Genomic DNA, 56,891 nt, shown 5'->3' with positions numbered 1-56,891 from the left:
AATGGATAGAAGGATGAATGGATAGAAGGATGAATGGATAGAAGGATGAATGGATAAAAGGATGAATGGATAGAAGGATGAATGGATAGAAGGCTGCTCTTTTAAAGAAGGACTGGGGGAAACGTATGGAATTTTTGAAGTATTCTATTATTGCGAGAGTTTCGTTGTGTAAGAGGCTGATGTCAGGCGGAGAACCCATCCCCATGCCGGATGTCCGTTGGACCGGGCCGTAAAGCCGCGGGAATCTTATCCTCCTTCGGGCTGTTGATTTGGCTCCGATAGGCTATAATGGATAAAAAGGATGATAGCCGAAGCGCGGGAGGGAAAGGGATCAATATGACGGATAAAGTGAAAATTTTCAGCGGATCTTCCAATATTCCGCTTGCGAAGAGCATCAGCGAGCAGCTGGGCATTCCTCTAGGAGAGGTGGAGCTGTCGCAGTTCGATAACGGAGAGCTGTATGTCTCCTATAAGGAGCCGATCCGCACTTGCCATATCTTCATCGTGCAGTCGCTCTCGGACCCGGTCAACGAGAACTTCATGGAGCTGCTCATCATGATCGACGCGGCCAAGCGGGCTTCCGCCAAGACGATCAACATCATCATGCCGTACTACGGCTACGCCCGCCAAGAGCGCAAGCGCCATCCGCGCGAGGCGATCTCCGCCAAGCTGGTCGCCGATCTGCTGGAGACGGCAGGCGCCTCCAGGATTATCCCGCTTGATCTGCATACGGCCGCTATCCAGGGCTTCTTCAACTTCCCGGTCGACCATCTTACGGCGCTCGACGAGCTGGCGGAATATATCCGCAGCAAGAACATCGAGAACCCGGTCATCGTATCTCCGGACGCAGGTCGAGCCTCCACGGCGGAGAAGCTGGCCAATTACCTGCATGCCCCGTTCGCGATGGTCGTGACCAATCACGACAGCCACACGGGAGAAGAGAAGACGCATGTCATCGGCGAGGTGGCCGGCAAGACGCCGATTGTCATTGAAGATATCATCGATACGGGCAAGACGCTCCTCAACGTCGTGGACAAGCTCGTCGAGAAGGGCGGGCGCGACATCATGGTGGCGGCGACCCACGGCCTGTTCTCTCAAAATGCGCTTGAGCGGCTGGAGCATGCCCATATCAAGGAAATCGTCGTAACGGACTCCATCCTGCAGCCTTCCGGGCACTCCGACAAGCTGACCGTCATCTCGATGGCAAGCCTGTTCACCGAAGCGATTCGGAGCAATATTTACGGCGGCTCCATTGCAACGATGTTCAAGAACAAAGGAATCTAGTCGTCCGCGGAAGCAGCATATACGGACCGATTCAAAGAGGCCGGAAGCCCGTTCCGGCCTCTTTGCCGTTCTCTCTAAAACGGCTGGCGAATAAGCGGGCAGGCGTAGCCGGTTGCTTGAAGCATCCTGGAGGCAGACGCAAGACAATTGCATTGCAAAGGTATAAGGACAAGCCTTTTGCGGCTTTCGGGAAAAACAGCCGGTTTCCGTTATGTAGCCCGACCGATAGTGGATAAATGCACCCTTTGCTGTGGAAGCACCCGTTTGTAGGGAGCACATTTGTTGCTGAGAAAGCATTTGTTTGTGGTGAGCACATTCGTTGCCGTGGAAGCACCCGTTGTCTTGGAGGCACCCGTTGCCTTGGAAGCGGAAGCATCCGTTGCCTTTGACGTTTTCCTTCCTTGAATGCTTATCGGACATAGGATCCGTTATTTGCCTTGAAAAATGGAATCTGCGAAGGTATCGGACATTAGATCCGTTATTTGCCTCCACTCTATTGATATTGAGGTAATTTTTAGGAAATAGCGGAACGTATGTCCGATAAAATGCCAAAACCCTCGAATTCGGCCAAATAGCGGAACGTATGTCCGATAAAAGCCAAGGGCTCATGAAATCGGCCGCATAGAGGAACGAATTTCCGAAATGCTTCATTTAAATCCAGGCCTGCCGGCCAAACAGTGGTCTTCGTCTGTGGCGTCAGAAAGCGCGGCGGCGTCTCTACATCGTTTTCGTTCTGAAAACTATTGCGATCATAAACGACAATTTTATGGTTGAAAAAATGATACTTTCGATCTTTTTGTGATAAATATCACGGATTATAAAGATTTTGAAAAGGTGTTCGAGCATTCCCCGCGAATAGGGAAGTTTGACAGGCACAAAAATTCGCCAGCGGGGTGGTAAGCGCTCTCATTAAATTCTTCCGCAAGTCAGCCCTTCCGTAAGTCAGCGCCTTCCGCAAGTCAGCTGTTCCGCAAGTCGGCTGTTCCGCAAGTCAGCCCTTCCGTAAGTCAGCTGTTCCGCAAGTCAGCTGTTCCGCAAGTCGGCTCTTCCGCAAGTCGGCTCTTCCGCAAGTCGGCTCTTCCGCAAGTCGGCTCTTCCGCAAGTCAGCTGTTCCGCAAGTCAGCGCCTTCCGCACGCCGCTCTCACCGCCAGACAGCTCAACTCTTTCCGCACGCCCCCTCTTTTCCTGAGTCAGCCGGTCCAGACAGAAGTCGACAAGCCGTTCCATGATTGCCCAAATCATTATTATGGATGAGGTGACTTGATTGTCCACGCGACTGAAAAAGAACGTTTCTTCCACGCTTGCTTCCTTGCTCACGTTGGCACTCCTGATAAGCATGTTCGGAGCAGCCGCTGCTCCCGCTGCCGCTGCGGCGGATCCCAACATCCCCCAGAATCTGGCCGTATCCGATGTAAAGGCAAAATCGATTACCTTGACCTGGGATGAAGTTCCCGGAATCGATCCCAACAACGGGTATCAGATCTACTACAAAATCGGAGACAGCACCCAGTGGAACTGGGCGGCCTGGTCCGGATTCTCCCCGAAAATCGTCGGCGGCCTGGAGCCGGAGACGACCTATTCCTTCTACGTCACTTCCGTTCCGGTGCTTGGCACCCAGAGCGAGAAGAGCAATGTGGTCACGGCAACGACCGTCGCCGAGGATCCCAACGCCTATCCGGAGCCGCCGCTGACGACTCCGCAGTATCTCCGCGTGACGGACGTCACCTACAATTCCATCGAGCTTGGATGGACGACGAGTCCTCTCGCTACGGGATACGACGTGTATGTGGACAACAAATGGTTCGGAGGAGACTGGGCAGCGGCCGGCAAATTCTCCTACGAAATCGCCAATCCGACGGCAGGTCAATCCGTGTACTTCCAGGTCGCCGCCCAGGATAAAGATCGCCGGGTATCCGGCAAGAGCAACGGCCTGCGCATCGTCTGGGGCCAGCTCGACGCTCCGCAATCGGTGCAGGTCTTATCGGGCACCCGCACCGCGATCTCGCTCGGCTGGGCTCCGGCAGCCGGAGCGACCGAGTATGAAATCTACCGCGACGGCGACCTCATCGGCACCAGCTCGGTTCCGCGTTATGCCGCGACGGGATTGACCGAGGGCCAAGCCTACGACTTTACGGTCGTCGCCAAAAACAGCCTGTGGCAATCGGAAGCGAGTGAGCCGGCAACGGCCGTTCCGGGCCGCGAGTACAACATCGTCGCCTATTATGCCGCCTGGGCACAGGGCGCCCGCCAGTTCAGTCCGGCTGATATCGACGGCTCGCAGATTACGCATATCAACTACGCTTTTGGCGATATTTGCTGGAAGGGCGCCGGCACGACCGGAGCCGAATGCCAGAACCCTGACATTGAGCTGCAACAGGGATATGTGTTCAATGGAGGCGTCATTCAAGGCTATCCGGAGTTCGATCCCCAAGGCTTCGAGGAGCTGAAGGAGCTCAAAGCCGACAACCCGGGCCTGAAGACGCTCATCTCTGTCGGCGGCTGGTCGTGGTCCAAAAACTTCTCGCTCGTCGCCGCGGATGAAATTTCCCGCAGGACGTTTGCCGGCTCCGCCGTCCAGTTCCTTCGCGCCTACGGCTTCGACGGCTTCGACATCGATTGGGAATATCCGGTCGAGGGCGGAGAAACGACCAACGCCAGAGGACCTCAGGACAAGGAGAATTTCACGCTTTTGGTGAAAACGGTCCGCGAGGCGCTTGACGCCGCCGGCCAGGAAGACGGCAAGTATTATCTGCTGACAATCGCTTCCGGCCAAGGCGACAACTTCACGGTAAATGCCGATTATGCCAACTCGGTCCAATACCTCGACTTCATCAACATCATGACCTACGACTACAATGGAACCTGGCAGACGGAAGCGGCCCACAACGCCCCGCTTTACTACGATCCGAACAACAAGACTGCCTCGGCCAAACGCTTCAATGCAGCGGGAGGGCTGCAAGGACATCTGAAAGGCGGAGTGCCGAATTACAAGCTGGTAGCGGGAATTCCGTATTACGGAACAGGCTGGGGCGGCTGCGCGAGCGGCGGCGAGTACCAGCAGTGCTCCAGCACGATCATCGCTGGAACGTGGGGGGCTGATGCGAAGTTCGACATCGCCGATCTCGAAAACAACTACCTGACGAATCCGGACTTCAAGCGGGTGTTCAACAACTACGCCAAGGTTCCATATTTGTACAATGAAAAGACCGGCGTGTTCATCTCTTACGACGATGCGGAGTCGACCGCCTACAAAACCGCTTATATCCGGTCGATCGATATCGCCGGCGCCATGAACTGGGAAATCAGCGCCGACCGCAATCATACGATGTCGGACCAGCTCGCAGCCGACCTCCCTGCGGGAGGCGGCTCTGCGGTCAGCCTGCCGGCGCCGGCAGCGCCGACTGCCGGCAAAGCGGACGCCACTGAAATTCCGCTCCAATGGCAGGCTGTACCGGGTGCGACCGGCTACGACATCTTTGCCAATGGCCAATGGGCGGGGTACGCTGCCGGAACGGAATGGACTTTGAAATCCCTGGAGGCGGATACTTCATATACGATTGAAATTGCCGCCATCCAAAAAGGAGGGGATGGAAAAGCGATCCGGGTTTCGATTTTCAGTTCCCCTCTGATGGCGAAAACAGCTCCTGCCTCCGATCCGACGCCGACACCGACAACAAACCCGACACCGACGCCGACAGCAACGTCGACACCGACACCGACGCCGACAGCAGCGCCATGGTACCCGACATACCCTATCGCTACGCCGACGCCATCCGCAAGCCCGGCGCCATCCGTCACGCCTGCGCCGACAGCTTCGGCATTGCCCGAGCCTTCGGCAAAGCCGCTGCCGTTCAACGATGTCAGCTCCAAGCACTGGGCGAGCGATGCCATCGCTAGAGCCTCCGGGCTGAACATCATCATCGGGTTCGGAGACGGCAGCTTCCATCCGAATGGAAGCGTCACCCGCGCCGACTTCGTCACCATGCTGGGCCGCGCGCTCGGTCTGGACAGCACCGGCGGCAGCCTGGACTTCAAGGATGCTGCCTCCGTTCCGGCTTACGCTCGCGGTTACATCGCGCAGGCTTTGGAGGCGGGCTGGCTGAAAGGATACGAAGACGGCACGTTCGGACCGAAAAAGACGATCACCCGCGCCGAGATCGCGGTGCTGGTCGCCAAAGCGCTCCGGCTTCCGGCCGCAGATTCCAAGCCTGGTTTCGCCGACGCCTCTTCCATCCCGGCATGGGCATCCAAGCACGCAGCCGCGCTGGAAATCGCCGGTCTTATGCAGGGCGACGAAAAGAATCGGTTCCATGGAGATCAGCCTCTGACACGCGCTCAAGCAGCGGTTCTGATCCTCAATCTGATCGACTATGCCAAAAAGGCTCCGTGACAAAAAGAGCCCCTTCACCGTTCAGGTGAGGGGGCTTTTTGCGGACTGAGCGATGCTGTCGATGTCAAGGAAATATGGACAGCAAGAACGGATCGGCATCATTCGTCCGGGGTCAGACCTTCAGATGCAGGGAGGTCATTTCCCAAGGGTGAATCTCATAGTTGCGAGCCTGATGCAGGACATAGGGATCCTGTTCGACGAGCGCGGCTACCTCTTGCAGCGATTCTCCCATGTAAATGACGAGGCCGCCCCATCCATCTGTGAATCTTCCTCTGGCGGCGATACGGCCCTCCTGCTCCAGCTTCTCCAGGTAAGCGAGATGCTCCGTCCGCAGCCTCGCGCTCTTTTCTTCATCCAGCATTGGCAGCATGACCGCGAAAAATGCCATTGTCGACTCCTCCTCCATCGTTTCGGGAATAGCTTCAGTATACGATTTATTTGAGGGAACGGGCAGGAGATTCAGGGGCGGCCCCCTAAACCTAATCAAAGAGGATTTGAAAACCTATTCAGGCAAGGGGGATAAACATGGAGGCATCGGTAGAGAAGCTGTTCGGTCCCGAACGGCTGGAGGATGCGGCGCTCCGTTTCGGATTGCAGGGGGATCCGAAGAAGCTGGGCGATTTTGAAAACTATATCTATGAAATGCAGACAGCGGAGGGCATTTCCGTCATTCTGCGCCTGACCCACAGCAGCCATAGATCGCTGGAAGAAATTGAAGCCGAGCTTGATTTTCTTCAGCATCTGGAGACGGAGGGCTGCGGGAAGGATATGGCGTCAAGTCTGGCCTCGCCGTCCGGCAGCCGCATCGAGCAGATCATGGCCGCGGACGGATCGTGCTTCTATGCGTGCCTGTTCCGCAAAGCGCCGGGCGGAAGAGCGTTGCCGGACTCGGAAGCATGGAATCGGCAGCTGTTTGCCGAGTGGGGGGCGGTAACGGCTCGGTTCCACAACGCATCCGCCAAGCTGGATCGGACTTTCGCCCGAAGGCAGTGGAGCGAGGATGACCTCATCGCGAACGCCTCAGCCTATCTTCAGGACGAGGATCCCGGGATTATCGCGCAGCTTGCATCCGTGCTGGATAGGCTGCATGCGCTGCCTCGGCCGGAAGGGAGTTACGGCTTGCTTCACGGAGATATCCATAACGGCAACTTTTTTGTCCACGAAGGCCGCATCACGGTATTCGACTTCGACGACCTGGAATACAGCTGGTACATCCATGATGTCGCCATTCCGCTCTATTACGCGCTCAGCTCCCGAATTCCAGATCGATACGGCGCGGATCGGGACGCATATGCGGCGGACTTCTTCCTTGGCTTCCTGCAAGGCTATCGCAGCGAACGGGAGATGCCGGAGGAGTGGCTGGATGTGCTGGGACTGTTCCTGGAGATGCGCGATCTCACTTTGTATACCGTCCTTGCCAAGAAGCTTGGACCGGAGGAGCTGACGGAAGGGATCCGCGCCTGGATGGGCCAAATGAAGGAACGGATTATGGCCGGAACTCCGATCGTCTCTTTTGATTTCAGGGAACTGGCCGCTGCGCGCAGGTAGATGCTTGCGACAACCGTCCGTGCGGACAGTTCAAATCAAGGGAAGGATTATCGCCGGGATTTCTTGATGTCTCTCTCGATTTTCAGGGGGCTGCCCGCCGTTAGAGCTTGAAGAAAGCCGTCCGCATGGACGGCTTTCGAATGCCGCCGGTGGTTCGGAGCCAGAACTCTCGCTGCCTGTGCAGCGTATTGCTTGCCCTTATTCCGTCCGTTCCGCCGGAGCGTTTTGGTACCTTAGGGACGGTATCTGCCAACAGCGCTTGTTAGTTCTCCTGCACCGGGGTAAGAATTGGTTGTACGGGGACGTTGGCAGCACGAGCAGCCTTTTCAGCCGCTTGCAGGAGGCATGGCTGCTTGAAATGCCGTTATATCGGACATAGGATCCGTTAGTTGTTCCAAATTCCCGAAAAACCCCTTTTATCGGACATAGGATCCGCTATTCGAACGGAAACCGGTCTGGCAGGGCGGGAAATCCAACAATAACGAATCTGATGTCCGTTAAATTTTTTAAAACGGTGCCGGAATCCAAATAACGGATCGTATGTCCGATAGGGAGGGACGCGCCGGGCTCATCTCCTTGCTTGCACTTGAAGAAGGCTTGCCATTACAGCCCTGCTATCCCTAAGGAAGGGCATCCGCAAAGGAGGCGGGCATCTGTCCGCAAGGATAGAGCCGGAGCAGGGCACCTGCCCGCAAGGATAGAGCCGGAGCCGGCCTTGGGAAATATAGGGTATAATAAACGCATACATAGCTTCGGAGGTGCATCACGGCATATGGAGAAAGTATTGTCATCGCTGTCCAAGTACCGCATCTCGGCCGGGGTCGCTCTGCTGATGATGCTTGTCGAGCTGGCGGTGGAGCTGTCCCAGCCTTTTATCATCGCGAAGATTATCGATGAAGGCATCGCCCATAAAAATCTGCAGGTCGTCTGGCTGTGGGGGGGCGTGCTCGCTGGAGGAGCGCTGATCGCCTTCGCGGCGGGGATATGCAGCTCCTTCTACGCTTCGTACGCAAGCCAGGGATTCGGCTACGACCTGCGGGAGCGGCTGTACGGCAAGGTGCAGTCGTTCACCTACGAGGTGTTCAACCGGTTCGCGGCGTCCAGCCTGATCACCCGTCTGACGGGAGACGTCAGCCAGGTTCAGGATACGGTCTTCATGGCGCTCCGCTTCATGACGAGAATCCCGCTTGTGGTCGCGGGAAGCGTCCTGATGGCGCTCGTCGTCAACTTCCGCCTTGGTCTTATGCTGGCCGCGACGCTGCCGCTGCTGCTGCTCTTCGTCGGCTGGATGATCGGCCGGGCGTCTTCCGTGTTCCAGACGGTGCAGCGCCGTCTCGACAAGGTCAACGCCGTCATTCAGGAGAACTTGACCGGCATCCGCCTCATCCGCGTTTTTGTCCGCATGGGTTATGAAGTCAAGCGCTTCGGGGAAGCCGGCGCCGAGCTGATGAAGGGCACCGTACGCGCCTTGCGCCTGACGGAAACGACCCAGCCGTTCATCATGCTCATCGTCAACGCCGCCATTATCGCCATTCTCTGGTACGGCCGGCTCGATATCGCATCCGGATCGGCGACGGAGGGACAGACGGTTGCGGTCATCAACTATGCGCTGCGGACGATCGGCGCGATGAGCATGCTGGCATGGATCGCCGCGATGTTCTCCCGGGCCGGCGCATCGTCCCGGCGTATCCGCGAAGTGCTGAACGCGGACCGCTGCGATGCGCAAGCGGCTTCCGGAACGAAGCCGCTTGCGGGATCGGATGTCGAATTCCGCTCGGTAGGCTTTACCTACCCGGAGAGCAGCATCCCGATTCTGGAAAGCATCAGCTTCCATGCGCGCGCAGGGCAGCGAGTCGCGATCATGGGGGCGACGGGATCCGGCAAGTCCTCGCTCGTGCAGCTGATTTTGCGCCTGTATGAGCCGACCGATGGCGTGATCGCGGTCGGAGGCACCGATCTTCGGGAGCTTGATGTCAAGGCGCTGCGCCGGGCGATCGGTTATGTCCCGCAGGACGTGACGCTGTTCTCCGGCACAGTCAGCGAAAATATCTCTTGGGGCAACGAGCATGCGACGGAGGAGCAGATCGCGGCCGCAGCGAAGGCGGCTCAGCTGCATGAGACGATCATGCGCCTGCCGGACGGATACGGAACGATGCTCGGCCAGCGCGGCGTGAACCTCTCCGGCGGCCAGAAGCAGCGCCTCTCCATCGCCAGAGCGCTCGTCAGGGAGCCGAAGATCCTTATACTCGACGACAGCACCAGCGCCCTGGACTTGAAGACCGAAGCCCTCTTGCTGCAGGAGCTGGAAGTCATGAGCTGCACGACATTCCTGATTACGCAGAAAATAAGCTCGACCGTGTCGGCGGACCTGATCCTGCTGCTGGAGGACGGCCGTCTGACGGCAGCTGGGCGCCATGAGCAGCTGATGGCGGATTCGGAGCTGTATCGCCGAATCTACGAGTCGCAGTATGGAGAGGAGGCCCGGCATGCCTAAGCAATGGCTCGAACCGCTGAGAGTTCCTCGCCCCGGGCGGGACCCTTCGCTTCCGCCTGCGGGCGCCCGCGGCGGCAAGCCGAAGGCGAAAGCCAAGGACTGGACCGGCACGCTGAGGCGGGTGTGGGGGTATCTGGCGAAGCGCAAGGTGAAGCTGACGATCGTGCTCGTGCTCGTCGCGGTCAGCTCCGCGCTTGCCTTGCTCGGTCCGTACATGATCGGGAGCGCCGTCGACCTTTATCTCAAGGAAGGCAGCCAGACCGATGGATGGGGATTGTTCCTCGCCGGGCTCGGCATCGTCTACGCGCTCTCTTCGGTGACGTCCTGGACCCATAATGTGTGGATGATCACGATCGCCCAGGAGACGGTGTACCGGCTGCGCAGCGACCTGTTCGCCCACCTGCACCGGCTGCCCATTCCGTTCTACGGGAAGCGTCAGCAGGGCGAAATCATGAGCCGCCTGACGAACGATATCGAAAATGTCAGCTCCACCCTCAACAGCTCCGCGATCCAGATCTTCTCCAGCGTGCTGACGCTGGTCGGAACGGTGAGCGTCATGCTGTGGCTCAGTCCGCTGCTGACGCTGCTGACCTTCATCGTCGTGCCGCTGATGGCGGTCGGCATGCGCTGGATCACCAAGCGGACCGGCCCTCTGTTCAAGGCCCGCCAGCGCAATCTGGGCGAGCTGAACGGCTACATCGAGGAGACGCTGTCCGGCCAGCGGGTCATTACGGCCTTCTCCCGCGAGGAGCAGGTCAAGGAGGCGTTCCGCGAGCTCAACGAGCGGATCCAGCTGTCGGGGTTCTGGGCACAGACGATCTCGGGCTTCATTCCCAAGGTCATGAACAGCCTGAACAACCTGAGCTTCGCGATCGTGGCGGGAATCGGCGGGATTCTGGCCGTGCGCGGCGCCATTACGGTCGGCACGATCATCGTGTTCGCCGAGTATGCGCGTCAGTTCACCCGTCCGCTCAACGACCTGGCGAACCAGTGGAATACGCTGCTGTCGGCGATCGCAGGCGCGGAGCGCGTTTTCGAGGTGCTCGACGAGGAGCCGGAGGAGCGGGAGGACAGCAAGGCCGAGCGGCTGGATCACGTCGAAGGGGCGGTGCGCTTCGAGCATGTATCCTTCGGCTACGAGGAAGGCCGCGAGACGCTGACAGGCATCGACTTTGAAGCCCGCCCCGGCGAGACGATCGCCCTTGTCGGTCCTACGGGAGCGGGCAAAACGACGGTCATCAGCCTGCTCTCGCGCTTCTACGAGCCGACCTCCGGCCGGATTACGCTCGACGGCAAGGATTTGGCCGGCATCCGCCGGGACAGCCTGCGCTCCCGCATGGCTTTCGTGCTGCAGGACTCGTTCCTGTTCGAAGGAACGATACGGGAGAACATCCGGTACGGAAGGCTTGGCGCGACCGACGAGGAGGTGGAGGAGGCGGCCAAGCTGGCCAACGCCCATTCCTTCATCATGCGGCTTAAGGACGGCTACGGCAAAATGCTGAGCGCGGACGGCAGCGGCATCAGCAGCGGGCAGAAGCAGCTGCTCGCCATCGCGAGGGCGATTCTCGCGAACCCGTCCATGCTTGTTCTCGACGAGGCGACGAGCAGCATCGATACGGTGACCGAGATCAAAATTCAAGAAGGGCTGCAGCGGCTCATGAAGGGCCGGACAAGCTTCGTCATCGCTCACCGGCTTGGGACGATCCGCAGCGCGGACAAGATTCTGGTGCTCAAGGACGGACGGCTGGAGGAACAGGGCACTCATGAGGAGCTGCTGCGCCGCGGCGGCTTCTACAGCGAGCTGTACAGCTCCAGCAAGGGAATTCCGGGAGGCGCGCAGGAGGATCCTGTGGCTGCCTTGCAGCAGCGTTGACTAGCCATGAAACTCAAGGCTCAAATGACGCAAAATCACGCAGATCCAGAAGCTGAATTTGCCCCCCGTCGACCGAAGCGATGGAGCAGCGGATTTAACCAATCGACGTCTTCAGGGATAGGTTGAAACAAGACGGCTCCACCAAAATGAGTGCCCTAACGGGTGCTCATTTTTAGTTTAAGACTATGCGTTGCGACCCTGCACCGGCTGAGGCTGTTTCCGAATGAAAGAGCAACATTGCAATCGTTACGCTCTGATATAACTTAACAGGCAAGCCAAATAAGGAGATGAAAGCATGAGCAGGTTGAGAGGAAAGATCGCTTTGGTAACCGGCGCAAGCAGGGGAATCGGCCGCGGCATCGCGTTGCGTCTGGCGCAGGAGGGCGCAATCATTGCCGTGCATTACGGCAGGAGGCGCAATGAAGCGGAGGAAGTCGTGGATAAGATTGTACAAAATGCAGGCGAAGCATTTACGATCGGCGCCGACTTAAGCACCCTTGACGGCATTCACGGCTTATTTGCGAAATCGGATGAGGCCCTGCGGAAACGTACGGGCGATAATCGGTTTGATATTCTTGTCAATAATGCGGGTATCGGCCAGATGGTATCCCTAGACGAAACGACGGAGCAATCGTTTGATGAAGTCATGAACATCAATGTCAAAGCTCCGCTGTTTGTGACTCAGCAAGCATTGCTGCGCCTGAAAGACGGAGGACGCATCATCAATCTCTCTTCATTTGTTACACGCGCAGCCTCTCCCAGTGTTTTCACCTACAGCGTATCCAAGGGCGCAGTCGACACGCTTACCCGCGTCTTGGCCAAGCAGCTGGGGCATCGCAATATTACGGTGAACGCTATCCAGCCGGGCATTATAAATACGGAAATGAATGCGGGCACTTTGCAGGATCCCCTCGGACAGAAATCCGCCGCGGGCCTCTCCACCTTCAACAGATGGGGGGAGCCGGAGGATGTGGCGGATATCGCCGCCTTTCTCGCCTCATCGGACAGCCGTTGGGTAACCGGTCAATGGATCGATGCAAGCGGCGGATCTCATTTGTAAAGGATCCTCGACAACCAGCTTTTTCCTAAAGCCGTATGGGAATCAAGAAGCCCCCCTAGACAAAGGATACGAACCTTAAGTGTGAAGCCGATGACTGCGGCGAGGGGGTGTTTTCTTGCTTGGCTGAGAGCCGGAAAAGGGAATGATCGGCAGAAAGAAAAGAAAATGAGACGGAAATGAGACGAGAAAGAGGGAATCCAGCCTTTAGAATGGAAAAATAGAAAAATATAGGAACCTTTGCGGCAAACCGGTCGTTGGATGGGTAAGAAGAAAGAGGAGGCGAGCAGCGATGCGTGAATACAGACTATTGGACGATAGTATTCTGATGACCGACGGCCGAAGCCTATGGCTGAAGAGGCTGGGCAGGAAGCCGGAGCCGGTGACGGCGGAGGACATCATGCCGGATCTGCTTGAGCTGCTTGAAGCGCAAAGGGTAACCAAGGTGGCCAAGCTGCAGATGGAGCTGGCTCACGCCCTGGACGAATCGATGAAGCTCGGAGCTGAAGAGGAAGCGAAGACGGTTCTGGAAGCATACCGGCCGGTGCTGGAGGAACGGGATTCGATTCAATCCATTTAGTCAAACGCAGAAAAGACGACCCGGGAAAAGAGAACGTCCCGGACCGTCTTTTTTATTTATGCGGAGAAGAGAAAGCTTGATCATTTTTCGTTTGAAATTCCTGCAGCATGCTTTTTTCCAAGCAGCGGTCCATGCTTCGCTTAGGCAGTCGGCTCGGCTTGCTGGCCCTGCTCAGCCATGGCGGCCATATCCATATGGAATACTTCCCATAGATGGCCGTCGACATCCTCGAAGCTTCGGGTATACATGAAGCCGTGATCGGAGGCATCGACCGTCGCTTTGGCGCCGGCTTTCAGGGCGGTCTCGTAGATCTCGTCCACCTTGGCCCGGCTGTCCGCCGTAATGGAGATGATCGCCTCTGCGGTGCGGGAAGCATCCGCGATCTCTTTGTTGACGAACTTGGCGAAGAAGGGCTCCGTCAGCAGCATGACGAAAATCTGCTCGCTTACGATCATGCAGGCGGCGTCGCTGTTCGTCATGTCCAGGTTGAAGGCGAAGCCGACTTCACGGAAGAATGCCATTGACTTGTCCAGGTCCTTTACGGGAAGATTGACAAAGATCATGCTCGATGCAAGAGACATCTTTGATCACCTCATCAGTGGATTTGACTGTAGTATATCTTCTTTGCCAGGGTGCTGTTTCTCATGGATTGCTATGATTCCGCAGGCGGCAATCCGTGGGGTCCGGCTGCGGGTGCGTTGCCCGGCCTTGCCGTTCCAAGCAGGATGCCGGCATGGCTGCGACGGCCGGCCTTTTTTTGCATTCGGCGTCATGAGGGCAGGCTCTTTGGCCGACATGGCAGATCCTATCCAATCCTACTAGAAAGCCGGGAGAGACCATGCTGCATCACTTGGAATTGTATGTATCCGATTTGGAGGCTTCGGCCGGATTTTGGGGCTGGCTGCTTGGAGAGCTGGGCTACGAGCCCTATCAGCGCTGGAAGCAGGGACGAAGCTGGAAAAAAGACAGGTTCTACCTCGTTCTGGTGCAGGTGGAGGAGAAGCACCGCGACCCGGCCTACCACAGGCGCAAGGTAGGAATAAACCATGTGGCCTTCCACGCCTCGTCCCGCGAACAGGTCGACCGCCTTGCGGCAGAACTGGCTTCCCGGGGGACGGTCATGCTCTATTCAGACCGCTATCCTTATGGCGGAGGAGAAGGGCATTACGCCTTGTTCTGCGAGGACCCGGACCGGATCAAGGTCGAGGTCGTGGCCCCGGACTGACGGAGGCGAGGCGAGCCGGCGTCTGATTTGGCACAACTGGGTCTGATCAGGGAGACTGGGTCTGGTTTGCGCTTCATGAAATTTGCGCTGGACGCCTGGACCGCTCGGGAGAGCGGTTTTTTTGCTGTCCGCAATAAAGGTGAAAATGGAGCCATGCAAACCGATGCTTATTCAAATGTTTACAGAAATTTATCTGAGTAACAATAAAATTTAGCTGACAAATGACTATCCGAAAACATTTTCCTGATATATTCTATTTCTGCCGGGAGATTAACAGGATATTCCGGCTCAACCGGAAAGGGGATAATGATGAGGACGAATTCGGTATGGAAGAGAAGATTGCTGCATGCGGCGATTGCCGCCGCTGTGCTGGTGCCGACCCAGCTGACGGCTTGGGGCGGGGGCCAGGCGCATGCCGAGGGACCCGCGGATCCAGCGCCGTTCATCAAGGCCAAGGTCGTCAACGGCAATGCAGGGAAGAAGGTCTTGTTCGACAATACGCATGCCCAGACGGCCGGCGCGGCGGACTGGGTCATCGACGGAGGCTTCTCGGACTTCGGCAACGCGCTCGCGACAGCCGGCTTCGATGTCCAGGAGCTCCGCAAGTCCCCCCCGATTACCCTGGCGGATTTAAGCCCTTATAACGTCTTTGTTACCGCCGAGGCCAACGTTCCGTTCAAAACGAGCGAGCAGGCGGCCATGGCCCAGTACGTCCAGAACGGCGGCAGCATCTTCTTCATCGGCGACCACTACAATGCCGACCGCAACAAGAACCGCTGGGACGGCAGCGAATCGTTCAACGGCTACCGCCGCGGAGCATGGGACAACCCTGCGAAGGGGATGAGCGCAGAGGAAGCCGCATCTCCGGCCATGCAGGGCGTTCAGAGCTCCGACTGGCTGGCGGACAACTTCGGCGTGCGCTTCCGCTACAACGCGCTCGGAGATATCAACGCGAACAATATCGTGGCGCCGGACCAGGCGTTCGGAATCACCCAAGGAGTATCCTCGGTAGCGATGCATGCCGGCTCCACGCTGGCGATCATTGACCCGGAGAAAGCCAAAGGCATCGTCTATCTGCCCAAAACGAGCGCCAAGTGGGGCAGCGCCGTCGACCAGGGCGTCTACAACGGCGGAGGCATCGAAGAAGGCCCATATGTGGCCGTCTCCAAAAAAGGCGCGGGCAAAGCCGCGTTCATCGGCGACTCTTCGCCGGTCGAGGATGCGACGCCGAAGTATCTGAGAGAGGATACCGGAGCGAAGAAAACGACCTACGACGGCTTCAAGGAAGTGGATGACGGCAAGCTGCTCGTCAACCTCGTGAACTGGCTTGCCGCTTCCGAAAGCTATACGAGCTTGTCCCAGGTATCCGGCCTGAAGCTGGACAGCCCGACGCCGCTGCTCGCCATCGAGAATCCGGCGACCTCCACGGAGCCGCAGGCCGAGCCATGGGCAGCTCCGAACGCCGGCTACAAATGGTATGATTCCACCACGTTCCGCGCAGGGTCCTACGGGGTGAAGAGCAGCCCGACGCCGACGCCGACGTCGACCGTATCCCCGACACCGACGCCGAGCACGACGCCTACGCCTACTCCGGCGCCCGGCACGGTCGGCTACGACTTCGTCTCGCAGGCGACGCTTCCAAACAACGGCAGCGAATTCCAGATCCGCGTGAACGCTAGCGGCCTGACGCCGAGCAGCACGTTAAGCGGTTATTCGCTGGGCATCTATCTGACGGCCAGCGGCACGCAGATCGCCCAGGTGCAGAACGATGACGGGACCTGGCCGAGCGCGTATGCATACAGCTCCGCGTTCAGCCTGACGACGGACAGCGCGGGCAGCGCCACCAAGGTGCTCAGCGTCCGCATCAAGTCCGGCTCCACAGGAGCGGCGAATCTGCGCTTGCGCCAGAACAGCACCAATCTCAAGACCGTCGCGGTCACGCTCGGGAATGTCCAGCCCGAGCCGCTGCCGACGCCGACTCCGGCGCCGACAGCGACGCCGGCTCCGACCAAGACGCCGACCCCGACCGCTACGCCGACTCCCAAGCCGGCCAAAGTAACGCTGTCGGACGCAAGGACGCTGCCATCCGGCAGCGTCGTTTCCGTTGAAGGCGTCATCGTCAGCGAGCCGGGCATATACGGCGGCGGAGAATCCTTCTACTTGCAGGATGGGACGGCAGGCATTTACGTGTTCCAGAGCGAGCCCGGCTTTCACGCCGGCGACGTCGTGGAGCTGACGGCGGAGACGGCCGTCTACAACAGCGAGCTGGAGCTGATCAACCCCGACTCCATCGTAAAGACAGGAACGCAGGAGCTGCCTTCGGCCGCCGCGGCCGACACCGTGACGGCAGCCAACCAGGGCACTCTGATCGCTGTCGGCGAAGCGACAATCGCCAATCTGGCGGCCGCCGCCCCTACGGGCTCGTTTGAATTCGATGCCGTGAAGGACGGAGCTTCCGTACGCGTGCGGGCTGATGTCCGGACCGGCCTGAGCCAGGACAGCTTCCCGTACCATGAGGGTGACCGCGTGCTGCTGCAGGGCATCTCCTCCGTGTTCAAGGGCAGCTACCAGCTGAAGCTGCGCGGGCCTCAGGATATCGCCCTGCCGGCCGATACGGCCGCGCCGGCGACGACGGCTTCGCTGTCCGCCGAGCCCAATGCCGCAGGCTGGCATCAGGGAGACGTGACGGTCGTTCTCGAAGCGGCGGACGACCGGCCCGGCAGCCTGAAGACGTTGTACAGCCTCAACGGAGGCGCTGAGACGACCTATTCGGCTCCAGTTTTTCTGTCGAGCGAAGGCACGAATACACTGCGTTATTATTCCATCGACGCCGCCGGCAACAGGGAAGCGGCTCAAGAGCTGGCCGTACGCCTCGACAAGACCGTGCCGAGCGCCGTTCTGACGCAATCGGGAGGCCCTGTCGCCGATGCGGCCTTCACGGATACGCTGAAGTTCGAGCTGCAGGCTTCGGATGCCCTCTCCGGCATCGTCTCCTCCGAGCTGCTGCTGGACGGACAAGCGCTCGCCAGCGGGACGCCGCTGCTCGCTGCCGATCTGGGTCTTGGCGCGCATTCCGTACGTTATATCGTGAAGGACGCCGCCGGCAATACGGCGGAGCAGACGACCGCCTTCAACGTGACCGAGGGCGCCGCTTCCGCCAAGGGAGTACCCGGAACGCCCGTGCTCAGCGACAACAACGGGCATGTCAACGGGCTGCGCGACGGCAGCTACAAGGTGACGATGAACATGTGGTGGGGCAACAACGGCAGCATTTACAAGCTGTACGAGAACGGCAAGCTGATCCGGACTGTCGTGCTGACGGATGCATCCCCATCCGCCCAGACGGCGGCGACGGAAATTGCCGGCAAGTCCAACGGCACGTATGTCTATACGGCCGAGCTGATCAATGCCAAGGGAACGGCGCGCAGCGCTCCGCTGACCGTCCAGGTGACCGACGCGAATCCCGGCAAGCCGGTGCTCTCCCATGACAACTGGGACGGCGACGGAATCTACCGTGTGACCGCCAACATGTGGTGGGGAACGAACGCAGCCGAGTACCGCCTGTATGAGAACGGCACGCTGATCGATGCCCAGGCGCTGAAAGCGGCTACGCCGGCGGCCCAGTCGGCCTTCACGGACATTTCCGGACGTCCCAAAGGCACATATGTGTACCGGGCGGAGTTCGTCAACGCAGCGGGAGCCGCTTCCAGCGAGACGATTACCGTAACGGTCAACAGGTGAAGATGCCGCTTCGGCCGGCTTCTCATGCAACAGGATTTCTCCAGATCCCTCCGGGGATCTTTTTTTGTTCCGAGGCCAGCCGAGGGCGCTGCTTCCGCCCAGGAGCTCCGGGGACTCCGGTGCTCAGCGGCAACGGCGGGCATGCCACGCCGCGCAGTCCGGGCTAACCCGGCGCTGGGATTGGAGCGGAGCATGGCTGCGCGTATAATGAAGCAAACGGCCTACGGGGAGTTCTTCCGGAACGTGCAGCCGGCTGCGGCGATGGTTGTCGTGAGGCGCTGATCGATCCGCGGCTTCTGATACAGATCGAGGCGGAAGCCACCGTAGGGGAATGAACGCGAGAACGACTGGACAGGGGAGGAAAACGCAATGAACCATGAAAAGCTGATCGAGCTTGGCCTCGGCTACCCGGGAGCCAGCGTGAAAACCCCTTTCGACCCTGATATGCAGGTGCTGTACGTGAAGGACAAGATGTTCGCCCTCTTCGGACGGCATGCCGAATGGGAGAGCGTGAACCTGAAGACCGATCCGGAAGAAGCCTGGCTGCAGCGGGAAAGCTACCCGGATGCGGTGCTTCCGGGATACCATATGAACAAGCGGCACTGGAACACGGTCGTGCTCAATGGAAAAGTTCCCGGCGATACCGTCCGGCAGATGCTGCAGGAAAGCTATCAGCTCGTGGTGGCCAAGCTCCCCAAGCGGGTGCGGGCGGAGCTCGCCGGAAGCATGAAGCGGGACATGCCGGGCGGCGGGCGGGAAAGCTGACTACCCGGCCTCATAGGAGCCTCGCTTATAGGAGCCTCGCAATCGATCCATAGAATCAATAGGCCGACACAAGCGGAAAAAGCCCGGGGGGATCCCGGGCTTTTTAAGGGAGAAAAAAGCTCTGCATGGATCAGCCTGCCTGAGAGGCCTCGGTCGTAATCATCCAGAGAACGCCGTATTTGTCCGTCACTTGACCGAAAAGAGTTCCCCAGAAAGCCGGTTCCAGCGGATGTCCGATCGTTCCGCCTTCCGCCAGATTGGCGAAGGCTTTGCGGGCCTCTTCCTCGTCGGCAAATTCAAGCGACAGATTGAGGTTGGTGCCGGGATGGACGGGGCGGAACGAGTCCGACAGGAAGATCGTCACGCCTGCGGCGACGAGCGCCAGATGAAGCACCTTGTCCTTGAGGCTTTCGTCCTTGGCGCCCGGCATCTCGCCGTAAGTCATGACGGACAGGATTTCGCCTCCAAGAGCCTCCGTATAGAATTCCGCTTGCGCTCTCGCGTCCTCCGAATGCAGGTAAGGGTACAGCTTGGCCATTCTGCTCATCCTCTCTCGTTTTCGCTCATGATTTTTTGCTCATGAATACAGTGTACCTGAACGGCTTCGTTCCGGCTTCTCACGGATTGCTATAGATAGGATTCCACTTTTTGTGTTCATCAACCTCCATGCACAAAATAACTAGGCAAATAATTGCGGGGCGGGATAAAATGGACTCAACTCCCATTTTGTTCTTGATAGCGCTGTCAAACTTGCCGGAGCGAAGGAGTGGAGCCATGGAGCCCTATACCCGGGTGCTCATCGAGCGGATGGGCATGCTGCTGATCGTCATGTTCATCATGACTCGGCTTCCGCTCTTCCGCATGCTGCTGGATCGAGCGGTAACAATCCGGACAGGCCTGCTGTTCACGCTGATGTTCGGACTTATCGGCATTGCCGGCACATACTCCGGCGTCGTCGCCGGCACGGACGGCATGCAGGCCGCTTTCTGGATCAGCCGGCTTGAGCCCGGCCAGCTGCTGGCCCACTCGGCTCTGATCGGGGTCGTGCTGGCCGGCCTGCTCGGCGGCGCCTACGTCGGCGCCGGAGCGGGGCTGATCGCCGGGCTGCATGCTGCGGCGCTCGGAGGGCTGGCTGGCGGCGCCTACCTGGTCTCCACGCCGCTGATCGGCCTGCTGGCGGGACTTGTCGCCCGTTTCTTCTACGAAGAGAGGATCATCGCTCCGATAAAAGCCTTTTTCATCGGCGTATTCGCACCCATTCTGCAGATGGGCGTCATCCTCATCTATACGACCTCCTCGCCCGAGGCGGTCGCTCTCGTCAACAGCATCGGCATGCCGATGGTGCTGTCGAGCAGCCTTGGCATCGCCCTCTTCGTCGCGATGATCCAGGTCGCGCTGAAGGAGCAGGAGCGGTCAGGCGCGCTGGAGACGCAGCGCGCGCTCGCCGTTGCGGGAACGGTGCTGCCTCATCTGGAGCAGGAGCTCACGGTGGAGAGGGCGTCTGCCGCTGCCCGCGTGCTTGCGCTGGCGCTGCCGGCCGATGCCGTCGCCGTGGCGGATACGGCTTCGATTCTTGCTTACACCGGTTCCGGCTCCCGCAGGTTCGAGCCGCTGCATCCGACCGGCTCGCCGTTATGCGTGCAGGCTGTCCGCACAGGGAGCACGGTCGTCGCCGAGCTGCGTCAGGAGGAGGACGAATCCGCCTTGCGGGCGCTGGCATCGAAGCGCGGGAGAGCGGTCATTCCGGGCTCCCTCCGCAAGGACGGGTTGAAGCGGCTCGCAGCCCGCGAGCCTGGCGCCGTCATCCTGATTCCTTATCAGCAGTCGGGGCGGACGGTCGGCATGCTGCAGCTGTATTACCGCAACCGCCGTCTCATCCGCAGGGTGGAGGAGGAGTTCGCCGCGGGACTCAGCCGGCTGATCTCAAGCCAGCTGACGCTGGCGCGGGCGGCAGAGCTGGAGGTGCTGACGAAGGAAGCGGAGCTGCGTGCTCTGCAGGCGCAGATCCATCCCCATTTCCTCTTCAACACGCTGAATTCGATTGTCACGCTTATCCGCACGCAGCCGGAAGCGGCCAAGGGGCTCACCTATCAGCTGGCCCAATTCATGAGAGCGAGCCTGCGGACCGCCCAATCGCCGCTGATTCCGCTGGAGCAGGAGCTCGAGCAGCTTGGAATCTACCTCAATATATTGCGGGTTCGCTTCGGGGACCAGATGAGGCTGGAATGCGACGTCTGTCCGGATGAGGCGGGAATCCAGATTCCGCCTTCGACGCTGCAGCCGCTCGTGGAGAACAGCATCCAACACGGATTGCGCAGCGTCAGAAGCGGCGGAATCGTCAAGGTGACGCTTCGGCGGGAGCCGGGCTGCCTGTCCATTGCCGTGGAGGACAACGGCAGCGGCATCGACAGGACGGCGCTGTCCAAGCTCGGCGCGGCCCCTTTGCAGACCGCCGATCCGAGGGGCAACGGCCTCGGCGTCTACAACGTGAATCAGAGGCTGATACGGCTTTTCGGGGCCGAATCCTCCCTTGTCTATGAGAATTTGCCTGCGGGCGGATGCCGGGTGGCCTTCCGCTTGCCGCTGGAAAGGAGAATCGGATGAAGCTGACCGTGCTGATCGCCGAGGATGAGAGGCTGGCCCGCGAGGAGCTTGTATACATGCTTTCCAAGGAGCCTGATCTGGAGCTGCTGGAGCCGGCCTGCAGCGGCAAGGAAGCGATGGAGGCCGTCCTTGCCCGGCGCCCGGATGCCGTCTTCCTCGATGTGGAAATGCCGGAAATGACCGGCCTGCAAGCGGCTCGCGCCCTGATGGAGGCCGGCAATCCGCCGCTCTTCGTCTTCACGACGGCATACGACCACTATGCGGTCGATGCGTTCGGAGTCGAGGCGGTGGATTATTTGTTGAAGCCCTACGATGAGGAGAGGCTTCGGCAGGCGCTGCGGCGGCTGCGCGAGCGCAAGCAGAAGGGCATGACTGAGCAGCCGGCGGGAGGGGGAGAGGCCGGCGCATCCGCGGCGGAAGCGGGACATGCAGCCGTTCCCGCTGCGGATTCGGGAAGGAAGCCGGCCACGGCTGCAACTGCTTTTCCTGCGGCTGGTGAGGACGCCAGGCATGGCGGAATGGGTCCGGCCGCCGGTTCCGCCGGGGCGGAGAGCGGGCAGGCCGGGGCAGGAACGCCAGCCGGGACTGCCGCATCCGCAGCGCCTATGCCGCTTCCGGCATCCTCTGGTCCTGCTGCCTCGCGGCGGATCCGTCTGCTGATCGAGGACGGGGGGAAGATGGTCGTGCTCGACGGCCGCTCCCTGCTGTTCGCCGTCAAGGAAGAGAAGCTGACCCGGATCCGGATGGCGGACGGGAACGAGTATACCGCTCGCCAGACGCTGCAGGAGCTGGAGGAGCGCCTCGGTGCCGGTTTTTTTCGGCCGCACCGGAGCTACCTCGTCAACCTGGACTATATCCGGGAAATCCAGCCCTGGTTCAACGGAGCCTACAACGCGGTGCTCAAGCATGCGGAGGAGATCCGCATCCCGGTATCCCGTTCCGCCGCCAAGGAAATGCTGCGGCTGCTGGAGGAAGGCGGATGATCGCAGCTCGGCATTGGGCCTGGAACGGCGGAAAAGCTCCATGCCGGCGCCGGCCGGCGAGAGCCGGAGCGGGGACTTCCAGCAAGGCCTGCGCTCTGCTTCCGCATCGGAAGCGGAGCTTTTTGTTCGATTCCATGGAGTTCGTCGTTCCGGGCTGCCCGAGCGGGATTGCGGCCGCTCATCCACTGACTTCGGCAACCGACCGTTCGCAACCGCATTTCATCCATTCAGGAGGCGGAATCAACATTTCGCGACACAAAGCTCCGGAGGCGGAGAGCTGGCGTGTATAGTAGGAATAAAGCGTTTTCATAAGAGGAGGATGCCAAGTGGCCAAAGCTCCGCTGACCTACAGCGACGTAGCCCGTTCGGATTCGTTTCGTGCCTTGTTGCGGAAGAAAAAGCAATTCCTGCTCCCGATGACCCTCTTTTTCCTCGCTTTCTACTTTACCCTGCCCATCCTGACCTCCTACTCCAAGGTGCTCAACGAGCCCGCGCTCGGACCGGTCTCCTGGGCATGGCTGCTCGGAACGGCGCAGTTCATCATGACCTGGACGCTTTGCACCGTCTACAGCCGCAAGGCGGCCAAGTTCGACGAGATGGTCGATGGCATCAAGGCCGAGGTCGCGCGCAGCGGCCAGGCCCATGAGAAAGGGCGGAAAACTTCATGAACACGGCGTTCCTGCTGTTCCTGCTCATTGTTCTCGGCACTCTGGTCATCACTTATTACGCTTCCAAAAAATCGAAGACCGCGAGCGAATTCTACACCGCCGGCGGCGGCTTGACCGGCTGGCAGAACGGACTGGCCATCGCCGGCGACTACATGTCGGCCGCTTCCTTCCTCGGCATCGCCGGCATGATCGCGCTGTTCGGCTTCGACGGCTTCTTTTACAGCATCGGCTTCCTCGTCGCCTATCTGGTCGTGCTCTATCTCGTCGCGGAGCCTTTGCGCAACCTGGGCCGTTATACGATGGCCGACATGATCGCCGCGCGCTTCAATCAGCCGCAAATTCGCGGCGTGGCGGCGCTGAACTCCATCGTCATCTCGATCTTCTACATGATCGCCCAGCTCGTAGGCGCCGGCGGCCTGATCGCCCTGCTGATTCCGAGCCTGGATTACACCACCTCGGTCCTGATCGTCGGCGTGCTGATGACCGTATACGTCGTCTTCGGCGGCATGACGGCGACGAGCTGGGTGCAGATCATCAAATGCGTCCTGCTCATGGCGGGAACGCTGATCATCTCCCTGATCGTATTCGCCAAGTTCGACTTCAACATCGGCCACATGTTCACAGAGATGAAGAGCGCAACAGGCCTGAAGGAGGCGTTCCTGAACCCCGGCAACAAGTTCAAGAACGGCCTCGACACGATCTCGCTCAATCTGGCGCTTGTGCTCGGCACAGCCGGCCTGCCGCATATCCTGATCCGCTTCTTCACGGTCAAGGACGCTCCGACCGCTCGCAAATCCGTCGTGACGGCGACATGGATCATCGGCATCTTCTACATCATGACGCTGTTCCTCGGCTTCGGCGCAGCCGCCTTCGTCGGCGAGGAGACGATCGTGAAGGCCAACGCCGCCGGCAACATGGCCGCTCCGCTGCTGGCCAAGGCGCTCGGCGGAGAGTTCCTGTTCGCCTTCATATCCGCCGTCGCCTTCGCCACGATCCTGGCGGTCGTGGCCGGACTGGTCCTGTCGGCCGCCTCGGCCTTCTCCCATGACTTCTACAATCATATCCTGCGCAAAGGCCAGGCCAAGGAAAAGGATCAGGTGCGCATGGCCAAGCTGGCTTCCGTCGGCGTCGCGGTCGTCTCCATCGTCCTGGCTCTCTTCGCCCAGAAGCTCAATGTCGCCTTCCTCGTCTCGCTGGCCTTCGCCGTCGCGGCAAGCGCGAATCTGCCGGTCATCCTGTTCACGGTATTCTGGAAGCGGTTCAATACAGCGGGAGCCATAACGGGCATGCTGACCGGCCTGATCTCGGCCCTGTTCCTCGTCATGATCAGCCCGAACGTCTGGAACCCCGTCGCAGGCAAAGCCATTCTCGTCGGTACACCGCTCATCGACCTGACGAACCCCGGCATCATCTCCATCCCGCTCGGCTTCATCGGCGCGTTCCTCGGAACGTTCCTCTCGTCCAAGACGAACGCAGCCAAGTACGACGAGGTGCTGGTCAAAGCCAATACGGGCATATCCGATCTTCCGACCTCATAGGCTTGGAACGCGAAGCAAGCCGCCTTCTCCATCAACGATGGAGAAGGCGGCTTTTCATAGTCGCGGGCTGGATGTGATTGGAAGATGATCAGGCAGAGATCCATCCTCGCTTGAGAATGGCGGAATGGCGGAAGCTTAAGGCATCGGCGTAAACGAGGGGAGGAAGTTGGCCAGCCAGCTGCAAAAGAAGACGCCTGACAGCACGATCGATAAGCCGATTGAAGCCGCTTTGGGGATTCCGGGAATCTTTCCGAGCAGCTTGGCCGCGGCCGCCGTGCCTGCTGCCGTTCCCGTGAAGCAAAGGAGGAGCAGGAGTCCCATGAGCTTTCACCTCGATCCTTGATGAAGATTCTTTTTAGATAGGACGGTTTTCGGCCTCCGAAAATATCAAGCCAGCCCGAATTTCGCTCCGCACCTTCCCGCTTGAAGGCAGAGCCGTTTGGAGATGGAGAAGGTAATCAGAGCCTTTCCATGAACTCCAGCCGATTGCCGAAGGGATCGCTGCAATAGAAGCGTCCGATTCCTTCTTCGGCGCGCATCTCGTCCTCTTGGACGGAGATTCCGCTTTCCTCCAACCGAAGCCGCAAGGCATCCAGCCCGCTCACGCCGAAGGCGGGATGGGCTTTCGCGGCGGGAACGAAATCCTTTTGCACGCCGATATGGATCTGATGCGTTCCGCACTGAAACCAGACGCCGCCCCGGCTCTGCAGGGCAGCGGGCTTGGGCAGCTCGGGCCAGCCCAGCACACCCCCGTAAAAGGCGCGTGCTTCGGCTTCTCTGCCGGCTGGTGCGGCAAGCTGCGCATGATCAATGCCGTGAAATGAGTACCCCATGAAAGGTTGGCCTCCTTAACAAAGGAATGGAATGAAAGAGAAAGCGGGAATCCAGCTTGAGTAGGGCGTTTTAGTTTCAAATAGTAAAACCATTTTTTATCATTCGAATTTAGTCTACCTCTATTTCATAAAAATTCCATCTCTCTGCGTATAATTCCAACTCCCGAATCCACTCTAAGAACAGATCGGAGCCGCAGCGTCGACCGGATCGACGGTCGGAGCTGCGGCTGCATTCCAGAGCATAGGGAGTGGACATGATGGCACAAAGAAAATGGCTGCGAAAAAGCTTGAAGCCGGCCTTCGTGCTGGCCGCTGCGGCCAGCTTGGCAGGAGGCTGCGGCACGGCAGGAGAGAGGCCTTACAATGATTTGAACATGCGCATGCAGAACATGCAGCAGCAGCTGGGCGCCGGGACGATCAAGGTAGGCAAGCAAAGCGTCTACCAAGTCCCGATGACGGAAGCGGACGGCAAGGTATGGATTCCGCTGGAGCATGCCGCACGCGCCGTCAACATGAAGGTGCATTCCATGCGCGACGGTTATGCGATCGGAGATACGGACGCGGCGTACAAGGTTCGGATGGGCGACGTCAATGCGGTATCCGGCAGCCGGACGGTCGATTTGCCGGATGCTCCGCGCTCGATCGGCGGCCAGCCCTGCATTTCATCGGATTCGCTGACGACGCTGCTCGAGACGCCGGTCCGCTGGAACGCCAAGACGAGGGAGCTGACCGTCGCTCCGCTTCAGGATTCTCCGAAGGCCAATACGCAAAGAGGCATCACCATGCAGATGACGGATCCGACCGGCCTCCGCAGCGGCGGCTCCCTGCTGCCGTTCTCCACGGGAAGCGCGCAGGAGCTGCTGAAGCTGGCCAAGCGTTTCCTCGGCACCCCGTATGATTTCGGCGCGGGCAGCTATGCCTCTACGAAGAAGTTCGATTGCTCTTCCTTCACCCAATACGTCTATGGCAAGTTCGGCGTCGAGCTGCCCCGCACATCGCGGGAGCAATCCCAAATGGGGCGGACCGTCAGCGAGTCCGAGCTTCAGCCCGGCGACTTGATGTTCTTTTACACGCCGGGGCGCTACGACAGCAACAAGGTGGTCGGACATGTCGGCATCTATGCAGGCAACGGGAAGATTGTCCAAACTTACGGGGATCCGGGCGTCGTCGTGGACGACTTCAACGACTATTGGAAAGGTCGGTTCCTGTTCGGCAAGCGCGTGTTGAGCAGCTAGACGTCAGGGCCGCTGAACAGGAGGGCCGCTGGAAGGCCGCTGAACAGGAGGGCCGCTGGAAGGCCGCTGGAACAGGGAAGGCCGCATGCGGTGATTTCGTGACACGGTCCGTGTCAGGCTCCGATTGCGGACGGGAAAAAACGTCCGATGCCAACAGACAGCCGGCTATAAACAGGCTTTCCTGGCTTCATGCCCGGATGCGGAAGCACTGCGGATATCATGTGAAGCAGCGTCGACAGGGTTGAAGTATTAAACACAAGTACGGAACCGCGCCTTTTGTCGCTGCGGTTCCCTTTTTTTGTTCGAACAAATTTGGTTTGATATCGGCCTCAAGCCTGTCTTGCTGTTTTTGATTTCAATGGGACTGAACGACATCGGCGTGGATTTTCCTTGTCGTCGATGGGCCTGGCAGGCGGCTGCTGCGGCAGTCCCGGCGGCTGAATAGGCCTTGGGGGTAATTGTCCTGTTGACCGCCTTCACTTCGCTCATGCTCTCATGCGGCCCGCAGTTTTCTTATTGGGGTTGAACCAAGCCCTAATGTCTATCTCAGCGGGTTTCTCTTTTTTGAGTCGGGAAAAGACTTGCGGTACCTTTTTCACAGCTTCATGAGGCTCGGACTTAAGCGGATTACGGCTTCAAAAGGTTGCTAATAATGGCTATCGGACATACGATCCGCTATTTCGTCGAATCTCGGCCACTAGGCTTTCTACCGGACATACGATCCGTTATTCTCCCCTTAGCTACCGCTATCCAAATAAAAATTCGCAAATAACGGATCCTATGTCCGATAATGACCGAAAATCCGTCATTTCGTTGTAATAACGGAACCTATGTCCGATTGCCCGGATTGCCCAGCGCCTCCGCGTCCATCTAATCGGCCTTGAAAATTCTTGCTCTAGTCTCGCCAGCCAAACCGACAATAACGAGCTGTTTCAAAGGACGGTTTCCCCTGCAGCCGGAGTGTATTTCGGCAATGAAATCCTTCGGGAATTGCCGTTCCCCTATTCCAAGTGCAGGCGGAAGCAGCCTATGTGTTTGGGGAGCAGAAGAGATTGAAGCGTCGTTCAAAATAAGTCCGCGGAAAGCGGTTGACAACGACTTCGAAATGATTTATCTTTAATTCAAGATAATTAAATTAAAGACATTTAAGGGGCGATGAACATGATGGAAGCGACGAGGGAACCAGATGATCAGGCGGCATCGCTCAAGCTGTTCGTCGTCCTGTCCAAGGCCTACCGGACGATCATGGATCTGGCGATCAAGGATATGAAGAAATACGGCTTGTCGCCATCCGAATTCACCGTGCTGGAAGTGTTGTACACGAAGGGGCGCGTGCCTCTGCAGCAGATCGGGGAGAAAATTCTCGTGACGAGCGGCAGCGTGACCTACAACATCGACAAGCTGGAGAAGAAGGAGCTGCTGAAGCGCATCCCATGCGAGGATGACCGAAGAGTGACGTTCGCCGAGCTGACCGAGCAGGGAAGGCGGCTGTTCGACTCCATTTTTCCTCAGCATGCCTCGCTGATCCACTCGTTGACGGCCGGACTCGATCCGGAGGAGAAGGAGCTGGCGGCATCGCTGCTGAAGAAGCTCGGACGCGGGGCGGAGAAGGGATAGAATCCCGCCCCTCGGAAAATCGCCTTTCACAGTGAATAAACAGCCTTCGCAGGTCAAATACTTTAACTTTAAGATAATCGGGAGGAACTTACGATGACACTCGCAACCAAGGGCATCCACCATATCACCGCTTTCGCTACCGATCCGCAAGGAATCGTAGACTTCTACGCCGGCGTGCTCGGCCTTCGCATGGTCAAGAAAACGATCAACTTCGACGCTCCTGAAGTGTACCACCTCTACTTCGGAGACGAGCATGGCAGCCCCGGCACGATCCTGACTTTCTTCCCTCATCCGGGCTCGCGCAAAGGCCGCGTCGGCGGCGGCCAGGTCGGCATGACGACTCTGGCGGTGCCTCCCGGCTCGATGGCGTTCTGGGAAGAGCGGCTGACCCGCTTCGGCGTCGAGACGTCGAAGGCCGTCCGCTTTGGAGAAGAGCTGCTCCAATTCGCGGACCGCGAAGGTATGCTGCTGGAAATCGTCGAACGCGAGCAAGGACCCGAGAACAGCTGGAGCTTTGGCGGCGTGCCGTCGGACAAAGCCGTAAAGGGCTTTGGCGGAGCGCTTCTGTACAGCACGAATTCGGCCGCGACGCGCCGGGCACTGACCGACACGCTTGGCCTCAAGGCTGCCGGCGAGTCCGACGGCTTCGCCCGCTTCATCGGCGAAGGCGAGCTCGGCAACATCGTCGACGTACCGCTCGAGGATGTCGAATATGGCAGCGGAGGCGCGGGAACGGTGCATCATATCGCCTGGCGCGCGAAGGACTTCGCCGAGCACGAGCAGTGGAGAGCGGCAGCGGCGGCCGGAGGCTTCCAGCCGACGCCGGTCATCGACCGCCAGTATTTCAACGCGGTGTACTTCAGGGAAAGCGGCGGCATCCTGTTCGAGATCGCGACCGATCCGCCGGGATTCGCAGTGGACGAGGCGGAGGACCAGCTCGGCGCCAAGCTGATGCTGCCGGACTGGTACGAGCCGCACCGGGAGCAGATCGAAGCCGGCTTGCTGCCGATCACGGTTCGCAGCCTGGGGGAGGAATAATCATGAGCATGGTCCATTTCTATAAGGAAGGCCGCAGCCAAGACGCCCCGACGCTGGTATTGTTCCATGGAACAGGAGGCACGGAGCATGATCTGCTGCCGCTGGCGGAGCTGATCTCTCCGGAGTCGGCCGTGCTGTCGGTTCGCGGCAGCGTGCTGGAGAACGGGATGCCCCGCTTCTTCCGGCGGCTGGCGGAGGGCATCTTCGACGAGGAGGATCTTGTGCGCCGCACGGGCGAGCTGAGGGATTTCCTGGACGAGGCAGCCGCCAAGTACGGACTCGACCGATCCAATATGATTGCCGTGGGCTATTCCAACGGAGCGAACATCGCAGCAAGCCTGATCTTCCATGAGGCCGTTTCCTTCCGCGGAGCGGCGCTCCATCATCCGATGGTTCCGCGCCGAGGTTTGAAGCTGCCGGAGCTGAACGGGCTGCCGGTGTTCATCGGAGCCGGCACGAACGACCGGATCTGCCCTCCTCATGAGACGGAGGAGCTGAAGTCGCTGCTCGCCGGAGCTGGATCTGACGTCGACCTTCACTGGGAGAATTACGGCCACCAGCTGACGGGCACCGAGGTTGAAGCGGCTGCGGCATGGTTCTCCAAGCATTTCCGCCAAGGCTGAGCTGGAGCAGATCAATTATTCATGTGGCTGAATACTTTTCGGTGTTCGAACGGATGAGGATCGGTTTGGTTTCCATAGAAGGAGGTAACGACGATGGCTGCAGCATTGAAAGGCCTACATCATTTTTCCGCTTTTACCGCCAAGGCGTCGCTGAACTATGATTTTTATACTCGAGTGCTTGGCATGAGGCTGGTCAAGAAGACCGTCAATCAAGACGACACCAGCATGTACCATCTGTTCTACGGGGATGAAAAGGGAAATCCGGGAACGGAGCTGACGTTCTTCGAGATGCCGATGGCAGGCAGGAACCGTCCCGGCACAAGCAGCATCTCGTCCTTGTCGTTGCGGGTCCGCAGCGACGAGGCGCTGGAGTACTGGGCGAAGCGCCTCGATGAGCATGGCGTCGACCGCGACGAGGTGCGGGATCGCGCCGGCCGCGCCACGCTGGCATTCCGCGACCCGGAAGGGCAGCGGCTGGTGCTCGTCTCCGACGAGCACGGAGCCGGAGTCGCCGCAGGCACGCCATGGGAGCTGAGCCCTGTTCCGCAGGAATACGGCATTACCGGGCTCGGCCCGGTACAGCTCACGGTCGCCAACGCGCAGCCGACTGTCGCCGTGCTGACGGAGCTGATGGGCTTCCGCCGCAAAGGCTCTTTCCCTGCTTACGAGGAAGGCCAGCCAGACGTCATCGTGCTGGAGACGGGCGAGGGCGGCAGCGGGGCGGAGGTGCATGTGGAGGAGCGCTATGATCTGGAGCGCGAGCGGCTTGGCCGCGGCGGCGTCCACCATGTCGCTTTCCGCGTCGAGGACGAGGAGGAGCTGCGGGCCTGGGTGGGCCGCATCCAGAGCGCCGGCTTCCCGAACTCCGGCTTCGTGGACCGCTTCTACTTCCGCTCGCTCTACTTCCGGGAGCCGAACGGAATCCTGTTCGAGCTGGCGACGGACGGACCGGGCTTCGATACCGACGAGGAGCTGTCCGAGCTCGGCGAAACGCTGGCGCTGCCGCCGTTTCTCGAGGGGCGGCGGGAGCAGATCGAGGCGAATTTGAAGCCGATCGATACGAAGCGGTAATGTGCAAGGAAAAACAGATTAGGGTTCCCGGAGCAGATTTCTGCCCGGGAACCCTTTTTGGCATTGTCCGGCGACGCGGGTTGTTCCTTTTCCCCGATTTTCGCCGATAAGCGGCGCAGACGAGCCGGCAGGCTCGCTTAAATCCGGTTAGTCCAATCCTCTTCTGCGAGCTCGGACACGATGCCTGCGGCTGCGACAGAGCCCATCGAGGCGGCGACAATAGCTTGATTCATCGGCGTGGCCGCGTCTCCGGCCCCGAATACGCCCGGGATGTTTGTTTTGCCCCGTGCGTCCACGTCCAGCACTCCCTGATCGTTGTTGATGCAGCCGAGCGCGACGGGCAGGTCGGATCCCGGCGCGAGCTTGGAAGCGAAGAAGATTCCGCTGCACGGCACGGAGGTGCCGTCCTCCAGAAGGACATTCGTAACGATGCCATCGCTGGATTCAATTTGCCTAATAGGGGAAGCATACAAAGGAATTCCGCGCGCGGCCAGCTGCTCCCGCTGTTCATCGACCTGTTCATCCGGTCCATTCGTGCAGATGGCGATATGACGCGACCAGCCCGACACAAGCTTGGCGAAGTGGAGCGCGTGAGGGCCATTGACGATCAGCGCGAGCGGTTTGTCCCGCAGCTCCCAGCCGTCGCAAAAGGGGCAGACGAAAGCGCTGCGGCCGTACACATCTTCAAGCCCGGGAATATTCATAGGCAGATCCTTCTTGCCTGAGGCGAACAGCAGCTTTTTGCTCCGGTAGCTCTCGCCGCTAAGAGTCGTCAACCGGAAGTCGCCGTCGCTTCCCGCAATCTCAACCGCTTGATCGCGGATGAAGCGGACCGACGGGTAAGCTGCAATCTGCTCCCTTGCGACCCTTCTGAACTCCCCGGGACTGATGCCGTCGCGAGTTAAAAATCCGTGGGTTGCATGGGTGACCCGGTTGCGCGGGCGCTCCTCGTCGATCACGAGCACATTTCTGCGGGCTCTGCCCAGGACGAGAGCGGCGCTCATGCCTGCCGGCCCGCCTCCGATAATGATGCTGTCCAACCGTTCTGCCATGTTCATCCCAACCTTTCTGGATCTTTTATATCCATAATAACGGCGCAAGAAGCCTCTCGGCTTGATGCCCGGTTCCCGCATCCCGCAGCCTCTGAACCTGCAGCCCGGCCCTCGAAGCCCGCAGCCTCAGCACCTGCAGCCTGGTCCCCGCAGTTTGCAGCCTCAGCAGTGGTCCCCGCAGTTTGCAGCTCTCTTCACTCGCAGCCCGCCGCTTCTGCACCTGCAGCCCGGTCCCCGCAGTTTGCAGCTTTTTCACCCCGGCCGGTTCGACGCCTGCCATTCCCATATCTTCATGATGCCGCATGCTTGTTCAGGCACGGTGCTCTGGGCTGCAAGAGAAGGAGGCCGCATCCAGAACTCCCTGGATCGTATGCTGCTTCAGATAGTCCAGCATCTGGCGCTCGGCGCCGTCCATGACCTTTTTTACCAGGCACTCGCATCCGGAGGCGTCGGCTTCGGCAAACAGCTCGTGCTGATGCTCGTTGGCGGCATGGCATTCATACATCTGCTGCCGCCCCTCCACCACGGAGATGACATCGTAGAACGTAATCTCGCTCCCGGGGCGCGCGAGCTCGTAGCCGCCGCTTGCTCCCGTAACGGCGCGGACGATGCCGTCCTGACGAAGCTTGGACATGATCTTGGACAAATAGCTCTCCGGCAATCCTTGCTTGGAAGCCAGCTCCTTGATTCCTACATACCGGCCGCGTTCCGCCTGGGCCAAGTGGATGAGAGTGTGAAGGGCGTATCCTGTGCTTTTGGAAAATTGCATGCGCGGTGTCTCCTTGCGTGAAGCGTTCATTATTATGGATATCTTATGTCTATAATAGGGCAAGGCCGTTCCGGATGCAAGCGGACTATACGAATAGGCCCGGCGATCAGCAACGGACGGTCCTCCGTTTCTGCCGCGGGCGGATGTGCTGTCACGAGAATGTAAGAAGAGAGGGCTATCATCGGGGGGATTTGATTTCATCCTATTGGAGTGAATAGAAGATGGCACAGCTCAGAACAAGATCGAACTGAAGAAAATATACGGGGTGGAGCCCAATCAGGGGAGCCGGACGGAGTTTCCATGGAAGCGCCCGAGGGGGAGTCGTCGCCATTGTCGGCTTGTCGGGAGATCCGGCAGCGCAGCGGCAAGTCGACACTGCTTCGCATGCTCGGGGGCTTGGACATTCCTTCTGGAGGACAAGTCATCGCGGAGGCGAAATTCCTGTTCGACATGGAGGAAGAGGAAAGGATCGTCTTCCGCAGGCGTCGGATCGGCTTCGAGTTCCAGCAATTCAATATGTTCTACAATCGCCTCTAACAACAGGTGTATCGGACATAGGATCCGCTATTTGAGGGAATTCATAGGAATTGGTTGATTATCGGACATAGGATCCGTTATTTGTGAATTTTTATTGAGATAAAAATAATGCGGAGTGGAATAACGGAACGTATGTCCGATAAAGGTGAAATTGGCTTTACAGCGGCCAAATAACGGATCGTATGTCCGATAGCAGCTGTATAAGGGTGCCGTTTTATTCTTTCTAGCCGATGGGATGCGAGTCTATTGTTGATTTGCAGGATCGGACGAGCCGCAGCGGCAATAGGCAGAGAGGTCCGAGCCAGACAGTGTCCTATTGTAGAAGGGCAGAATCGGACGAGCCGCAGCGGCAACAGGCGGTTCGCGCCGATCAGCTTCAGAGAAATAGGGGCTCAAGCTGCCATAGCTGCAAAGCTGCTGGCTCGAGCTGCCAGAATTGCAAAGCTGCTGATTCCCTATTTGCTGCCAGAAAAGTCTATGTCCGAGCCGAGAGTTTCAAAGCCGGCCCTTGATGCCCTTCAGCACATCGATGACCTTGTTCAGATGCTCGCCGAGCACATGCTCCGCAAGCTTGGCGTCTCCGGCCTCGATGGCATCATAGATGCGCCGGTGCTCCCCGAGCAGCCGCTGGGCGGTGCCCCTCTCGCGGTAGAACCACAGCTCGCGGGTTTGGGAAATGGAAGACGCGAAGCGCTCGGCGAGGGATTCCATCATCTGCGCGAGCAGGGTATTGCCCGAGGCGGCTACGATCGCCATGTGGAACTCGGTGTCGGCGCGCTCGCCGGCCTCGGTGTCGCCGGCCTCGAGGCTGCTCTCCATCGATGCGAGAATCTCGCGCAGCCGCGCCAAATCGTCCGGTGCGCGCCTTGCGGAGGCGAGCGACACAGCCCCGATCTCCAGCACCTTGCGAACTTCCAGCAGCTCGGTCAAGGAGCCCGCATTGTGGAACATCTGGTCCGCGCCTTGCTTGGGATCACTGGGTAATACCGACTTGACGAAAGTGCCGCCGCCCTGGCGCACATCCAGCCAGCCGGTCGCCTTGAGCGCGCTGGCCGCCTCGCGGACCGTGGAACGGCCGACGCCGTACGATTCCGCCAGCTCCACGACGGAGGGCAGCCGCTGTCCGGGCTCCCAGGCGCCCGAGCGGATCTGTTCCAGCATATGTTCGGCTACAAGCTCATGGCCTTTGGCTTGGGTGATTTTCATCGCGACCTCCCGTGGCATCCCAAAAACATTCTATACAATGAAATCAGTATAGCATATAATGAGTTCCAAAGTCATCAGATGACCTGATGATTTAAAGGGCATATCCGTATGTCTGCGCGGGTGAACGTAAGCTTTCTACAGATGGGAAGGGGAAATGATCATGCTGGATCCGGCCATGGCGAGACGGCTGCGGGATATCGTAGGAGAGAAGCATTTCAGGGACGATCCAGAGGCGAGAGTCGCTCATTCCTATGACGGCACGCCCATGCTCCAGAGCTTGCCGGACGGCGTCATTTATCCGGACTCGACCGCTCAGGTGTCCGGGATCATGAAGGTTCTTGCAGAGTACCGCGTACCGGTCGTGTCTCGAGGCTCGGGCTCCAACCTGTGCGGAGGCACTGTCCCCTTGCAGGGCGGCATCGTCATGGTCATGCACCGGATGAACCGGCTGCTGGAGGTCGACATGGACAATCTGACGGCAACGGTGCAGCCGGGCATGATCACCGCCGCGTTCACCGAGCATATCGAATCGCTCGGGCTGTTCTACCCGCCGGATCCGAGCAGCATGAAGATCTCGACGATCGGCGGCAACATCAGCGAGTGCTCGGGCGGCCTGCGCGGGCTGAAATACGGAACGACCAAGGATTACGTGCTCGGTCTCGAAGCGGTCCTGGCCAATGGAGAAATTCTTCGCACCGGCGGCAAGCTCATGAAGGATGTGGCCGGCTACGATTTGACGAAGCTGCTCGTCGGCTCGGAGGGCACGCTGGCCATCATTACGGAAGCGACCTTGAAGCTCGTGCCTCCGCCCGCCGGCAAAAAGACGATGCTCGCGATGTACAAGGACCTGTACGGCGCAGCCCGGACCGTCTCTCGGATCATCGAGAATAAGATCATCCCGGCAACGCTGGAAATTCTCGACAACCCGACGATCCGGGTCGTCGACGATTTCGCCCATCTGGGATTGCCGCGGGATATGGAAGCGATTCTGCTGATCGAGCAGGACGGCGATCCCGAGGCGGTCGAGCGGGATATGGAAGCCATAAGGCTCATCTGCGAAGCCGAGAAGGCCGACCGGGTCGAAGTCGCCCAGACTCGCGAGGAGGCGGAAAAGCTAGTTGCGGCAAGGCGCAGCGCGTTTACGGCGCTGGCAAGGCTGCGTCCGACGACGATTCTCGAGGATGCGACCGTTCCCCGCTCCCGCATCGCGGACATGGTGCTGCGCATCCGGGAGATCGCGGACAAGTTCGGCGTGTCCATCGCAACCTTCGGGCATGCGGGAGACGGCAATCTTCACCCGACCGCAACGACCGACGCCAGGGACACGGAGGAGGTCCACCGGGTCGAACAGGCTTTCGCGGAAATATTTGAAGCGGCCATCGAGCTTGGCGGCACCATTACCGGCGAGCATGGGGTCGGGGCCGTGAAGGCGCCGTTCCTGGAATGGAAGGTCGGGGCGAGCGGCATCGCCGTCATGAAAGGCATCAAGGATGCGTTCGACCCGCATCATCTGCTCAATCCCGGCAAGATGTTCGCCGGAGAAACTCGCAAAAGGGTGGTGATCGACCGTGGCTGATGGAATCCATGGAGGCCTCGGATTGGCGGTACAGCCGCATTCGGGACCGGGAAGCCTGCTCGGCAAGCCGGATGTGCGGCATGCCAATCCGGTGTCGAGAACGGTGCTGGCCAAGCTGGACTACGACCAGCTGACCAACTGCATGCGCTGCGGCTTCTGCCTGCCTGCTTGTCCGACATTCCGCGAGACGGGGCTGGAGCCGGAGTCGCCCCGCGGCCGGATCGCGCTCATGAAGGCCGTCGCCGACGGCATCATGGAGCCCGACAAGGCGTTCGCCGAGCAGATGAACCATTGTCTCGGCTGCCGGGCTTGCGAGCCCGCCTGTCCTGCCGACGTCAAATACGGGCAGCTGCTGGAGCAAGCCAGGGACGCGATCGAGGACCACGCGCAGCACAGCCTGCCGGCGAAGGGCGCTCGGAGGCTGTTCTTCAAGGATGTGCTGCCGCATCGCTCCCGCTTGAAGTGGCTCGGACGCTCGCTCTCCTTCTATCAGAAATCCGGTCTCCGGCAGGTGGCTCGCGGAACGGGCATCATGAAGCTGTTCCCGGCGGCCATGCGGGAGATGGAGCAGATTCTTCCCGATGCTTCCGGGAAAGGCGTCGTAGACCGCATCGGCACGGTCGTTCCAGCCAAGGGCGAGCCGATCGCACGCGTCGCCCTTTTCCGGGGCTGCATCATGGACGTGCTGTTCAGCGAGACGAACGTCCGCACGGCGGAGCTGCTGGCTGAGGCCGGCTTCGAGGTCGTCATCCCGGACAATCAGGTGTGCTGCGGAGCCTTGCATGCTCACAGCGGAGAGCTGGATCAGGCGAGAGGGCTTGCCCGGTCCAACCTGGACGCCTTCCGGGATGCGGGCATCCAGCATATCGTCTCCAACGCCGGCGGCTGCGGCGCGCAGCTGGCGGAATACGGCCATCTGATGCATGGAGATGAGCAGTATGCAGAGCTGGCCGTCGAGTTCGCTTCCCGCGTCGTCGATGTCAGCCAGCTGCTGCTCAGCAGCGACAGGCTGCCGGCCTTTACGGAGCAGAGCGGCAGCGTACGTGTCACTTACCAGGACTCCTGCCATCTCCGCAACGGAATGAGATCCTCGGGAGCACCGAGGCAGCTGATCCGCCAGGTTGCTGGCGCCTCCTTCGCCGAGATGAAGGAAGCCGACCGCTGCTGCGGCTCCGCGGGTATCTACAACGTCACGCAGCCGGAGATGGCGGGGCAGATTCTGGAGCACAAGATGGAGCATGCCAACGCTACCGGCGCGGCCTATCTGCTCACGAGCAATCCCGGCTGCCTGCTGCAGATGAAGCTCGGGGTGCAGAAGCACGGGGACCCGGCTGCGATGAAGGTCATGCATGTCGTCGATTTCCTGCACGAGCGCATGGGAGAGCCGGCAAGCCTCTCTGCGGCAGGGAAGCAAGGATGGCTTTAAGGCACGGAGGTAGTCTTGCATAAAGGCAGGTACCGACAGATAGCCCGCTTCCGACTAGTCGGAAGCGGGCTTGTTTGGTTCCACGGACGCACAGGGAGAAATGAAGCCCTCAAAAACGCATGGAGCGTAAGGGGCGAGGATGCTCCTCGTTCGCCTTGAAGGAGCTTGAATTGCATCCAGCTCATTTGCAGTCATAAGGTATCGCGGCGAGCTTCAGCCGCTTTGCTTGCGAGGGTTCAAATCTTGCGGTTAAATTAAAATGGACACAAGAATAGAGGGAGCGGGATCATAAACCAAACCCGCTATTCCAGTTGTCCTAGATGAGCGGATCACGCCAACGTCTCATCCGTACAATGTGCACACGGTCATCGTACGCCAGAAGAAGTGGAGCGGGTTAAAGCCATTTAATTAATGTAGAGTAATAAAAGCTCTCCCAAAAGCGAGAGGAGAGAAAAAGGAGGAGATATTCTGAAAGCGAATCGGATGGAAGCGTTCAGCGATGGCGTTTTGGCGATCATCATTACGATCATGGTACTGGAATTTAAATTGCCGGAAGGCCATGACTGGTCTGCTCTGATCGAACTTGGTCCTAAATTCCTCAGCTACATCTTCAGTTTCATCTACATCGGCATTTACTGGAACAATCATCATCATTTGCTTCATATGGTAAGAACGATGAACGGACGTTTGATGTGGCTCAACTTGCTGCTTCTATTCTGGCTATCCCTTGTGCCTTTCACGACAGCCTGGATGGGGGAAAGCCATTTTGCCGCCACCCCAACCGCACTGTACGGTACTATTCTTCTCCTAGCGGCGCTCTCGTACTGGCTGCTTCAGCGCGCCATTATTAACCAGCATTCCGGTGATCTCTCCTTCATCATGGCGATGGGCAGAGACTGGAAGGGGAAATTATCTCCCTTGCTCTACTTGATAGCGGTCTTGACCGCGTATGCCAGTCCTTGGATATCCGGCATCTTCTTCGTACTCGTTGCGGTGATCTGGTTCGTACCCGATAAGCGTATCGAGCATGTGCTTAGAGGCCAGTAAGTAAAAAGCCTGCCCTCCTTACCCTCTTCTCAGCGCTGCTCGGGCGACCATGTCTCCCCTGCAACTTCTGATCGTGCTCTTCGGCTGCATTCCCGTGCATTTCGTGGAAAGGGCGACGGCCTGGCGCACGTCCAATCTTCCGGCATGCCGCGTTTCACCGTCCCATTCGCCGATTATAAAACATCTAAGCCGCAGCCTATTGCTTGTGGCTTCTTTTCATGCTGATGCACCACACGCTGTGAACCGGATCACGTTTTATGCATTCGACATATGCGGAGATGCACAATGTAGAAATCTTAGATTTAAGCTCATTGATAAACATACGGTGTTAATACTAGATGTTATAAGTACAGATTATATACACGATTGCATGGCCGTTTCTGTGGCAGCAGCTGATCGAAAAATTTTGAACAGGGAGGAAGTCAATCATGCTGTTTCGAAAAGCGGTTCCAGCCGATATCATGGGTTGCTGCTGATGATGGAGTGGTTGTATCGACAGCATGTTTTTGCTTATGCCGATTCGCCGATTTGAAAATCCTTCCGGATTGGTTGCGTATATGACGAATGTCTTCACAGTCCCAGTCTACCGTCGCCAAGGCATAGGATCCAAGCTTGTTCATGAAGCGGCAGAAGATTTGAAGATACAAGGAATAAGAAAAATCCTGCTGCATTCGTCTGATATGGCTAACCCGATGGATGAAAGTCTTGGTATTGCTGAAGGGAAGAACTGCATGTCAATAAATATTTGAAGCTAGCATGTTCTCAAGTCTATTGCCTTTACTATCTCTAAATAGTAGATTTGTACGTTTAACCTATCTCTGAACGAGTGTATTTAGGAGCTGCTATTCGTCCAAGGAGGATCAAAAAATGGAATGCCGAACGGAAGTTTCGCTGGCTGGGAACTCGGAGTTCTATGACTTTCTGACCGCCAAGCTGAAGGAGTTCAACAACGAGCAATCCTTCCATCATCGGGAGAAGAGGAAGGAAGGGGCCATTCAGCCGCTGCATATCATGCTCAAGGACGACGAAGGGAGCTGGAGAGGCGGGCTGACTGCCCAGGTGCTCTGGGGATGGCTGGAGATCGGGTATTTCTGGCTGGAGGAGGAATTCAGGGGTCGAGGAACCGGCTCAGGGCTGCTCGCTCAAGCCGAGGAGCTGGCCAGGCAGATGGGAGCGGTCAGATCGAAGGTGACGACATTCTCTTTCCAGGCGAGAGAGTTCTACGAGAGGTACGGATACGAGGTCGTAGGCGAGATCGAGGACTATCCTCCCGGCAGCTCCTATTACTTCCTGGTCAAAAAGCTGTAGGCACGGCAAAAAGGCAGACCTTGACGGCTGCCTTTTTTCGTTTGTCCTTTGTCGTCTTGTTCTTGTTTCGGGATCGATTCGGTCCAGATGTCTGCCAGCCGGTCAGGCTGGAAGCGGCCAACTCCCGGAACTAGCTTCCAGTCCGCAGGGCTTGCACCATCTCCAGCACCCGCTGCGCCGCTTCTTCCGCGGCCAGGCTTGCCTTGTCCGCGCTGCCGCGCCGGACAAACTCCACCTTGCCGTCCGCCGCATCGCGGCCGACGACGATGCGTGCCGGAATGCCGATGAGATCGGCATCCTTGAACTTGACGCCGGGCCGCTCGTCGCGGTCGTCGACGAGCACCTCTGCGCCGGCCTCCTCCAAGCGGAGGCGCAGCTTGTGCGCGAGAGCCATCTGGACTTCGTCCTTGACCGACACCGGAATGACATGGACGTGGAACGGAGCCAGCGCCGCCGGCCACACAATGCCGTTCTCGTCATGGGATTGCTCCACCGCTGCGGACAGAAGGCGCGAGACGCCGATGCCATAGCAGCCCATGATCATCGGATGCGTTTTGCCGTCGGCGTCGAGGAAGGTAGCCCCCAGCTTCTCGCTGTATTTTGTGCCGAGCTTGAATACTTGGCCGATCTCGATGCCGCGATGGAACAGGAGCGCGCCTTCCCGGCATTTCGGGCAAAGGTCGCCTGCCTGCGCGTTGCGGAAATCGCCGACAACCGCTGCCCTTAGATGCCTTCCCGCATGAACGCCGCGGATATGGAAGTCCTCTTGAGAATCTGCGAGGGAGGCAGCTCCAGAAAAGCGGTCAGCTGTCCGATCGTTCGAACGCCGGGCGTATGGATTTTTTCGGGCTCCGAGGCAAGGGCCGCGGGTGCCGGTTCATCCTTGTGGCTGCTGTCGTTCCCGAATAGACGGCCCGGCTCCGCATCGTTCGCCGACTTCCGTCCTGGCTCGGCTTTCTCGAGATTGGCGGCATACCCGCAGCAGGTGCAGGAAGCGATCGTATCCTCTCCGATGGAGGCAAGAGCCATGAATTCATGCGTGCCTCCGTCGCCGCCGATCGTTCCGGCATCGGCTTCGACGGGGCGGAAGGTCAAGCCGAGACGGCTGAAGATTCGGTTGTACGCCTCGAACATCGTTTGATAGGAATGGTCCAGCCCCTCTTGGGTCGTATCGAAGGAATAGGCATCCTTCATCAGGAACTCCCTCCCGCGCAGCAGTCCGAACCGGGGGCGGCGCTCGTCCCGGAACTTGGTCTGAATCTGATAGACCGTCAGCGGAAGCCTCCGATATGAGGATACCTCATCCCGCACGAGAGAGGTGACGACCTCCTCATGCGTCGGACCGAGCGCGAACTCCCGGTCATGGCGGTCGCGCATGCGCATCAGCTCCGGACCGTAAGCGTCATAACGGCCGGACTCCCGCCACAGCTCCGCCGGCTGCAGCGCGGGCAGAAGAACCTCCTGGGCGCCGGCCTTTTCCATTTCCTCCCGGATGATCTGCTCGGCCTTGCGGAGAACTTTGCGTCCCAGCGGCAAATAAGAGTAGATGCCGGCGGCGGTCTGCCGGATGAAGCCTGCCCGCAGCAGCAGCCGGTGGCTGGCAGCCTCGGCTTCGCCGGGAGTGTCGCGCAGGGTGGACAGAAGCAGCTTGCTTTGAAGCATGAAATCCCCCTCCTTGGGTGATGTACCTATTCGTCAAAGGATGAATGGGCCGGATAAAACAAATAAGACGCATTCGTCAACGGATGAATGGGCCGCATAAAACAAAAAAGACCCATTCGTCAACGGATGAATGGACCGCATAAAACAAAAAAGACCCATTCGTCAACGGATGAATGGGCCGCATAAAACAAAAAAGACCCATTCGTCAACGGATGAATGGACCGCATAAAACAAATAAGACGCATTCGTCCAGGGACGAATGCGTCGCGGTACCACCCTGAGTTCGGCTCCGGCCGGACTGGCGGCAGGAAGCCCTTGAGACGGATAACGGCAGGAAGCCGGCGCCGGGCCTGCGGACAGGCACGGATGCAGCTCGCAAGGTGGGGATGCCGGGGTTCGATGCGGGAAACCTTGCAGCCTGGGGGTTTCCTCTCTGGACGGCGAACGGCGGGGCATGCTGGCCTTGGTCACAGCAGATGCGGATATCGGGTTTTTTCCACCATATCGGAAACCGGTTGCAAGGTCAAGAAGAGAACGCGGGAACGCGGAAGCCATGCGCGGCAAATTGAAGCCGAAACAACTATGGCGGTCAAGGCGTCTAACAACTAATCGATGAAATAACGCTTGAAACGGAAAGGATGCCGCGGCATGAGCAGCAGCTTGAAGAAAAACAGGTCCCTGCTGGGGGCGCTGACGGTGATATCGGTCTTATTGCTCCTGTATCTGCTCCTGTTCAAGCCCGCTTCCGGACATCGCTACATCGTTCCGGAAGGGTATGCAGGCTGGGTGGTCGTCGTCTTCGGCCAGCAGGGCAGCGCGCCTCTGGAACGCAAGGACGGGGACTACGTCTATCCCATCGACTCGACCGGATGGCTGCGGACATCCAGCCCGATGAAGCCTGGAAGCGTGAAGCTTTATTACAGGGCTGCCGACGGCAGCGTCAAGCCCGATTCAGCCGGGGTTGCACTCGTCAATCGCGGGGGAACGCATGGAGGCTCTCGTTCGGAAGCGGGCGGGGAGCAGGTCGAGCTGCCCACAGTCGTCGACTTCTACGTCGGAACGGAAGAACAGTACGAGCAGCGGACAAGCGAATCGCCGCGTGCCGAAGCATGGAGGAGGCCGTGAGCGGAATGGATGCATCCTTTGCCTGGGTAGCCGTCCCGGTTTTCGTCGCCGGTGTCGGGCTTTTATTCGTCCGTAGAAGGAAATTCGGAAGCTGGAGTGGAAAAGGGTTGGGGATGATGCTGATCCTGTTTTCGATCCTGGCGCTGCTGGCGGCCGTTCTGCTAGCCGGTTCCGACGATATTCACAATTACGGGCATTAGCCTGAACATTAATGGGACACGCCCCCCAGCCAACCGCATTAACGACTGCACACGTAGAAAATCGGCTTTGCAGCCGAACATCTTGCATTCCACCCAGGAGGCTTACCCATCGCCATGACCTTCGATCCGCTCTATCATCCGCATCCTTCCTATCGTCTTCCCACGTACTCGCGCAATGGAATGGTCGCCACCTCGCAGCCGCTCGCCGCTCAGGCCGGCCTCGATATATTGAAAAAGGGCGGCAACGCCATCGACGCCGCGATCGCGGCAGCTGCGGCGCTGACGGTCGTGGAGCCTTGCTCCAACGGCATCGGCGGCGACGCCTTCGTCCTGGTGTGGACGGAAGGCCGCCTGCATGGCCTGAACAGCAGCGGCCCGGCTCCGGCTTCGATCTCCATCGACGCCGTGAAGGAGCGGGGCCACTCGGAGATGCCGAAGTTCGGCGCCATCCCCGTCACCGTGCCGGGAGCGCCGGCCGCATGGGGCGAGCTGTCGCGCCGCTTCGGCAAGCTGCCGCTGATCGAGGCGCTGGAGCCTGCGATCCGCTACGCGGAGGAAGGCTTCCCGGTGTCCCCGACCGCGGCTTATTACTGGGAGCGCGCCGCCCGCATCTACCGGGAGAGGCTGCCTCAGAATACAGCCCGCTCCTGGTACGATACGTTCGCTCCGGGCGGCAGGACTCCGGCGGCGGGCGAGCTGTGGCGCTCGCCTGGACATGCCCGGGCGTTGGCCTCGATCGGCGAGTCGGGCGCCGACAGCTTTTATCGCGGAGAGCTCGCGGAAGCCATTGCAGCTTATGTGCGCGGCGAAGGCGGATTTCTGACCGCGGAGGATCTCGCCGCATTCCGGCCGGAATGGGTGGACCCCATCCATGTGAACTACCGCGGCTACGAGGTGTGGGAAATTCCGCCGAACGGCCAGGGGCTGATCGCGCTGCTGGCGCTCAACATTTTGGGCGGAATGGAGTTCGCTCCGGACAGCCTGCTCGCTCCGGGGGCTCTGCACCGCCAGATCGAGGCGACGAAGCTCGCATTTGCCGACGGCCTCAAGTTCATTACCGATCCGGCCCATATGAATATCACGGTCCAGGATCTGTTGTCGGCTTCCTACGGGGATCTGCGCCGGGGAATGATCGGTCCGCAGGCTCGGATGCCGGAGGCGGGCGAGCCGTCCTCGGGAGGCACCGTCTATCTGGCGGCCGCCGACGCCGAAGGCAATATGGTTTCCTTCATCCAGAGCAACTACATGGGCTTCGGCTCCGGCCTCGTCGTGCCGGGAACCGGCATCGCGCTGCAGAACCGCGGCAGCGACTTCTCGCTGGATCCTGCCCATGCCAACGCGCTTCAGCCCGGTAAAAAAACGTACCATACGATCATCCCGGGCTTCCTGACCCGCGGCGGGGAGGCGGTCGGACCGTTCGGCGTCATGGGCGGCTACATGCAGCCGCAGGGCCATGTCCAGGCCGTCATGAACATGGTCGACTTCGCCCTGCATCCGCAGGCCGCGCTCGACACGCCGCGCTGGCAGTGGCATAAGGATCTGTCGGTTTCCCTGGAGCCGCATTTCCCGCTGGCGGCCGCCCAGGCGCTGGAGCGGATGGGCCACCGGATCACGCTGGAGTCCGGCTTCGGCTCCTTCGGCCGGGGGCAGATCATCCTGCGCGATCCGGCAAGCGGCGTGCTGTGCGGAGGCACCGATTTCCGCACCGACGGCACCGTGGCGGGCTGGTAGCCCGCACCGGAGTCATGCCGTATAAGCGGCGCTAGACGGATCAAGAGGGGGCAAGAGCGTTGAGCCAAGAAGGAAAGCCGGAAGCCGTCGGCAGCCAGGGAGGCGGCGAAGCCGCATGTACGGAGAGGAAGAGCACAACCGCCTCTGTCCCTGCATCCGGCCTGAAGCAGGCGACCTTCGCGGGCGGCTGCTTCTGGTGCATGGTGCAGCCATTCGAGGATCTGCCCGGCATCGAGTCGATCCTGTCGGGCTACACCGGCGGGCATGCGGACCATCCGACCTACGATGCCGTCGCTTCGGAGACGACCGGGCATGCGGAAGCGGTCCGGATCGTATACGACCCGGATCTGTTCCCGTATGAACGGCTGTTGGACATCTTCTGGCAGCAGATCGATCCGACCGACTCGGGCGGCCAGTTCCAGGACCGGGGCGCCTCGTACCGGACGGCGATTTTCTATCATGACGGCGCGCAGCGGCGGCTCGCCGAGGCATCCCGCCGGGAGCTGCAGTCGAGCCGCCGCTTCAAGGGCCGGATCGTGACGGAAATCGTGCCGGCCGGCCCTTTCTATCCGGCGGAAGAGGAGCATCAGAATTACCACCGCAAGAGCTTCGGCCATTATCGGCTGTACCGGCAGGCCTCGGGGAGAGACGAGCATGCCGCCAAGCATTGGCCTGCCCTGCTGCCCGACGGGGAGCTGCGAAGACGGCTCAGCCCGCTGCAGTACGAGGTCGTCCGCCATGGCGCGCAGGAGCCTCCGTATGACAATCCGTATTGGAACAACAAGGAAGACGGCATCTATGTCGATGCCGTCGGAGGCGATCCTTTATTTTCGACGATGGATCAGTTCGACGCAGGGGATGGCTGGCCGGCATTCCGCAGGCCTTTGCACGAAGGGCTGCTGCGGCGCGAAGCGGATCTGTCGACGACGCCGCCCCGGATCCGGCTCAAGGCAAGGCTGAGCGGAGCTTGTCTCGGCCACCTGCTCGGCGAAACGGGCAGCAGGCAGGGAGGGCATTACCGGATCTTCTCCGCCGCGCTTCGGTTCATTCCCAAGGAAGAGCTGGCCTCGCAAGGTTACGCCGGCCGGCCCGCGCTGTGGAGCCGGGGCTCTTGAATCAGGCGTAGTTCAAAGGACTGCCCTCTCCGGCCTTTTCCTGAAGATGCGGAGCCCAAGCCTGGTCGAGCGTGCGTGTCATGACAAGGCGAAGCACGAATTTGCCCAGCTCGTCGAAGCTCAGACGCTTCAGCCCGGCGATGAAGTCGTCGGTCAGGACGGAATCGTCCAGCACCTCCTTTACCACTTCAATAACCGTATGCACACGTGCTGTATGTTCAAGTTCATCGATGGATCTCATAAACGGGAATTCCCCCTTAGCGAATATAAGGCCGGCTTGCATGGACAGGCCTGGCCTTGCGGAATTGGCGAATGATGGCAGCCCCTCCGCCCGTCAAATTTTAGCACGGCGAAGCAAGCGACAAGCGCAGTCTGAATAAATACTAATGTGGTTATCATTTTTCTCATGGGCCGTGGCAGTCCGGCAAAGCGACGATGGGATCGCAAGGAAGGTTCATTCTTCTTCGGCGTATTCTTCTGTTATAATAAAGGCAAACTACCGGGTAGAAATGGGTGTGAGCGATGAACCAAGACGATAAGCTTGCCGTGCTGAAAGCTCTCTCCAACGAGACTCGCCTGAATATTCTCTGCTGGCTCAGGGAGCCTGAGAAGCAGTTCAGCGCCCAGCCCTGCGAGGTTCAGAATGAATTTCCGGGCAGCGTCTGCGTAGGCAGCATTCAGGAAAAGGCCGGGCTGACCCAGTCCGTCATCTCCTCTTATCTGTCCTCCATGCAAAAGGCGGGTCTGCTGGAATCTCGCCGTTACGGCCAATGGACGTACTACAGGCGCAACGAGCAGGGAATCGAGAATTTCCTGGCCGGTTTCGCGTCGGATCTTCAGGGTAAAGAGAACTGAAGCGCTCAAGCTCGGCACAGGGCTTGCATTTCATCGATTTAATCTATATATTCATGATTGTAGATATATAAGGCATCCTATACCGCATCACACAGGAGGAGAGACCAAGATGACTCTGTCCAAAACCGCAGCAGCGCTTTTCCAGCCTTTCGAAGGCGGCAAGCTGAACCTAGATACGCGGATCGTAATGGCCCCTATGACCCGCGGCTTCTCGCCGAAAGGCGTTCCCGGCCCTGACGTGGCCGGTTATTACCGTCGCCGTGCCGAGCACAGCGTCGGCTTGATCATCACCGAAGGAACGGTCATCAACCATCCGGCGGCCGCCGCCGACCGCGACGTGCCCCACTTCTATGGGGAGGAAGCGCTGGCAGGCTGGGAGCGCGTCGTCCGCGAGGTGCATGAAGCCGGCGGCAGGATCATTCCGCAAATCTGGCATGTGGGCACCGCCCGCGAGAGGGAGAAGTTCCCGGAGTCCGACGCTGCCCCGATCGGCCCTTCCGGCCTCAGCCTCACCGGCCAGCCCGTGTCGGAGCCGCTGACGACGGAAGAAATCCGCGGGCTTGTGCAAGGCTACGCCCAAGCGGCCGCCGACGCCAAGCGCATCGGCTTTGACGGCGTGGAGATCCATGGAGCGCACGGCTATCTGATCGACCAGTTCTTCTGGGAGACGACGAACAAGCGCACCGACGAATACGGCGGCGATATGGTCGGACGCACCCGCTTCGCGGTCGAAGTCATCGAGGCGGTCCGCGCGGCGGTCGGTCCTGACTTCCCGATCGTGTTCCGCTTCTCGCAGTGGAAGCCGGTGGACTATGCGGCCAAGCTCGCTCCGACTCCGGAGGATCTCGAGAAGTTCCTCGCCCCGCTGTCCGCTGCCGGCGTCGATATCTTCCACTGCTCCACGCGCCGCTTCTGGGAGCCGGAGTTCGAAGGCTCCGACCTGAACCTGGCGGGCTGGACCAAGAAAATTACCGGCAAGCCTACGATTACGGTCGGCTCTGTCGGCCTCGACTCCGAGTTCACCAGCCTGTTCGCTGAAGGCAAAGGCGGGGAGGCGCAAGGAATCGACAGCCTGATCGAGCGCTTCGAGAAGGGCGAGTTCGACCTCGTCGCCGTCGGCCGCGCGCTGCTGGGAGATCCGGCATGGGCGGAGAAAATTCGCGGCGGCCGCACGGATGAGCTGCAGACGTTCACGAAGGAAGCTTTGGGTTCGCTCAGCTAAAGGCCTGCAGAAGAACCATTCCGCAGTCATAAAAATTCAAAGAAGCTTCATCCCGCATCGGCGGGATGAAGCTTTTTATCCTTTTCGGACTCTTTTTCCGCCGGCCATTTGTCGACCGTGACGGCTTCCCGCCGGCCGGCCGCTTCCATGCCGGAATGGCCGGACATGAACGCTCAGGCAGACCGGAATTCTGCTTTCGGCAGCTGATTTCTCCTTGCTCCCGCGCAACTTGCCCCCCTTTTCCATCGTTTCCATTGGAGATTGAGGGCCGGTTTTCCGCCTTTTTATAGGCAATCCGGCTGCTGCCGGATAGAGGTTTTTTATTGGCTTCCCTATCTGCGCCTATCAAACGAATACGAGGAGAAGTATAATGAATTGATTCCAGTGGACTAATCCGTCAGAGGTGAATAGATGAACATTCAGAAGAAAATTTGGACAGGCGTTGCCGTTTCTATTCTACTTCTAACTTATTTTGTAGCTTTGTCGTGGGTCATGTTGGACTCATCCTGGGCGATCGTTTCTACGGCGCTTGGGGCAGCCGGCATTGCCGCTGTCGGCTTCATTTCTATAGGAGCAGTCCGCAGCTTGCGGAGCGGCATGGCGCAGATCGCCGGCATCGCGAAGAGAATGGAGGAAGGCGAGAAGGTGGAGGAGGCCGGTCCGGCAGAGGCAGCCGGCGAGTTCAGCTCCCTGGCCGCGACGTTCCGCTCCCTGGCGGACACCCTGTTCAACAAGACGGAGCAGGAACGCTCCATGCGGCTGGAGGCGGAGGAGCAGGCATGGATCAATGCAAGCGTCTCGGAGATGGCCATTCTGCTGCAAGGGTCTATCGAGGTGGAGGCGGCTTGTCGGATTTTCATCCGCAAGCTGGCTGCAGCTGTCGATGCAAGCTACGGCTCCATGTATGTCGGACGCGACGCGAAGTATCATTTCGCCGCCGGTTATGCCCATGATGCCGGCGAGCTGCCGCGGGAGCCGATTCAGCCGGGGCAGGGCCTGGTGGGGCAATGCGCTTTGGACAAGGCTCCGCTGGAGCTGCGGCATATTCCCGATGGGTATATCCGCATCCAGTCGGCTCTGGGAGCCGCCGTGCCTTCCAGCCTGCTGGTCGTTCCCCTTCTTTACGAGGGGGAGACCGTCGCTGTCCTGGAGCTGGCCTCGTTCCGGGAATTCGCCGGCAAGGAGCGGCAGCTGATCGACCGCGTCAGCCACAATATGGGCGTGCTGATCAATACGCTGGCGGATGTGGCGAAGATCGACGAGCTGCTGCGCGAAACGCAGAACCAGAAGAAAGAGCTTGAAGCCCAGACGGAGGAGCTGCAAGCCCAGACGGAAGAGCTGCAAGCCCAGACGGAAGAGCTGCAGCATCAGACGGAGGAGCTGCAGGCTCAGACGGAGGAGCTCAAGGCCCAGGCGGACGAGCTTCATCTCCAGTCAATTCAGCTGGAGCAGTCCAATGACCAGCTGCGGCTAGAGACGGAAACGACGGCCAGGCAGAAGGAGCAGATCGAGATTCAGTTTCTGGAGGAGCAGGCGCAGGCCGAGCAGCTGCGGCTGCAGGCGGAAGAGCTGCGTGTGCAGACGGAGCAGTTGAAGGAAGCCGGCGAGATGGCGCTTCGCCAGAAGGAGGAGATCGAGCGTCAGGCCGACGAACTGAAGGATCAGGCGGAAGAGCTTCGCCTGTCGAACGAAGGGCTCAGGGAGCAGATGGAGCTGACGGAGCGCCAAAAGCGGGAGCTTCAGCTTCAGTCCGAGGAGCTGCAGGCCCAGACGGAAGAGCTGCAGGCTCAGACCGACGAGCTGCAGGCCCAGTCGGAGGAGCTGCAGGCCCAGACCGACGAGCTCAAGGTTCAAGCCGAGGAGCTTGAAATGTTCAATCATTCGCTGCAAGAGCAGATGGAACTGACCGAAAGCCAAAAGATCGAAATCAAAGCCCAGGCGGACGAAATCTATCTGGCCGCCCAGCACAAATCGGAATTTCTGGCCAACGTCTCCCACGAGCTGCGCACGCCGCTCAACAGCCTCCTCATCCTGTCGCAAATATTGGCGGAGAACAAGGAAGGCAATCTGCAGACCAAGCAGCTGGAATATGTTCATACGATCTACTCGTCCGGCAAGGATCTCCTGCAGCTGATCGACGAAATTCTCGATCTGGCCAAGCTGGAGACCGGCAAGATGACTCCTGTCATCGAAGCGACCGAGCTTCACGGCATCGCCGACCAGCTGTACCGCACTTTCGAGCTGCAGGCGCAGAAGAAATCAATCGCCTTCGACATCCGGATGGACCGCAGCCTGCCGGCTTCGATTCTGACGGATGGGCACCGGGTTCAGCAGATCATCCGCAACCTGCTGTCCAATGCCCTCAAATTCACGGAGGAAGGCTCCGTTTCTCTTCATATCGGTTCCGGCAGTCCGGCATCGCCGGGAGCCGGGCCGGAAGAAATCGTATTCGCCGTCGCGGATACGGGGATCGGGATTCCCGCGTCCAAGCTGGAGGCCATCTTCGAGGCCTTCCAGCAGGCGGACGGAACGACGAGCCGCAAGTACGGCGGCACGGGCCTTGGCCTGACGATCAGCCGAGAGCTGGCGGGCCTGCTGGGGGGGCGGATCGAGGCTTCCTCCATGGACGGACAAGGAAGCACCTTCAGCCTGATTATTCCGGCCAGACTGCCGGAAGCCGCGGCAAGCAAGGAAGCGGAGCCGATCTCGATCGCATCCGAATCGGAGAGGTCCGGCCAAGGCAAGTTCATGGAATCGTTCGTTCCGGACATTTCCATCTCCAATCCGAAGCTGCTGCAATTTTCCGAGATGGAGGACGACCGGGACGATCTGCAGCAAGGCGATACGGTGCTCCTGATCATTGAAGATGATGCCGACTTCGCGGCCATCCTGCTGCAGATCGCCCGGCGGCGCGGCTTCAAGGCGATCGTCGCCTTCCAGGGGGACCAGGGCCTCGCGCTCGCCCATGCCTACAAGCCGGACGCCATTCTGCTCGACACCGATCTTCCTGTCCTGGACGGATGGTCGATTATAAGCAGGCTGAAGAGCCGGCCGGAGCTGCGGCATATTCCCGTTCACGTCATCTCGACGGAGGACCGCGACCAGCAGACGCTCAGCCTCGGGGCGCTTTCCTTCTGGAAGAAGCCGAACGGGCCGGAGGAGCTGGAAGCCGCATTTCTGGACATCGAGTCGTACATCCGGCGCCGGGTCAAAAACCTGCTGATCGTCGAGGACAATGTCGATCTGCGCAAAAGCCTGGTCGCCTACATCGACCATCCCGACGTCCGGATCACCGCGGTCGGCACGGGCCGGGAAGCGATGGAGCAGCTGGCCGTCCAGCATTTCGACTGCATGGTGCTGGATCTGGGCCTTGCCGACATATCGGGCTTCGACCTGCTGGAGCAGGTGAAGACCAACCGCAAGCTGCAGACGCTGCCCGTGACGATTTACACCGGCAAGGAGCTCGGCAAGCAGGATGAGCTGAAGCTCAAGCATTATGCCGAGAGCATCGTCATCAAGAACGTCAGGTCGATGGAGCGGCTGTACGACGAGACCGCCCTCTACCTGCACCGCCGCACGGCGGACCTGCCGCCGGACAAGCAGCGCATCATCGAGAAGCTGCATAATCCGGAGGCTGCTTTCGAGGGAAGGCGCATTCTGCTCGTCGACGACGACATGAGAAATATTTTTGCCTTGTCCAGCGTGCTGGAGGGCTACAACATGGATATCCAGTTCGCCCAGAACGGCAAGGAAGCTCTCGCCATGCTGCAGAGGATGGAGGATGTCGATCTCGTCTTCATGGACATCATGATGCCGGAGATGGACGGCTATGAGACGATGAGGGCGATTCGCGCCATTCCGGCCTACGACAGCCTGGTCATCATCGCGCTGACGGCGCGGGCCATGGAAGAGGACCGGATCAAATGCCTGGATGCGGGAGCATCCGATTATATTCCCAAGCCGATCAACACAACCCAGCTGGTCACGATGCTCAAGACTTGGCTGATCAACTAACGACAACGAAAGACAGGTGGGGCTGGGATGGATTATCCCGTTAACATTCTGCTTGTGGACGACCGTCCGGACGAATATACGTCGATTGCGGCGCTGTTGGCCGACAAGCCTTATCAGCTTCTGGGAGCGGCTTCCGGCATGCTTGCGCTCAAAGCCTTGCTGGAGAACGAGGTCGCGCTGATCATCATGGACGTGCTCATGCCGGACATGAACGGATTCGAGACGGCCCGGCGCATCAAGATGAGAAAGAAATCGCAGGATATTCCGATCATCTTCCTCACATCGCTCACCTCGGAGCTGCAGGATTACATGAAAGCCTATTCGGCCGGCGCCATCGATTACTTGACCAAGCCGTTCCAGCCCGACATCCTGCGCAGCAAGATCGACGGCTTCGTGAGCCTGTACAAAGCGCGCAAGGAGCTCCAGATCAAGAGCGACCAGCTGCAGCAGCGGACGGCCGAGCTGGAGGCGAGCAACCGGGCGCTGATGGAACTGAAGGAAAAGGCGGAAGTCGCGCTGCGGATCAAGTCCGGGTTCCTCTCCATGATCAGCCATGAGATCCGGACACCGATGAACGGCATCCTGTCCATGTCCGAGATGCTGCTGGAGGCGGAGCTCAAGCCTCAGGACCGCCGCACGGCCGAGATTATCCATAAGAGCGGGCGAGGGCTGCTGTCCGTCGTCAATCAGATCCTGGATTATTCCAAGATGGAATCCGGCAAGATGGAGCTGGACTACCGGCCGTTCGAGGTGGAGGAATGCCTGGGAGAAACGCTTGATCTATTCAAGGGGCTCGCTCTGGAAAAAAACCTGAGCCTCGAATCCTATCTGGATCCGTCTGTTCCTGCGGTGCTGGAAGGCGATTCGAACCGTCTGCGGCAAATACTGATCAACCTGATCGGCAACGCGATCAAGTTCACCGAATCGGGCGGCGTCAAGATCTACGTGAACAAGAGAGACGAGACGGAGGAAACCGTTCAGCTCGAGTTCGTCGTGGAGGATTCGGGAATCGGCATTCCCCAGGAAAAGATGGACGAGCTGTTCCAGCCGTTCATCCAGCTTCAGACGCCGTTCGCTTCCAAGCAGGAAGGGACCGGTCTCGGCCTGTCCATCTGCAAGACTTTGGTCGAGCTGATGGGCGGAACCATCTATGCGACCTCCCAGGTCGGGGACGGCACCATGTTCATCTTTACGATGATCGCCGCTCTGCCGGCCGGCGGCCGGCCTTCCGTTTCCGCTTGAAGACCGGTTCTGCAAAAGAATGGACAAGCCCTTGGCCCGTGCTGCCAGGGGCTGGTTCTTTTTTTCGGGACGATTCCGATCCGGACGACAGCAAGGACCGGCAGGCGGCAAAAGCCGTCTTTTTTCATTTTCGCCGAGAATGTGAAAAAAAGGGAATAAACCCGAAAAAAGGTGCCTTTATCGGCCGGTATTGTGTTGGTACGATGATCACATACGGGGTCGTCCCCTGTATGAATGCATGGATGGGAAAGGAGCTGGAAAGACGAATCGGTTTTATGAAAGCGTTATCAAAAGTCGAGGAGGAACAAAATGAAGAAAATGACGGCGGGCCTGCTCATGCTGGCCCTTATTCTGTCCCTGCTGCCGGCGGGCAGAGCTACAGCCTATAACGGCGAAGTCGCGCTCGGCTCCGGCTCTTATTCCACGGTGCTGCCGGCCGGAGCGGTCGACACCCAGTCCAACATCTACAAGACGGCCAACGTCACGGGAGCGATGCCTACCAATGACTGGTGGAGCAACCTGGCTTGGGATACGTATTCCGAAGCCCAATATCCGCATCCGCTGGCGATGAAAAACGGCTCCGGAGGCATCCGCATCTATTATCCGGGCAACCGGATTACGGCGAACTCCAGCTGCGTCTGCGGCTGGATCAACGATATCCATGACTTCACGGTCGGGCATACGGCCGTCTCGAGCTTCCCCGACGCCAAGGTCGACGGCTTCAGCGACTGGTTCGTGAAGGCTCAATACAAGAGCGGCGCGAACGAAATGAACGTTACGTACGGGCACGGTTCTCCTTACGTGTACTTTACGTATGCGGGCGGCAGTCCGAAGGTGGACTTTTACGACGCTCCGACGATCTGGTCCGGCAGCGCAAGCACTCCGGTGCTAGGCATAACGGTGGCAGGCGCGCATTACGGGCTGTTCGGCGCGAGCGGCAGCACCTGGAGCGGCATCGGCGGCAAAACGCTGACGAACAACGGCAGCACGTATTTCTCCGTTGCCGTCCTTCCGGACAATACGCAGGCGACTCTGAACAAATACGCCCAGTATGCCTACTCGCATGTGACGGGAACCCAGGTGTCGTATGCCTACAACGCTTCGACAAGCAAGGTGACGTCGACCTTCACCTTCACGACGCAGGCCAAGCAGGGCACGCAGACGGGCACGATTTTTGCCCTCTATCCGCATCAATGGAAGAACAGCTCGAGCCCGCTGCTCTCCTACACGTACAATTCGGTGCGCGGCCTCATGAAGACGGGGGAAGGGAGCTCTTTCCAGACCGTCATGAATTTCAACGGCGTGCTGCCTTCCCTGCCGGACAAAGGCTCCTATGACCGCGCGCTGCTCCAGCAGTATGTGGACCAGGCGGAGGCAGAGACGTACAGCGGCGACGCCGACACCTACTGGGTCGGCAAGACGCTCGGCAAGCTGGCCTCGCTCGCTCCGATCGCCGACCAGATCGGCGACACGACGGCGGCGAACAAGTTCCGCAGCTCGATCAAGACCATTCTCCAGGGCTGGTTCAAGTCCAGCGACGCCGCCGGCAACCTCAAGAGCGGCAATGTCTTCTATTACAACCGCAACTGGGGCACCGTCATCGGCTATCCGGCCAGCTACGGCTCCAACAATGAGCTCAACGACCACCATTTCCATTACGGTTACTTCATCAAAGCCGCTGCGGAAATCGCCAGGACGGACAAAGCCTGGGCTTCCGCCTGGGGTCCGATGGTCAACCTGCTGATCCGCGACATCGCCAGCAGCAGCCGCACGGACACGATGTTCCCTTACCTGCGCAACTTCGATCCTTATGCCGGCCATTCGTGGGCTTCCGGCCATGCTCGGTTCGGGGACGGCAACAACAACGAATCCTCCTCCGAGGGCATGAACGCCTGGGCGGGCATGATTCTGTGGGGACAAGCGACGGGAGACACCGCAATCCGCGATACAGGCATCTCCCTGTACACGACCGAGATGAACGCGATCAATGAATACTGGTTCGACGTCACGGGCAGCAACCGCCCTGCCGGCTTCACCCGCTCTACCGCGAGCATGGTCTGGGGCGGCAAGACGGTAGGCGACGGCACCTGGTGGACCGGCAACCCGGAGGAAGTGCACGGCATCAACTGGCTGCCGTTCACGGGAGCATCGCTCTATCTGACCCAGTACCCGGATTACGCCGCCAAGAACTACAATGCGCTTGTATCCGAGAATGGCGGCACGAACTTTGATGCGTGGGAAGACTTGATCTATATGTACAGAGCAATCTCGAATCCGGCGGAAGCGAAAAGCTTCTGGAACGCGCGCGGCAACGCCCTCTCGGCCGAGGCGGGCAACTCCAAGGCGTTCGCGTACCACTGGATCTACAATCTGGATGCGATAGGCGTCCAGGACCGCACCGTGACGGCGAATACGCCGCTCTACGCCGTCTTCGTGAAAAACGGCGTCCGCACTTATACAGCTTATAATGCAGGCAGCTCCGCAATTACCGTCACCTTCTCCGACGGCAAGACGATGTCGGTGCCGGCGAACGGCTCGGCGACGGAAGGGGCCGGCGGAACGACGCCGACCCCAACGCCGACGCCGACACCAACACCGACCCCGACCCCGACCCCGACCCCGACCCCGACCCCGACGCCTGCTCCGTCGGCGGGAGCGATTCCGGGCAAGATCGAAGCCGAGAGCTACGCTTCCATGAGCGGCGTGCAGACGGAGGCGACAACGGATACCGGCGGCGGGTTGAACGTCGGCTACCTGGATACCGGCGACTGGATGGATTACAGCGTCAACGTCGCCCAGGCGGGAACGTATACGCTGCAGGCAAGGGTGGCGAGTCCGAATGCGACGGGACAATTCCAGCTGCGCTCCGGCAGCACGACGCTCGCTACGGTAACGGTGCCGAATACGGGCGGCTGGCAGACCTGGACGACCGTCTCGGCGCAGGTGCAGCTGGCAGCGGGACCTCAGACTCTCCGCGTCTACATCAGCGGTCCGCAGTTCAATATCAACTGGCTGCAGTTTGCTTCTGCAAGCAACGTGCTGACTTACACTGCCGCCGATTATACCGCGACAGTGACCAAGTCGGGCACGTCGGAAGCGCTTGTGTTCGCTCCCAAGACGGCGGCGGCTTACGTCGATGTCCATTACACGATCAATGGAGCCAACCAGCAGAACGTGCGCATGGTTCAAAGCGGAACCAACTGGACGCATACGATCCAGGGGTTGGCCGCAGGCCAGTCGATCGAGCTGTGGTTCACCTATGAGAAGTCGGGACCGCAATACGATTCGGCTCATTACACGTATACGCATTGAGGCGGTGGTTCCTTTAGCGGATCCTTTTGAATGGGTTCCGCAGCGAGACTGAGAATGCGGTCAAGAGAGTGGGAAAGAGGAGGTCGTCGTAACCGACGCCTCCTCTTTCCTTTGATGGCTAAGGTAGAGTTGGCGGAAAAAGCCGTCTAACTTGCTGCCCGAGCGTCACCGAGTCATCCGGGTTGGCCGAAAAAGCCGTCTAATTCGCTGCTCAAGCGCATCCCGAGCCGGAATAAGCCGAAAAAATCGTCTAATTCGCTGCTCAAGCGCATGCCGAGCCGTAATAAGCCGAAAAAAACGTCTAATTCGCTGCTCAAGTGCATG

At 59.4% G+C, this 56,891-nt stretch carries 47 protein-coding genes and 1 pseudogene; 38 read left to right on the top strand and 10 right to left on the bottom strand.

Features of this window, described 5'->3' with window-relative positions; genetic code table 11:
- Window positions 1-336: 336 nt before the first annotated feature.
- Window positions 337-1,284 carry a ribose-phosphate diphosphokinase gene (locus PHU01S_RS18975; protein ID WP_049868922.1) on the top strand — a complete coding sequence of 316 codons (948 nt, stop codon included), beginning with the start codon at window positions 337-339 and terminating at the stop codon, window positions 1,282-1,284.
- Window positions 1,285-2,603: 1,319 nt separating this feature from the next.
- On the top strand, window positions 2,604-5,675 hold the full coding sequence (locus PHU01S_RS18970; protein WP_127509229.1) for a glycosyl hydrolase family 18 protein: 3,072 nt from the start codon (window positions 2,604-2,606) through the stop codon (window positions 5,673-5,675).
- A 112-nt stretch (window positions 5,676-5,787) separates the two neighbouring features.
- On the opposite strand, the gene PHU01S_RS18965 is transcribed toward PHU01S_RS18970, so the two are convergent.
- Complete coding sequence (locus PHU01S_RS18965) at window positions 5,788-6,063, bottom strand: YciI family protein (protein WP_049868926.1); 276 nt, start codon at window positions 6,061-6,063, stop codon at window positions 5,788-5,790.
- Between the two features lie 137 nt (window positions 6,064-6,200).
- Between PHU01S_RS18965 and PHU01S_RS18960 the strand changes: the two genes are divergently transcribed.
- The 5 genes from PHU01S_RS18960 (at window position 6,201) to PHU01S_RS18940 (ending at window position 13,227) form a co-directional block, all read left to right on the top strand.
- Window positions 6,201-7,223, top strand: coding sequence for a phosphotransferase enzyme family protein (locus tag PHU01S_RS18960; RefSeq protein ID WP_127509227.1), 1,023 nt, complete (start codon window positions 6,201-6,203; stop codon window positions 7,221-7,223).
- Between the two features lie 772 nt (window positions 7,224-7,995).
- On the top strand, window positions 7,996-9,717 hold the full coding sequence (locus tag PHU01S_RS18955; protein ID WP_049868928.1) for an ABC transporter ATP-binding protein: 1,722 nt from the start codon (window positions 7,996-7,998) through the stop codon (window positions 9,715-9,717).
- Complete coding sequence (locus PHU01S_RS18950; RefSeq protein WP_127509225.1) at window positions 9,710-11,590, top strand: ABC transporter ATP-binding protein; 1,881 nt, start codon at window positions 9,710-9,712, stop codon at window positions 11,588-11,590. The genes PHU01S_RS18955 and PHU01S_RS18950 overlap by 8 nt, the downstream gene beginning before the upstream one ends.
- A gap of 295 nt (window positions 11,591-11,885) precedes the next feature.
- Complete coding sequence (locus PHU01S_RS18945; protein WP_127509223.1) at window positions 11,886-12,650, top strand: SDR family oxidoreductase; 765 nt, start codon at window positions 11,886-11,888, stop codon at window positions 12,648-12,650.
- A gap of 289 nt (window positions 12,651-12,939) precedes the next feature.
- The gene (locus PHU01S_RS18940; protein WP_127509221.1) at window positions 12,940-13,227 is read left to right on the top strand and encodes a hypothetical protein; all 288 of its coding nucleotides are present in this window, start codon (window positions 12,940-12,942) and stop codon (window positions 13,225-13,227) included.
- Between the two features lie 140 nt (window positions 13,228-13,367).
- On the opposite strand, the gene PHU01S_RS18935 is transcribed toward PHU01S_RS18940, so the two are convergent.
- The gene (locus PHU01S_RS18935) at window positions 13,368-13,808 is read right to left on the bottom strand and encodes a VOC family protein (RefSeq protein ID WP_049868931.1); all 441 of its coding nucleotides are present in this window, start codon (window positions 13,806-13,808) and stop codon (window positions 13,368-13,370) included.
- Between the two features lie 260 nt (window positions 13,809-14,068).
- On the opposite strand from PHU01S_RS18935, the gene PHU01S_RS18930 reads away from it, so the two are divergent.
- The 5 genes from PHU01S_RS18930 (at window position 14,069) to PHU01S_RS18920 (ending at window position 18,958) form a co-directional block, all read left to right on the top strand.
- Complete coding sequence (locus PHU01S_RS18930; RefSeq protein WP_246029278.1) at window positions 14,069-14,452, top strand: VOC family protein; 384 nt, start codon at window positions 14,069-14,071, stop codon at window positions 14,450-14,452.
- 75 nt (window positions 14,453-14,527) lie between these two features.
- Complete coding sequence (locus tag PHU01S_RS26925) at window positions 14,528-14,653, top strand: hypothetical protein (protein ID WP_281279812.1); 126 nt, start codon at window positions 14,528-14,530, stop codon at window positions 14,651-14,653.
- Between the two features lie 108 nt (window positions 14,654-14,761).
- Window positions 14,762-18,193 carry an OmpL47-type beta-barrel domain-containing protein gene (locus PHU01S_RS18925; protein ID WP_246029277.1) on the top strand — a complete coding sequence of 1,144 codons (3,432 nt, stop codon included), beginning with the start codon at window positions 14,762-14,764 and terminating at the stop codon, window positions 18,191-18,193.
- Window positions 18,194-18,334: 141 nt separating this feature from the next.
- Window positions 18,335-18,475, top strand: a complete 141-nt coding sequence (locus tag PHU01S_RS26415; protein ID WP_218032474.1) for a hypothetical protein — start codon at window positions 18,335-18,337, stop codon at window positions 18,473-18,475.
- 87 nt (window positions 18,476-18,562) lie between these two features.
- Complete coding sequence (locus PHU01S_RS18920) at window positions 18,563-18,958, top strand: MmcQ/YjbR family DNA-binding protein (RefSeq protein ID WP_049868935.1); 396 nt, start codon at window positions 18,563-18,565, stop codon at window positions 18,956-18,958.
- Window positions 18,959-19,088: 130 nt separating this feature from the next.
- On the opposite strand, the gene PHU01S_RS18915 is transcribed toward PHU01S_RS18920, so the two are convergent.
- Entirely contained in the window at window positions 19,089-19,496 is a 408-nt protein-coding gene (locus tag PHU01S_RS18915) for a VOC family protein (protein WP_049868936.1), read from the bottom strand.
- A 236-nt stretch (window positions 19,497-19,732) separates the two neighbouring features.
- Between PHU01S_RS18915 and PHU01S_RS18910 the strand changes: the two genes are divergently transcribed.
- The 4 genes from PHU01S_RS18910 to PHU01S_RS18895 all read left to right on the top strand — a co-directional run bounded on the left by PHU01S_RS18910 (window position 19,733) and on the right by PHU01S_RS18895 (window position 24,751).
- Window positions 19,733-21,562: a LytS/YhcK type 5TM receptor domain-containing protein gene (locus tag PHU01S_RS18910; protein ID WP_127509210.1), complete on the top strand. Its 1,830-nt coding sequence runs from the start codon at window positions 19,733-19,735 to the stop codon at window positions 21,560-21,562.
- Complete coding sequence (locus PHU01S_RS18905) at window positions 21,559-22,545, top strand: LytR/AlgR family response regulator transcription factor (RefSeq protein ID WP_164763115.1); 987 nt, start codon at window positions 21,559-21,561, stop codon at window positions 22,543-22,545. The genes PHU01S_RS18910 and PHU01S_RS18905 overlap by 4 nt, the downstream gene beginning before the upstream one ends.
- A 326-nt stretch (window positions 22,546-22,871) precedes the next feature.
- Complete coding sequence (locus PHU01S_RS18900; RefSeq protein WP_127509204.1) at window positions 22,872-23,213, top strand: DUF485 domain-containing protein; 342 nt, start codon at window positions 22,872-22,874, stop codon at window positions 23,211-23,213.
- Complete coding sequence (locus tag PHU01S_RS18895; protein ID WP_021881715.1) at window positions 23,210-24,751, top strand: solute symporter family protein; 1,542 nt, start codon at window positions 23,210-23,212, stop codon at window positions 24,749-24,751. The genes PHU01S_RS18900 and PHU01S_RS18895 overlap by 4 nt, the downstream gene beginning before the upstream one ends.
- Window positions 24,752-24,886: 135 nt before the next feature.
- Here PHU01S_RS18895 and PHU01S_RS18890 read toward each other — a convergent pair whose 3' ends face one another.
- Window positions 24,887-25,072 (bottom strand): hypothetical protein, encoded by a 186-nt coding sequence (locus tag PHU01S_RS18890; RefSeq protein ID WP_127509201.1) that lies wholly within the window; start codon window positions 25,070-25,072, stop codon window positions 24,887-24,889.
- 137 nt (window positions 25,073-25,209) lie between these two features.
- Entirely contained in the window at window positions 25,210-25,584 is a 375-nt protein-coding gene (locus PHU01S_RS18885) for a VOC family protein (protein WP_127509198.1), read from the bottom strand.
- 254 nt (window positions 25,585-25,838) lie between these two features.
- Between PHU01S_RS18885 and PHU01S_RS18880 the strand changes: the two genes are divergently transcribed.
- The 6 genes from PHU01S_RS18880 (at window position 25,839) to PHU01S_RS18860 (ending at window position 31,168) form a co-directional block, all read left to right on the top strand.
- Window positions 25,839-26,819 carry a C40 family peptidase gene (locus PHU01S_RS18880; protein ID WP_083436388.1) on the top strand — a complete coding sequence of 327 codons (981 nt, stop codon included), beginning with the start codon at window positions 25,839-25,841 and terminating at the stop codon, window positions 26,817-26,819.
- Between the two features lie 298 nt (window positions 26,820-27,117).
- On the top strand, window positions 27,118-27,264 hold the full coding sequence (locus tag PHU01S_RS26410) for a hypothetical protein (protein ID WP_218032473.1): 147 nt from the start codon (window positions 27,118-27,120) through the stop codon (window positions 27,262-27,264).
- 719 nt (window positions 27,265-27,983) lie between these two features.
- Window positions 27,984-28,436 (top strand): MarR family winged helix-turn-helix transcriptional regulator, encoded by a 453-nt coding sequence (locus PHU01S_RS18875; RefSeq protein ID WP_174806384.1) that lies wholly within the window; start codon window positions 27,984-27,986, stop codon window positions 28,434-28,436.
- A 93-nt stretch (window positions 28,437-28,529) separates the two neighbouring features.
- Window positions 28,530-29,474: a ring-cleaving dioxygenase gene (locus tag PHU01S_RS18870; protein ID WP_127509192.1), complete on the top strand. Its 945-nt coding sequence runs from the start codon at window positions 28,530-28,532 to the stop codon at window positions 29,472-29,474.
- Window positions 29,475-29,482: 8 nt separating this feature from the next.
- Window positions 29,483-30,097 carry an alpha/beta hydrolase gene (locus PHU01S_RS18865; protein ID WP_174806383.1) on the top strand — a complete coding sequence of 205 codons (615 nt, stop codon included), beginning with the start codon at window positions 29,483-29,485 and terminating at the stop codon, window positions 30,095-30,097.
- A 93-nt stretch (window positions 30,098-30,190) separates the two neighbouring features.
- On the top strand, window positions 30,191-31,168 hold the full coding sequence (locus tag PHU01S_RS18860) for a ring-cleaving dioxygenase (RefSeq protein ID WP_127509187.1): 978 nt from the start codon (window positions 30,191-30,193) through the stop codon (window positions 31,166-31,168).
- Window positions 31,169-31,305: 137 nt separating this feature from the next.
- Here PHU01S_RS18860 and PHU01S_RS18855 read toward each other — a convergent pair whose 3' ends face one another.
- Window positions 31,306-32,220 (bottom strand): NAD(P)/FAD-dependent oxidoreductase, encoded by a 915-nt coding sequence (locus PHU01S_RS18855; RefSeq protein ID WP_048746074.1) that lies wholly within the window; start codon window positions 32,218-32,220, stop codon window positions 31,306-31,308.
- Window positions 32,221-32,530: 310 nt separating this feature from the next.
- The gene (locus PHU01S_RS18845) at window positions 32,531-32,989 is read right to left on the bottom strand and encodes an RrF2 family transcriptional regulator (protein ID WP_048746041.1); all 459 of its coding nucleotides are present in this window, start codon (window positions 32,987-32,989) and stop codon (window positions 32,531-32,533) included.
- Between the two features lie 300 nt (window positions 32,990-33,289).
- Between PHU01S_RS18845 and PHU01S_RS18840 the strand changes: the two genes are divergently transcribed.
- Complete coding sequence (locus PHU01S_RS18840) at window positions 33,290-33,526, top strand: P-loop NTPase family protein (protein WP_127509181.1); 237 nt, start codon at window positions 33,290-33,292, stop codon at window positions 33,524-33,526.
- A gap of 495 nt (window positions 33,527-34,021) precedes the next feature.
- Here PHU01S_RS18840 and PHU01S_RS18835 read toward each other — a convergent pair whose 3' ends face one another.
- Window positions 34,022-34,732, bottom strand: a complete 711-nt coding sequence (locus PHU01S_RS18835) for a FadR/GntR family transcriptional regulator (RefSeq protein WP_048746043.1) — start codon at window positions 34,730-34,732, stop codon at window positions 34,022-34,024.
- Window positions 34,733-34,892: 160 nt separating this feature from the next.
- Here PHU01S_RS18835 and PHU01S_RS18830 point away from each other — a divergent pair, with 160 nt between their 5' ends.
- From PHU01S_RS18830 to PHU01S_RS18810, 5 genes are all read left to right on the top strand, one after another.
- Window positions 34,893-36,308: an FAD-linked oxidase C-terminal domain-containing protein gene (locus PHU01S_RS18830; RefSeq protein ID WP_127509178.1), complete on the top strand. Its 1,416-nt coding sequence runs from the start codon at window positions 34,893-34,895 to the stop codon at window positions 36,306-36,308.
- A 55-nt stretch (window positions 36,309-36,363) separates the two neighbouring features.
- The gene (locus tag PHU01S_RS18825; protein WP_048746077.1) at window positions 36,364-37,734 is read left to right on the top strand and encodes a (Fe-S)-binding protein; all 1,371 of its coding nucleotides are present in this window, start codon (window positions 36,364-36,366) and stop codon (window positions 37,732-37,734) included.
- A gap of 468 nt (window positions 37,735-38,202) precedes the next feature.
- On the top strand, window positions 38,203-38,781 hold the full coding sequence (locus PHU01S_RS18820; protein WP_048746044.1) for a TMEM175 family protein: 579 nt from the start codon (window positions 38,203-38,205) through the stop codon (window positions 38,779-38,781).
- A 500-nt stretch (window positions 38,782-39,281) separates the two neighbouring features.
- Window positions 39,282-39,530 (top strand): GNAT family N-acetyltransferase, encoded by a 249-nt coding sequence (locus PHU01S_RS18815; RefSeq protein WP_127509174.1) that lies wholly within the window; start codon window positions 39,282-39,284, stop codon window positions 39,528-39,530.
- 118 nt (window positions 39,531-39,648) lie between these two features.
- Window positions 39,649-40,089 (top strand): GNAT family N-acetyltransferase, encoded by a 441-nt coding sequence (locus PHU01S_RS18810; protein ID WP_127509170.1) that lies wholly within the window; start codon window positions 39,649-39,651, stop codon window positions 40,087-40,089.
- A 130-nt stretch (window positions 40,090-40,219) separates the two neighbouring features.
- Here PHU01S_RS18810 and proS read toward each other — a convergent pair.
- Window positions 40,220-41,751 (bottom strand): annotated as a pseudogene (gene proS, locus PHU01S_RS26710) (proline--tRNA ligase).
- Window positions 41,752-42,399: 648 nt separating this feature from the next.
- Here proS and PHU01S_RS18800 point away from each other — a divergent pair.
- The 4 genes from PHU01S_RS18800 (at window position 42,400) to msrA (ending at window position 45,922) form a co-directional block, all read left to right on the top strand.
- A complete protein-coding gene (locus PHU01S_RS18800) occupies window positions 42,400-42,876 on the top strand; it encodes a DUF6843 domain-containing protein (protein WP_164763112.1) in 477 nt (158 codons plus the stop codon).
- Between the two features lie 5 nt (window positions 42,877-42,881).
- Complete coding sequence (locus PHU01S_RS18795) at window positions 42,882-43,076, top strand: hypothetical protein (protein ID WP_048746048.1); 195 nt, start codon at window positions 42,882-42,884, stop codon at window positions 43,074-43,076.
- Between the two features lie 114 nt (window positions 43,077-43,190).
- Window positions 43,191-44,807: a gamma-glutamyltransferase family protein gene (locus PHU01S_RS18790; protein WP_127509164.1), complete on the top strand. Its 1,617-nt coding sequence runs from the start codon at window positions 43,191-43,193 to the stop codon at window positions 44,805-44,807.
- Between the two features lie 161 nt (window positions 44,808-44,968).
- Window positions 44,969-45,922 carry a peptide-methionine (S)-S-oxide reductase MsrA gene (gene msrA, locus PHU01S_RS18785; protein WP_281279813.1) on the top strand — a complete coding sequence of 318 codons (954 nt, stop codon included), beginning with the start codon at window positions 44,969-44,971 and terminating at the stop codon, window positions 45,920-45,922.
- 1 nt (window position 45,923) lies between these two features.
- Here msrA and PHU01S_RS18780 read toward each other — a convergent pair whose 3' ends face one another.
- Window positions 45,924-46,163, bottom strand: a complete 240-nt coding sequence (locus tag PHU01S_RS18780) for a hypothetical protein (RefSeq protein WP_048746050.1) — start codon at window positions 46,161-46,163, stop codon at window positions 45,924-45,926.
- A gap of 281 nt (window positions 46,164-46,444) precedes the next feature.
- On the opposite strand from PHU01S_RS18780, the gene PHU01S_RS18775 reads away from it, so the two are divergent.
- The 6 genes from PHU01S_RS18775 to PHU01S_RS18750 all read left to right on the top strand — a co-directional run bounded on the left by PHU01S_RS18775 (window position 46,445) and on the right by PHU01S_RS18750 (window position 56,567).
- Window positions 46,445-46,777 (top strand): ArsR/SmtB family transcription factor, encoded by a 333-nt coding sequence (locus PHU01S_RS18775; protein ID WP_048746052.1) that lies wholly within the window; start codon window positions 46,445-46,447, stop codon window positions 46,775-46,777.
- 109 nt (window positions 46,778-46,886) lie between these two features.
- On the top strand, window positions 46,887-47,999 hold the full coding sequence (locus PHU01S_RS18770; RefSeq protein ID WP_048746054.1) for an NADH:flavin oxidoreductase: 1,113 nt from the start codon (window positions 46,887-46,889) through the stop codon (window positions 47,997-47,999).
- A gap of 492 nt (window positions 48,000-48,491) precedes the next feature.
- Window positions 48,492-52,013: a response regulator gene (locus tag PHU01S_RS18765; protein ID WP_246029276.1), complete on the top strand. Its 3,522-nt coding sequence runs from the start codon at window positions 48,492-48,494 to the stop codon at window positions 52,011-52,013.
- Between the two features lie 27 nt (window positions 52,014-52,040).
- Window positions 52,041-53,255 carry an ATP-binding response regulator gene (locus PHU01S_RS18760; protein WP_021879996.1) on the top strand — a complete coding sequence of 405 codons (1,215 nt, stop codon included), beginning with the start codon at window positions 52,041-52,043 and terminating at the stop codon, window positions 53,253-53,255.
- Window positions 53,252-53,644, top strand: a complete 393-nt coding sequence (locus PHU01S_RS18755) for a hypothetical protein (protein WP_127509161.1) — start codon at window positions 53,252-53,254, stop codon at window positions 53,642-53,644. Before PHU01S_RS18760 ends, PHU01S_RS18755 begins: the two co-directional genes overlap by 4 nt.
- Entirely contained in the window at window positions 53,565-56,567 is a 3,003-nt protein-coding gene (locus PHU01S_RS18750; RefSeq protein WP_127509158.1) for a glycosyl hydrolase, read from the top strand. Before PHU01S_RS18755 ends, PHU01S_RS18750 begins: the two co-directional genes overlap by 80 nt.
- Window positions 56,568-56,891: the final 324 nt, after the last annotated feature.

Source organism: Paenibacillus humicus NBRC 102415 (assembly GCF_004000905.1).
GTDB classification, from domain to species: Bacteria; Bacillota; Bacilli; order Paenibacillales; family Paenibacillaceae; genus Paenibacillus_O; species Paenibacillus_O humicus.
This window is presented reverse-complemented; position numbering and strand designations above follow the sequence as displayed.

Bases quoted from the DNA above. Each gene is read 5' to 3' on its own strand.
- PHU01S_RS26415 (WP_218032474.1), top strand. From the start codon at position 18,335: ATGCCACGCCGCGCAGTCCGGGCTAACCCGGCGCTGGGATTGGAGCGG.
- PHU01S_RS18810 (WP_127509170.1), top strand. From the start codon at position 39,649: ATGGAATGCCGAACGGAAGTTTCGCTGGCTGGGAACTCGGAGTTCTAT.
- PHU01S_RS18915 (WP_049868936.1), bottom strand. From the start codon at position 19,496: ATGGCCAAGCTGTACCCTTACCTGCATTCGGAGGACGCGAGAGCGCAA.
- PHU01S_RS18840 (WP_127509181.1), top strand. From the start codon at position 33,290: ATGGAAGCGCCCGAGGGGGAGTCGTCGCCATTGTCGGCTTGTCGGGAG.
- PHU01S_RS18885 (WP_127509198.1), bottom strand. From the start codon at position 25,584: ATGGGGTACTCATTTCACGGCATTGATCATGCGCAGCTTGCCGCACCA.
- PHU01S_RS18910 (WP_127509210.1), top strand. From the start codon at position 19,733: ATGGAGCCCTATACCCGGGTGCTCATCGAGCGGATGGGCATGCTGCTG.
- PHU01S_RS18875 (WP_174806384.1), top strand. From the start codon at position 27,984: ATGGAAGCGACGAGGGAACCAGATGATCAGGCGGCATCGCTCAAGCTG.
- PHU01S_RS18770 (WP_048746054.1), top strand. From the start codon at position 46,887: ATGACTCTGTCCAAAACCGCAGCAGCGCTTTTCCAGCCTTTCGAAGGC.
- PHU01S_RS18935 (WP_049868931.1), bottom strand. From the start codon at position 13,808: ATGTCTCTTGCATCGAGCATGATCTTTGTCAATCTTCCCGTAAAGGAC.
- PHU01S_RS18870 (WP_127509192.1), top strand. From the start codon at position 28,530: ATGACACTCGCAACCAAGGGCATCCACCATATCACCGCTTTCGCTACC.
- PHU01S_RS18790 (WP_127509164.1), top strand. From the start codon at position 43,191: ATGACCTTCGATCCGCTCTATCATCCGCATCCTTCCTATCGTCTTCCC.
- PHU01S_RS18855 (WP_048746074.1), bottom strand. From the start codon at position 32,220: ATGGCAGAACGGTTGGACAGCATCATTATCGGAGGCGGGCCGGCAGGC.
- PHU01S_RS18960 (WP_127509227.1), top strand. From the start codon at position 6,201: ATGGAGGCATCGGTAGAGAAGCTGTTCGGTCCCGAACGGCTGGAGGAT.
- PHU01S_RS18880 (WP_083436388.1), top strand. From the start codon at position 25,839: ATGATGGCACAAAGAAAATGGCTGCGAAAAAGCTTGAAGCCGGCCTTC.
- PHU01S_RS18955 (WP_049868928.1), top strand. From the start codon at position 7,996: ATGGAGAAAGTATTGTCATCGCTGTCCAAGTACCGCATCTCGGCCGGG.
- PHU01S_RS18830 (WP_127509178.1), top strand. From the start codon at position 34,893: ATGCTGGATCCGGCCATGGCGAGACGGCTGCGGGATATCGTAGGAGAG.
- PHU01S_RS18780 (WP_048746050.1), bottom strand. From the start codon at position 46,163: ATGAGATCCATCGATGAACTTGAACATACAGCACGTGTGCATACGGTT.
- PHU01S_RS18760 (WP_021879996.1), top strand. From the start codon at position 52,041: ATGGATTATCCCGTTAACATTCTGCTTGTGGACGACCGTCCGGACGAA.
- PHU01S_RS18920 (WP_049868935.1), top strand. From the start codon at position 18,563: ATGAACCATGAAAAGCTGATCGAGCTTGGCCTCGGCTACCCGGGAGCC.
- PHU01S_RS18815 (WP_127509174.1), top strand. From the start codon at position 39,282: ATGTTTTTGCTTATGCCGATTCGCCGATTTGAAAATCCTTCCGGATTG.
- PHU01S_RS18975 (WP_049868922.1), top strand. From the start codon at position 337: ATGACGGATAAAGTGAAAATTTTCAGCGGATCTTCCAATATTCCGCTT.
- PHU01S_RS18845 (WP_048746041.1), bottom strand. From the start codon at position 32,989: ATGCAATTTTCCAAAAGCACAGGATACGCCCTTCACACTCTCATCCAC.
- PHU01S_RS18800 (WP_164763112.1), top strand. From the start codon at position 42,400: ATGAGCAGCAGCTTGAAGAAAAACAGGTCCCTGCTGGGGGCGCTGACG.
- PHU01S_RS18775 (WP_048746052.1), top strand. From the start codon at position 46,445: ATGAACCAAGACGATAAGCTTGCCGTGCTGAAAGCTCTCTCCAACGAG.
- PHU01S_RS18905 (WP_164763115.1), top strand. From the start codon at position 21,559: ATGAAGCTGACCGTGCTGATCGCCGAGGATGAGAGGCTGGCCCGCGAG.
- PHU01S_RS18835 (WP_048746043.1), bottom strand. From the start codon at position 34,732: ATGAAAATCACCCAAGCCAAAGGCCATGAGCTTGTAGCCGAACATATG.
- PHU01S_RS18750 (WP_127509158.1), top strand. From the start codon at position 53,565: ATGAAGAAAATGACGGCGGGCCTGCTCATGCTGGCCCTTATTCTGTCC.
- PHU01S_RS18865 (WP_174806383.1), top strand. From the start codon at position 29,483: ATGGTCCATTTCTATAAGGAAGGCCGCAGCCAAGACGCCCCGACGCTG.
- PHU01S_RS18860 (WP_127509187.1), top strand. From the start codon at position 30,191: ATGGCTGCAGCATTGAAAGGCCTACATCATTTTTCCGCTTTTACCGCC.
- PHU01S_RS18965 (WP_049868926.1), bottom strand. From the start codon at position 6,063: ATGGCATTTTTCGCGGTCATGCTGCCAATGCTGGATGAAGAAAAGAGC.
- PHU01S_RS18890 (WP_127509201.1), bottom strand. From the start codon at position 25,072: ATGGGACTCCTGCTCCTCCTTTGCTTCACGGGAACGGCAGCAGGCACG.
- PHU01S_RS18945 (WP_127509223.1), top strand. From the start codon at position 11,886: ATGAGCAGGTTGAGAGGAAAGATCGCTTTGGTAACCGGCGCAAGCAGG.
- PHU01S_RS18950 (WP_127509225.1), top strand. From the start codon at position 9,710: ATGCCTAAGCAATGGCTCGAACCGCTGAGAGTTCCTCGCCCCGGGCGG.
- PHU01S_RS18895 (WP_021881715.1), top strand. From the start codon at position 23,210: ATGAACACGGCGTTCCTGCTGTTCCTGCTCATTGTTCTCGGCACTCTG.
- PHU01S_RS18765 (WP_246029276.1), top strand. From the start codon at position 48,492: ATGTTGGACTCATCCTGGGCGATCGTTTCTACGGCGCTTGGGGCAGCC.
- PHU01S_RS18925 (WP_246029277.1), top strand. From the start codon at position 14,762: ATGAGGACGAATTCGGTATGGAAGAGAAGATTGCTGCATGCGGCGATT.
- PHU01S_RS18795 (WP_048746048.1), top strand. From the start codon at position 42,882: ATGGATGCATCCTTTGCCTGGGTAGCCGTCCCGGTTTTCGTCGCCGGT.
- PHU01S_RS26925 (WP_281279812.1), top strand. From the start codon at position 14,528: ATGAAATTTGCGCTGGACGCCTGGACCGCTCGGGAGAGCGGTTTTTTT.
- PHU01S_RS18940 (WP_127509221.1), top strand. From the start codon at position 12,940: ATGCGTGAATACAGACTATTGGACGATAGTATTCTGATGACCGACGGC.